Here is a 57,671-nt window from a genome sequence, read left to right as displayed (position 1 = left end):
CGACGAATCAGCGCTTGGGAGGTCTCACAGGGTGTACAACGGCACGTCCTTGCCTGGACGACTTGGTTCGGCAGCACGGTAATGGCGCACAGCGGCGCTGCTCCACTGAATTTCGAGCGCCTCACCGGCCGGACGGCGTTCAGCGGACGCGGCGCCTGCGGACAGTGTCACCGATCCGCACCACCCGACGATGGGCACCGTCCTGCATCTCTTCCTCACTCGACACTCGATTCACGCTGCCCAGCCACCTGAAAGCGGCCCGATGCCAGAATGCGGGGATGTCGTCCTCTCAGAGCGTGCCCGGCTCCGCCGACAGACGTCTTCGGGCCCAGTTGGTGAAACTGGTCGAGGGCATCGACCCTTGGGACGACCTGGAGCGTGCCCACTTGCGCACGGCCGGCGAGTGGCTCGTCGGCGGCGCGCCGGTGTACAGGATCCGTAAGCCTGACGTGCCGAAGATGCACCTCGTGAGCTACTTCGTCGTTCTGGACGACAAGTACGGGGAACTGCTGCTCGTCGCCCACCGCAAAGCCGGCCTGTGGCTGCCACCGGGCGGGCACGTGGAGCCGGGCGAGGACCCGTGGGCCGCGGTCGAGCGCGAGTGCCGGGAGGAGCTGGGTGTCCCGGCGGTCGCTTCGGACATCACGGGCGAACACCCTCTGTTCCTCACCGTCACCCGGACCCGGGGACCCGGGGAACACACGGACGTCTCGCTCTGGTACGTCATCAGCGCGGACGCGGAAACCGTCACCACTTACGACGAAGAGGAGTTCACGGCGATCCGATGGCTGACTCCCGACCAAGTGCTCGCCGAGTCGCTCGACTCGATGGATCCCCACATGCACCGCTTCACCCACAAGCTGGTGCGGGCCCGGGCTTCATGACCTCGGTGGTGTGCCGGTGCTCTCGGGCTTGTGGTGCGATCGGGCCACTGCCGCGAGGACGAAGGTGACGCTGATCAGCAAGGACCAGGCGCCGAACTTCTCCACTCCCACGGGCTGCCAGCCGTCGAGTTGGTACGGGTAGCGCCAGGCGCCCAGGTAGGTGGCGAGGTTCTCCGCGACCCAGAGGAAGAAGCCGATCAGGACGAACGACAGCGCGAGCGGCATCCGTCGGCGCACACCGCGCACCGTGTAGCGCACCGAGCTGCCCGCGGTGACGGCCAGGAGCAGTGCGGCCAGGATCCAGCGTGCGTCGGGAAGCCAGTGGTGGCTGAAGAAGTTGATGTAGACCGCCGCGGCGACCACGGCCGTCGACCGCGGCCGGTAGCGGACCAGGTCCAGCTCGAAGAGGCGCCAGGCGCGGCAGACATAGCTGCCGACAGCGGCGTAGAGGAAGCCTCCGTACAGCGGCACGCCCGCGAACTTCAGTACGGCCGGTTCCGGATAGCTCCACGAGCCGAGGGACACCTTCACGACCTCGAAGGCCAGGCCGATGACGTGGCAGACCGCGATGACAGCGACGTCCCGCCCGTTCTCCCAGCCGCGCAGCCAGAACAGCAGCGTCAGCAGCACCCCGTACACGACGAGCAGGTCGTAGCGGGCGACAGGGAGGCCGGGCAGCAGGGTGGATGCCGCGACACCGGACATCAGGGCGATGGCGAAGGCACAGGACCGTGTCTGCATCCACGCGAAGTCGAGCAGCTGGCGCAACGATGCGGCCATGGGGCCTGTGATGCTTGTGGTGACCATGATCCCAAGGACGAGCCTGTGGCTTCCTCGGTTGCCGCCGGCCCCGTCACTGGTCGGGGCCGGCCCTGCCGCGCCGCTCCCCGTCGGTCAGTACCAGTTCGTGTCCGCCAGGATGTGCCCGTCGCACGTCAGCAGGGCACGTGAGACACGGCCGCTGAGGTTGTTGCCGATCTTCGTGTAGGCGTGGTTGATGCCCGAGTCGACGGTCTCGGAGACCCAGCCGTCGGCGCGCCCCGCCCCGGAGTTCGAGCGCTCCAGCACGGCGGCGCAGTTGGCGCGGGAGTTCTCGATCCGGGCGAAGGAGCCGCACTTGTCGGAGTAGAAGTACTTCAGCGACATGCCTTCGGCCGTCTTGGTCGGGCCGACCTGGCGGAAGGTCCCGGAACAACTGGAGACGGTGGGGTACTGGCCTTCGTACGCGTAGGCCCCGTAGTTGCCGCCCGAATACGGTGCGGCCTCGGCGGTGAACGGCGTGAGCGCCATCATCGCGGCGGCGCCTCCTGTGGCCAGCAGGGTCTGGAGCGATCGGCGGCGCATGCGAGCCCTCTTCCGTGGGTCGGTGGTGTCCTGGTCGCAACGGCGGTTCCGGCCGTCGTCCGGCCTCGTCCCGCTCGTCGTCAGGACCGTAGGCCGCCGGACCGCAGGGGCGGCACCTGAGAAGTCTCAGGGTCCGCGTGACCTCACGTTTCCCTACGGTTCCGAGTGCCGGCCAGGTGCCGGACACGTCACCCGTCGCGGTCGCGGCCTCCGACGCGGACCGGGGCGGTGCCCGCGTCATGGCCGCGCCGTACGCCGTCGTGCCGTACGAGACGGTCAACGTCCGCTCCGGACCGGCGCGTTCGTACGACAAGGTCGGCAGCGTCGCGGCGAACCAACCGCGCGGCGCGTACTGCTGGGCGCGCGGCGAGACCATCAGCGACCACGGCTACACCAATAACGTGTGGGTCAAGCTCGTCGAGGGTTATGTGAGCGCCGTCTACCTCAAGGGCAACGAGTACGGCGACCTGCCCGCTTCCGCGGCCTGCTGAACCGCCTCCCGAAATTCCGTTGCGGGCGCGCTCCCCTCCCCCGGACCCTGAGCCCATGTCCTACCTCCTTCGTCCCGCCGGCCTGACCGACGCGACCGCCCTCACCGATCTGCTCAACGAAGTCGACCGGATCGAGATCGGCCGGCCCGAGACCGACCTGCACACCGTCGAGGCCGATCTGAAGCGGACCGACATCGCTCTGGAGCGCGACTCGTGGCTGGTCTTCGACGGCGACCGGCTGGTGGCGTACGGCCTGTTGTGGGACGAGTCGGGGGGCGAGCGCGTCGACGTCGACCATTACGTGCTGCCCGACCACCAGCAGGCCGGGGAGCTGGTTCTGGACGCGCTGGAGGTCCGGGCCCTGGACAAGGCCCGCGAGAACGGTGCGGCCAGGGCGGTGGTGCATCTGCACCTCAACACCGAGCCCACGCTTGACACGGGGCTGATCGAGAAGCGGGGCTGGTACGTCGTACGGCGCTACCACGTGCTGCAACGGTCGCTGGACGCGGCCGCGGACCTCGTGCCCGAGGTGCCGTCCGGCGTACGGCTGCGGTCGTGCGCCGACGAGGCGGACCGTACGTGTGTCCATGCGCTGTATCAGTCGAGCTTCGCCGAGCACTTCGACTTCCAGTCGCGTACCTACGACCAGTGGCTGGAGGACGTCGGCGCCGACGTCCTCGACTGGTCCTTGGTCTGGATCGTCGGTACCGACGATCTGGGGGACGCCGGGTTCCTCCTCGCCCGCGACGACCGGGAGGCGATGGGCTGGATCCGGAGCGTCGGCGTGCTGCGAGAAGCCCGTGGACTGGGTCTCGGCGGCCTGCTGCTGCGGCACGCGTTCGCCGCGTTCGCCGCGCGCGGGCGGGAGACGGTGGGGCTGGGCGTGGACACCGCCAACGCCACGGGGGCTCCCGCCCTGTACGCCCGGCACGGGATGGCCGTCCATTTCGCCGTCGACACCTGGGAGTCGGTCCTGAACTGACCGGGGCCAGAACCTGGCCGGGCCCTTTCGTTGCAGCCGGACTCTCCCGCGAACGCCGCCGGCGATCCAGCCGCGGCGCGGAAAGCGCCGGGGCCGGCCGGGGCTGGGCAGTCAGCGGGCTCTGGTGCCCGGATGGGTGCTGTTTCTGCGGGCGTTGTTGTACAGGCGCAGCAAGTGCTTCGCGACCGCGCACGGCGCCGAGTCGGCGTGGCACTGCCGGCAGGTCTGCATGTGGTGTTCGTAGTCGGTACGTGTCTGCTGCAGGGCATCGCCTTGAGACGGCATCGAGGTCCTCGGAATCGACGACGGAGGGGGGTGGGGGTGGCGGGCGGGTTCCGCAGGGACCGCGCGGCGCACCTGACAGAGAAGTTGATCATGTTACTTGTGGTAAAGGGAAGTTGCGGCTCCGGTTCAGCCGCACGGGCACAGAACCACCGTTCCTCAAGCCCGCCCCGAAGCCGCCCCGTCACCAGCCAGCCGAAAAACGCTTGGACTCTGCGGTCACCGTCGCGGGACACTGCGTACTCGCACAGTGACACCACGTAATCACAGGGGTGGGATGGGAACGCCTGAATCGCGCAGGGTCCTGCCGGGCAAACGCTCGGTGCTCCTCGCACTTCGTTACTACGGACGGGAGTTGGCCCGTCTGCGGTGGCTGACGGCACCGGCGATGCTGCTGTCGGCGCTCGGCAACATCGGGATCAACTACATCGCGCCGCTGATCGTCGCCAAGCTCGTCGGTGACATCGCGGGCGACACGGACATCACCCTCGCCTCGACGCTGCCGTACGTCCTCGGCTTCGTCGGTGTTCTCCTGCTCGCGGAGACGCTGTGGCGCATCGCTCTGCACTGCCTGAACCGCCTGGACGCCCTGGGCATCGAGCACCTGTACGTGATCGGGATGGACGAGCTGTTCGCCAAGGACGCAGCGTTCTTCCACGACAACTTCGCCGGGTCGCTGACCAAGCGCGTCCTGAGCTTCGCCTCCCGTTTCGAGCAGTTCGTCGACACGTTGACGTTCCAGATCGTGGGCAGTTTCGTGCCGCTGGCGTTCGGGGCGGTGGTGCTGTGGCGTTACGAACCGCTGCTGGTCGTCGGGCTCCTGGCGATGATCGCGGTGACGGCGCTGTGTGTGGTGCCCCTCATCCGGCGCCGCCAGGCGCTCGTCGACGAGCGTGAGGAGGCGATCGCCCGGGTGTCGGGCCACGTCGCCGACAGCCTGATGAACATGGACACGGTGCGGGCGTTCGCCGCCGAGGAGCGCGAGGCCGCCGAGCACCGCTCGCGTGTGGCGGTGTCGCGGGCGCTCACCCTGCGGTCGTGGGACTACGGCAATCTGCGCATCGACACGCTGGTCGCACCGATGTCGGTGCTGACCAACGCACTGGGCCTGCTGCTCGCGGTCACGCTCGGCGGGGGCGAGCACGGCGTGGAGGCGGTCGTGGTCGCCTTCACCTACTACACCAACGCGACGCGGATCATGTTCGAGTTCAACCAGATCTACCGTCGGCTGGAGAGCTCGATGACGGAGGCCGCGCAGTTCACCGAGCTGCTGCTGACGCCGCCGACCGTGCTCGACCCGCCGTCGCCGGAGCCGCTGCTGCCCGGGGCCGCCGACGTCCGCTTCGAGCAGGTGACCTTCGCCCACGGCGGCGGTCGGTCCCTGTTCGAGGGCCTCGACCTGGCCGTACCCGCGGGGGCGAAGGTCGGACTCGTGGGCCGGTCCGGCGGCGGCAAGACCACGCTCACCCGGCTGCTGTTACGGATGACGGACATCGACGGCGGCCGGATCCTGATCGGCGGTCAGGACATCAGCAGGCTGCGCCAGGCCGACCTGCGCGGTCTGATCGCCTATGTGCCGCAGGACCCGGCGATGTTCCACCGCACACTGCGGGACAACATCGCGTTCGCCCGGCCGGACGCCACCGATGCCGAGATCCGCCTCGCGGCCGAGGCGGCACACGTCACGGAGTTCGCCGACGCGCTGCCGAACGGCTTCGACACGATGGTCGGCGAGCGCGGCATCAAGCTGTCCGGCGGTCAGCGCCAGCGGGTCGCCCTCGCCCGGGCGATCCTGCGCGACGCGCCGATCCTGCTGCTCGACGAGGCGACCAGCGCTCTGGACTCCGAGAGCGAGATCCTCGTCCAGGAGGCTCTGTGGCGGCTCATGGACGGGCGGACGGCGCTCGTGGTGGCGCACCGGCTGAGCACGGTCGCCACCATGGACCAACTCGTCGTCCTCGACCGCGGGCGGATCGTCGAGCAGGGCACCCACCACGAACTGCTCGCGGCTCAGGGAGCCTACGCGAAGCTGTGGCAGCACCAGTCCGGCGGCTTCCTCGACGACAACCCTGCGCCGGCCGAGTTGCCCTGAACCGGAGACCGGCCCGGGCGGCGGGCGGCGGATGCGTTTCGCCGTCCGCCTGCCCGGCTCGGTCCCCGTCAGTCGGCGCAGCAACCGTCCTCGGCGCCCCCTCGGCCGGTGGTGTCGAGTCGGCAGAAGCAGGACGCCTCGATCGGTACGTCCGCCATCGCGGCCGCCAGACGCAGCTGCTGGGCCACCATCTGTGCCTCCGCGGTCCTGCCCAGACGCATCAGGCACTCGTGGAGACCGTGCAGGGACCAGACGTTGCCGGGATGCTGCAAGGCGCGCGGGAGCGTGTCGTCGAGGCCGAGGTCGGCCCGGTAGACCGCCTCGGCCTCCTCGACGCGTCCCTGTTCGAGGAGGAGGGCGCCGTAGGCGTGCCGGGTGGGCTGCATCCACCCCCACGGTTCGTCGTAGGGGAGGCTGTCGTCCAGTTCGATGGAGCGTTCCAGGGCGGCGAAGGCGGCGTCGAAGTCGCCTTTGCGGTACTCCAGTTCGCCGTCGAGCATCGCCGAGGCGATCGCAAGGATGTCGGCGCAGGTGTTGTTGAAGAGCATGCGGGTCTCGGAGACACGGGCGACGGCCTCGTGGAAGAGCCGGCGTTCCGTCTCGGCCTCCGGGACGCGGTGGGTCGAGGAGTACGCGACGCCGCGGGCGTAGTGGAGCATCGCGGTCGTCACGCAGTACAGCTCGGGGTCGGCGGGCAGGGTGAGCTCCAGGATGTCGTCCCAGCGGCCGAAGCGGATCAGGGCGTGCACGCGCATGGCGAGGAAGCCCTCCAGCCAGTCGGCCATGGGCGGGCTCGGCACGCGCAGCAGGTCCTCCGGAATGGATGCTTCGAGCTGCGCGACGGTCTGGAGGGCGGTCTCGCACTGGCCGAGGAACATCGCGCCGTAGATCTTGAAGTGGTAGTTGTGCGTGCGGTACAGGGTGTAGAAGTTCATCGCGCCGGCTCGTGAGCGGTACTTCTCGTCGGCTGCGATCGCCGCGGTGTTGTCCGAGACCACCCGCCGGTAGTCGCCGCACAGCACCTCCAGGTGCGAGGGCATGTGCAGCAGATGCCCGGCGTCGGGCATCAGGCCGCGCAGCCGGTCCGCGACGGGAAGGGCCGCCTCGGGTGTCGGGGACATCTCCATCAGGTGGATGTACATGTGCAGCACGCCCGGGTGGTCACGTCCCGCGTCAGTGGCGAGGGCCCGGTCGAGGGCGGCCCTGGCCTCCGGCGTGCGCGCGCCCTCGGCCGGTTCGCCGGTTCGCAGGTCCCACAGCTGCCAGGGGGTGAGGTTCATCAGGGCGTCGGCGTACAGGGTGGCGACGTCCGGGTCGTCGGGTGCGAGTTCGTAGACCGCGCGCATGCTGTCGGCGTAGGGGGCGTTCCAGACGGAGCAGTCCTGCACGGCCTTCGCCTGCGGGTAGCGGGCGCGCAGTGCGGCGATCAGGGCCTGTTCGACAGGGGTGGCGGTGTCCGCTTTCGCATGGGCCAGTTCCACGGCCGTATGGGTGCGGTCGACGGTGCGGGCCAGGTCCTGGTCGTCGAAGAACTCCCAGGGTTTGTTGTAGTTCGGGCCGAGGGCGTAGGCGATGCCCCAGTGGGCCATGGCGCAGTCGGGGTCGGCCGCTGCAGCGGCTTCGAAGCAGGCGACGGCCTCCTCGTGGTGGAAGGCGTACGTCCACATCAGGCCGCGGTCGAACCAGAGCTGGGCCTGAGCGGAGGACGTGGTCACGGAGCGGGTGTAGGTGCCGAGGTCGTAGTACTCCATCGTCTGTCTCCTGCCTGTGCTGCGCCTGCCGGACTGTTCCGGTCCCGCACCCCCAACGGGGAGGGTTGATGCCCGGTTGCGGGTTCGGGCATGTCCGCTCACGGCGTCGCCTCCCACCTCCGTGGGTACCCAGGCCGGGCGGTGCGGCGCGACGGCCCGGTCGGTGAGCCTGCGCCCCCCGGCTTGCGCCGCCCAGGTGCGGGCAGGGTGCGGCGTGGCGCATTCTTGCTGTGTCGCGCGCGTGATGGCGTACGGACGAGGTAGGGCCGATGACTGGGAGCGCCGAGGACGCAGAGCGGACGCCCGGCAGGTTGGCGGCGCTGCTGATCGATGCCTCGGCGGAGGCGATCAGCGCGGCCGGTGGCCACGCGGCAGGGGTCTATCTGCGTTCCGGCACGCCCGGACTGCTTCGTCTGGCGGTGCTGGAGGGGCTGCCGGGGCCGCTGTTCCGGCCGTGGTGGCGGCTGCATGCGGACCGGCCGTTTCCCGTCGCGGACGCCTATCGGCTCGGCGTGGAGGTGGTGCTGCCGAACGCGACGGAGACGATGCGCCGCTATCCGCAGTTCGCGGCCGGTCTGCCGTTCCAGTTCGGGTCCCTGTATGTCCCCGTCGCGGGCGGGCCGACCGTGTACGGGGTGCTGACGGTGCTGCGGCCCTCGGCGTCGGACGCGACGGAGCTGCTGCCCGTGCGCGAGCGCATGGCGCAGGTTGCCCAGGAGCTGGGGTCGGCACTGCGGACCCTGGAGGGCGCGGACGCGTCGGCGGTGGTCTGGGACGACGGGCCCCTGTGTGTCCGGCCCCCGGCCGGGCGCTCGCCCATGGGGCGCGTCGGACGGTTCGCCTGGGATCCGGTGGCGGGTGTCGTGACGGCGGACGAGCGCCTGAACGCCGTAGTGGATGCTGCTTCGGGGAAGACCGACGGCACCGCGGAGACGTTCGCGCAGGCCTTGGCCCCGGGTGATGCGGAGCGGATTCTGGCGGCGCTGCGGGAGGCCGCCGGGGGCCGGCCGCCGGCGCTGCCGCTGTACGTACGTGCCCCGGACGGTGCGCTGCGGCTGGTCGAGGTGTGGGGGCCGCATGACGATACGGCCCCGTTCGGCGCGGCGACGGTACGGGGTGTCGTCCTCGAACCGGGCCCGGGCGCGGTGGCGGACGCGGCGGCCGATCTGCTGCCGGACGGTGTCTTCTGCCTGGACCGGGTGGGCGCGGTCGTCTACGCGAATCCGCATGCGGCACGGCTGTTGCGCCGGCCGCGCACCGAGTTGCTGGGCCGCACCCTGTGGGAGGGCGTGCCGTGGCTGAACCAGCCCGCCGTCGAGGATCATCTGCGGGGGGCGCTGCTGTCCCCGGACCCGGTGCACTTTCATGTCCGCAGACCGTCCGCCCCTGGGCGTGAGCCCGCTGCCGCGTCCATCGAGGGCGATCTGCTCGCCATGTCCGTCTATCCCGGCCGGGACCTTCTCACGTGCACGCTACGGCTAGGACACCGCATGGCGGCCGGTCCGGCCGGCCTCCCGGACGCGCCCGGCTCACCGGAGACCCCCGGTGCGCCTTCGCTCTCTCCCCTGTACCGCCCGATCGTCCTCGCCATCGCGCTGACAGAAGCGGTCACCGCCCGTCAGGTGTCCGCCGTGGTGATGCGGGAGCTGCTGCCCGCCTTCGGCGGCCGTCGGCTGGCCATCTACCTGCTACAGGAGCGACATCTGTACCTGGCCTGGGAGACGGGCTTCCCCAAAGGGTTCCTCGCCCCGTTCGAGGGTGTGGGGCTGGACGAGCGACTGCCCGGCGTCGAGACGCTGACCAGCGGCCGTCCGCTCTTCTTCGACTCCATGCAGCAGCTCGCCGACGCCTATCCGGGCATCCCCCTGGACGCGACGGAGGGAGCCCGCGCGTTCCTGCCCCTGATCGCCTCCGGGCGTGCGGTCGGCTCGTGCATCCTCGGCTTCGACCGGCCGCGCAGCTTCAGCACCGAGGAGCGCACGGTGCTGACCGCCATGGCCGGGCTGATCGCGCACGCCATGGAGAAGGCACAGCGCTACGAGAGCGAGGCCGCGCTGGCCCGTGGACTGCAGCAGGCGCTGCTCCCGCGGCGGCTGTCGCAGCACCCGCTGGTGGAGACCGCCGGGCGCTATCTGCCGGGCACACAGGGCATGGAGGTCGGCGGTGACTGGTACGACGTCGTCGCCGCCGGAGACGGTCTGGCCCTGGTGATCGGCGATGTGCAGGGGCACGGCGTGCAGGCTGCGGCCACCATGGGGCAGCTGCGCAGCGCCGTGCGGGCCTTCGCTCTCGGCGACCGGCCGCCCGACGAGGTCATGAGCGGCACCAACCGTCTGCTGATCGACCTCGACGCCGGTCTGTTCGCGAGTTGCTGCTACATCCGGCTCGATCCCGCGACCGGCGTCGCCCAGGCGGCCGATGCCGGGCACCTGCCACCGCTGCTGCGCCGCCCCGACGGCCGTACGCATGTCGTCGACCTGCCCGGCGGGGTCGTGCTCGGCGTGGACCCGCAGGCCCAGTATCCGGTGGCCGAGCTGCGGATGGAGCCGGGTGCCGTGCTGGCGTTGTACACGGACGGGCTGGTCGAGCGGCCCGGTGTCGACATCGACGACGGCATCAGCGCGCTGCGGGTGGCGCTGGCCAAGGCCGGTGCCCCCGGTGCCGGCCGGGGCGGCCGCTCGCTGGCGGGCCTGGCGGACCGGCTCACCGTGACGGCCCGGCACACGGCGGACCGCCCCGACGACATCGCCCTGCTGCTCGCGACGCGGCGGGCCACGCCACCGCGCGGGAAGTGAGGGCGGGCGCCGATGACGCCGGGCGGCGTAACCCTGTTGCGGGGACGGGAGTTGCCCGGAGTCGCCCCCGCACTTCTGTGATCGTCTGTGATCGCCGTGTGGGGGAGACAGCAGTTCCTGTCACGGTCCGTGACGTCTCTCGCCTCCCGGGGCGCGGCAGTGTAGACATGGGCACATGGTCCGACTAACGGGTCGATCCGGGGCCCGGTCGGCCCGTCGTCCGAGCGGTCTGCGCACCCGACGTGCGCCCGACCGCGTTTTCGCGGTGCCCGAACGGGGAGTGCCGCGCGACCCCGTCGCCGAGGGGCGGCGAAAGGGCCCGCTGGCCGGGGTGCGGTCGGCACTGGGCGGGCGCAGCGTCGCCGGCCAGGTGTTCCTGCTGCAAGTGGTGATCGTGCTGCTGCTGGTCGTCGCCGCGGTGGTGGCACTCGTACTGCAGACGCGGTACGACACCACGCAGGAGGCACGCAACCGTTCGGTGGCGGTCGCCGAGGCCTTCGCGAACGCGCCCGGCACCAGGGAGGCGCTGAACAGCCCGGACCCCACCGCCGTCCTGCAGCCGCGGGCCGAGGCGGCGCGCGAGGCCACCGACGTGGACTTCATCGTCGTCATGAACACCGACGGCATCCGCTACACCCACCCCAAGCCGGACCGCATCGGGAAGAAGTTCGTCGGCACCCTGGAACCGGCGCTGGCCGGGAAGGTCGTGGTCGAGCACATCACCGGGACCATCGGTCCCCTCGTGCAGGCGGTGGTCCCCGTCAAGGACCCCGGCGGGAAGGTCGTGGGCCTGGTGTCGGCCGGGATCACGACGAAGACGGTGGGCGGTACCGCGGACCGGCAGCTGCCGCTCGTGCTGACCGCCGCGGCCGTGGCGCTCGCCCTGTCCACGGCGGGCACGGCCCTGGTCAGCAAGCGGCTGCTGCGGCAGACGCACGGCCTCGGGCCGGACGAGATGACCCGGATGTACGAGCACCACGACGCCGTCCTGCACGCCGTCCGGGAGGGCGTGATCATCGTCGGCGACGAGGGGCGGCTGCTGCTCGCCAACGACGAGGCGCACCGCCTGCTCGACCTTCCCGAGGATGCCGAGGGACGCCGGGTGATCGACCTCGGCCTCGCCCCCGACACCGCCGAACTGCTCGACTCGGGCCGGATGGCCACGGACGAGGTGCACCTGGTCAAGGACCGGCTGCTCGCGGTCAACCAGCGCCCCACCCACCTCAGGGGCCGGCCCTCCGGCAGCGTCGCCACGCTCCGCGACTCGACGGAGCTGCGGGCCCTGTCCGGCCGGGCCGAGGAGGCCCGCGAGCGCCTGAACATGCTGTACGACGCCGGTGTCGGCATCGGCACCAGTCTGGACGTCACCCGTACCGCCGAGGAACTGGCGGAGCTCGCGGTGCCCCGGTTCGCCGACTACGCCACCGTCGACCTGTTCGACGCCGTACTCGGGGGCGGGCAGCCGGAGCCGCGGACCCGGCTGCACCGCACGGCGTCCAGCGGGATACGCAAGGACGCGCCGCTGTACCCCGTGGGCGAGCAGATCCGGCTCGTCGACTCCTCGCCGCAGGCCCGTGCGCTCAGCGACGGGCAAGCCGTCACCGAGCCGCGGCTCAAGGAGGCGCAGGGCTGGCGCGCCCAGGATCTGGAGCGGTCGGCGCAGGTCGTGGACTTCGGCATCCACTCACTGATCGCCGTCCCGCTCAGGGCGGGGTCCCTGGTGCTGGGCGTGGTCAGTTTCTGGCGGGCGCAGAAGGGCGAGCCGTTCGACGCCGACGAGGTCGCGCTCGCCGAGGAGCTGGTCGCGCGGGCGGCGGTGTCCATCGACAACGCCCGCCGGTACACGCGCGAGCACAGCATGGCGGTGACCCTGCAGCGCAGCCTGCTGCCGCGCCGCCTGCCCGAGCAGAACGCGCTGGACATCGCCTACCGGTATCTGCCGGCGCAGGCCGGGGTGGGCGGCGACTGGTTCGACGTGCTGCCGCTGTCCGGTGCCCGGGTGGCGCTGGTGGTGGGGGACGTCGTCGGCCACGGACTGCATGCGGCGGCCACGATGGGCCGGCTGCGTACGGCCGTGCACAACTTCTCCGCCCTGGACCTGCCGCCCGACGAGCTGCTCGCACTCCTCGACGAGCTGGTCGCCCGGATCGACCAGGACGAGACGGAGGAGGGCGACAGCGCTCCGGTTGCCGGCGCGACCTGTCTGTACGCGATCTACGACCCGGTCTCCCGGCGGTGCACGATCGCCCGCGCCGGACATCCGCCGCCCGCCCTGATCCGGCCGGACGGCACCGTCGAGTTCCCCGACGTGCCCGCCGGTCCCCCGCTGGGCCTGGGCGGGCTGCCGTTCGAGACGGCCGAGCTGGAGCTGGCGCAGGACAGCCGGCTCGTGCTCTACACGGACGGGCTCGTGGAGGACCGCGAGCGGGACATCGACGAGGGTCTGGCGCTGCTGCGGGACGCGCTGGCCCGGGCCGGCCGGTCACCGGAGGAGACCTGCCGGGCCGTACTGGACGGCAGGCTCCCCGCTCGGCCGAGCGACGACATCGCGCTGATCGTGGCGCGGACGCGGGCGCTCGGCGCCGACCTGGTCGCCGAATGGCAGGTCCCGTCCGACCCGGCGGCCGTCGCCCAGGTGCGCTCCGACGTGACGCGGACGCTGGAGAGGTGGGGGCTCGAGGACCTGTCGTTCACCACGGAGCTGATCCTGAGCGAGCTGGTCACCAACGCGATCCGCTACGGCGGTGACCCCATCCGCGTGCGCATGCTGCGCGACCGCACTCTGATCTGCGAGGTCTTCGACGCCAGCAGCACCTCGCCGCACCTGCGCTACGCGGCCATGACGGACGAGGGCGGGCGCGGCCTGTTCCTCGTGGCGCAGCTCGCCGAGCGCTGGGGGACGCGGTACCTGCCCACGGGCAAGGTGATCTGGGCGGAGCAGCCGCTGCCGTGACGGGCGGCCGGTTCGCGCACGCCTATGGGCACACGCCTGTTTGTACATAGGTACGAACCTTTGACGCGACGGGTGCCCTTCACGATCTGCTTCTGGTAGGAAACTTTCCTATCAGTACTGCCTACGGCCAACTCCCCACCCCCCACCACCACTTGGAGCCGCCGTGAAGCACCTCACGCATACGTCGCGCCGCACCCTGCTCGCCCTGATCGGCGCGTCCCTGGCGTCAGCCCCGCTCCTCAACTCCCCCCGTGCCGCCGCACTCTGCGCCGCGGTGGGACTCGACGACCCGGCGAAGAAGGAGATCGCCATGCAGCTGGTGTCGAGCGCGGAGAACTCCTCGCTCGACTGGAAGGCGCAGTACAAGTACATCGAGGACATCGGCGACGGCCGCGGCTACACCGCCGGGATCATCGGCTTCTGCTCCGGCACCGGTGACATGCTCGACCTCGTCGAGCTGTACGCCGACCGCCGCCCCGGCAACGTCCTGGCCCCGTACCTGCCGGCGCTGCGCCGGGTGAACGGCACCGACTCGCACGACGGACTCGACCCGAACTTCCCCCGCGACTGGCGCCGGGCCGCACAGGACCAGGCGTTCCGGCAGGCGCAGAACGACGAGCGCGACCGGGTGTACTTCAACCCGGCGGTACGGCAGGGCAAGAGCGACGGGCTGCGTGTGCTCGGCCAGTTCGCGTACTACGACGCCATCGTCATGCACGGCGACGGCGACGACCCCACCAGCTTCCGCAACATCCGCAGGCGCGCCCTGAACCGGGCCCGGCCGCCGGCGCAGGGCGGCGACGAAGTCACCTACCTGGACGCCTTCCTGGACGCGCGCGTGTGGGCCATGAAGCAGGAGGAGGCCCACAGCGACACCAGCCGGGTCGACACGGCCCAGCGGGTCTTCCTGCGCAAGGGCAACCTCGACCTCGATCCGCCGCTCGACTGGAAGGTGTACGGGGACAGTTACCACATCGGCTGAGCGGCGTCCGGCGCCCCGCACGGCCGGGGCGCCGGACCTCCCCGCACACAGCCGGCACCGGCATGAGAGAGTGACCGCACGAGCCGCCGCCTCATAAAGTCGCTTTATGAGCCCATAGACCGGACCCGCGTACCGACTTAGGCTTGCCTTAGTTTAGGCTTCCCGTCGAGTCGATCTATCACCGCTCGAAGGGAACCTGATCATGCCCCGCCCCCTGCGGGTAGCCATCGTCGGAGCCGGCCCCGCCGGAATCTACGCCGCCGACGCGTTGCTCAAGTCCGAGGTGGCCGCCGAACCCGGCGTGTCCATCGACCTCTTCGAGCGCATGCCGGCGCCGTTCGGACTGATCCGTTACGGCGTGGCGCCCGACCACCCCCGCATCAAGGGCATCATCACGGCCCTCCACCAGGTGCTCGACAAGCCGCAGATCCGCCTCTTCGGCAACGTCGACTACCCCACCGACATCAGCCTGGACGATCTGCGCGCGTTCTACGACGCCGTGATCTTCTCGACCGGTGCGACGGCCGACCGGGCGCTGCCGATCCCGGGCATCGAGCTCGACGGGTCGTACGGCGCCGCGGACTTCGTCTCCTGGTACGACGGCCACCCGGACGTGCCGCGCACCTGGCCGCTCGAAGCGGAGAAGGTCGCCGTCCTCGGCGTCGGCAACGTCGCCCTCGACGTGGCCCGCATCCTCGCCAAGACGGCGGACGAGCTGCTGCCGACGGAGATCCCGCCGAACGTCTACGACGGCCTCAAGGCCAACAAGGCGCTGGAGGTCCACGTGTTCGGCCGCCGCGGCCCGGCCCAGGCGAAGTTCTCGCCGATGGAGCTGCGCGAGCTGGACCACTCCCCCAACATCGAGGTCATCGTCGACCCCGAGGACATCGACTACGACGAGGGCTCGATCGAGACCCGGCGCGGCAACAAGCAGGCCGACATGGTCGCCAAGACCCTGGAGAACTGGGCGATCCGCGACGTCGGCAACCGCCCGCACAAACTGTTCCTGCACTTCTTCGAGTCACCCTCGGAGATCCTCGGCGAGGACGGCAAGGTCGTCGGCCTGCGCACCGAGCGCACCGCGCTCGACGGCACGGGCAACGTCAAGGGCACCGGCGAGTTCAAGGACTGGGACGTCACCGCGATCTACCGCGCCGTCGGCTACCTGTCCGACAAACTCCCCAAGCTCCCCTGGGACATCGACTCGGGCACGGTCCCGGACGAGGGCGGCCGGGTCATACAGGAGTCCGGCGAGCACCTGCAGTCGACGTACGTCACGGGCTGGATCCGGCGCGGTCCGGTGGGTCTGATCGGCCACACCAAGGGTGACGCCAACGAGACGGTGGCGAACCTGCTGGACGACTTCGCCAACGGCCGTCTGCAGACGCCGGGTTCGCCCGAGCCGGAGGCCGTGGAGGCGTTCCTCGCCGAGCGCGAGATCCGCTTCACCACCTGGGACGGCTGGTACCGGCTCGACGCCGCCGAGAAGGCGCTGGGCGAGCCGCAGGGCCGTGAGCGCGTGAAGATCGTCGAGCGCGAGGACATGCTCCGGGAGAGCGGCGCGTAAGTCGCCGACGGAGACGGAGTCGGGGCCGGGGTTCAGTCCCCGGCCCTCTCTCGATTTCCGCATCTCCGCAGTGGTCGTCGCCTGTTGGAGGAGGACATGGCCAGCGTCGCAGATGAGCTGAGGTTTCCTCGGCGATCCTGGGTTTTCCTGGATCGTGGGAAGCGGCCGTGGTGCATGGCTGGGTATGGACCCCCGCCGGTGGCTCGCAGTCCGTGCCGCCGGCGGGGGCACGCTGCTCATCGCTTGCGGTACCTGCCGCCTGCGGCGCCGCCGGCTGCGGTGCTTCGGTGACTGGGGTAGCCGCCCCGCCGGACGCTTTCCGCTCCGGTGTGGACCCGGGCGGGGCGGGGACCCCGCGTCGCTTTCCTGGGCACGGGGCGGATTCTCAAGGAGACCGGAATCGTGATTACTGCTCCCACCGGCCTCGCAGTGACACGCACGCTACCGGGCCCACCACCACGCTCCTGCAGCTCAGTGGAGACACTCACCGAAAGGTGTCACACGAGTCCGCTCACGTCGCATCGGGCAGCAAGCCGTGTTATAGAGCCACACCCAGGACGCACAGGCCAATCGGAGCACTGCGCACGACCTGGCCGCCGTGTCCGGGCTCGACGAGGTTCCGGTGCGACTCGTGGCGTGCCTCGGGTTCGGGGTGGACTCCTATCACGGGGTCAACCACTCCCTGGTGCTGGAGAACCTCGCCGCGCTGGACCGCGAGGGCGGCTACCTCGGTACGTTCTCGCTGCCGCGCGACAGCCGCGAGGGGAGCCTCTACCTCGACGCCGTGGAGCATGCCCAGCAGTGCACGCCGGACCACCCGAGCATCGTCCAGGGGTCCGTCGCGGCCGCCGTACGCGGTGACTTCGGCGACGTACGGTTCACCGAGCGGACCAGGAACAGCGAGCTGTTCGTCAATCCGCTCATGGCCCTGTACTTCTGCGTCGACGCGCCCGCCCTGGCCCGGCGCAACCTCTATCTCGACCGGCTGGAGAACACCGCGCTCATGCGCCAGATCAGCTCGGCCATCGCGGAGTTCCGCGACGAGCTCCCGCGTCAGCGGCCACCACGGGCCTACCCGCACTGACGCGTCCCTGTCTCACATTTCGGTGAAGTCGCCACAGCGTCCGCGTGCCCTGCATACACTCCTGATCTTCACAGAAGCTCCATACAGGGGGGATATTTCTCCATGCGTATACGCATTGTCGCCACAACCGCCGTCGCGGCAGGCACGCTCGCCGCACTGTCCGCCGTACCGGCCCAGGCCACCGAGTACTCGTCCGCGCTGAAGATCAAGGGCATCCAGTACGACGCGCCCGGCCGCGACTCCAACAACTGCGCCACCGGCAACACCGACGAGGAATACCTGACGATCAAGAACTACTCGTCGAGCGCGACCGTGAACCTCAAGGGTTACGTCGTGCGGGACGCCAGCAGCAACAAGTTCGTCTTCACCGCCAACCACTATCTGCAGCCCGGTGACTACGTGAAGCTCCGGGGCGGGAACGGCACCGACTCCGACGCGAACAACGTCGTCTACCGCGACAACTGCAACTTCATGTGGAACAACGACAAGGACACCATCAAGCTGTACAAGCCCTCGGGCGCCGGCGCCGACTCGCACGCGTACACCAAGAGCGGCAACGACCCGGACGGGAACGGCTACATCACCTACCACGGCTGACCGTTCGGGGGCCGCGTGAGCAGGACCCGCCCCAATGCGGATGGTGGACGGGTCCTGCTCACCGAGTCATTGTCGTGACCGCAGGCGGTACGGGCCACGAGTGAGCGGCGGCCGGGCTATGCGGATCGTGCACACCCCGTGTGCGGACCCCCCGCCCGATCGGCATCCATCTGCGGCGACGATACTGGTACGGACACATACCCCCGCCCACAGATGGACCCATGCCCAGCTCCTCCAGCGCCCGCCCCACGATCCCGCCCTCGGTGTGGTCGGCCCGTGGCCGACACGTCGGCCCCGCCGCGGAAGACGTACTCCGGCTCAGTCTGCGGCAGCTCAAGGACAGCCGGGTCATAGATGACTGTCTGGAGGTGCCCGGGCCCGAGGGCGCCCAGGAGTGGATCTTCGAGGCTCGATGGCGGGTCGCCGAGGCGGTGACCGTGCGGGCCCGGCTGACCCTCGAGCGCGGCTCCGCCGAAGGGCAGGAGTGGGTGCTGGTCGCGGAGGCGGAGGCCCCGTGGGACCCGCGATGGCCCTCGCCGGCCACCATGTTCTGGCCGCAGGAGCCGGACGCGGCCTGGGACCACGATGCGGTCACGGGCCTGCGCCTGACGGACATCAACCCCCTCCCCTCGGACGACAAGGCCGTACGACGCGTGTTGCGGGACTCAGCGCGCGACGGCTGGAGCGTCCATGTCGTCGTCCACGAGGCCATGACCACGGACGAGCGCGGCCGCGTTCCCCTGGCCGGGATGCTGCCGCCGAGCCTGCGGCACCGCGTGGTCGAGCATCGCGCCGCGCCCCATCAGCTGCGCGTCGTGAACTGGGCCCTGCGGGACTTCGGTGTGCAGGTGCCGCGCGGTGGTGCCGTGGTGCTGCCGGGGACTGCGGCCTCGTCCGGCTACGACGCCGACGACTTCGCCGTACGCAGTGTCTTTCTCGACGGCTCGGAACCGGCCGAACTCATCCACGCCGTCATGCGGTTCGCCGCGCTGCCGCGTCCGCTGCCCGAGGGCGGCGAGGAGGCCGTCACCGCCCTGCGGGAGGACTGGCGGCTGCTGACGCTGGAAGAGGAACTCGCCCGTGAGCGCAAGCTCGTGGCGATGTACGCCGAGGCGCTCGAGGCGATGACGAAGTCCCGCGACCTGTACCGGGAGGCCGCCGAGCAGGCCCACGCAGCGCTGGCGGCCTACCGGGAGTCCGCCGGAGCCGAGCCCGAGGCGCGGCCCGAGCCGGACGCGGCCCCGACGGCTTCCCCGCTCCAGCAGCTGACCCGGACCTTCGAGCGCCTCAAGGTCCCCGCCTGGGCTCGCAGGCCCGGGCCTGGCGCGGACCGTGAGCCGGAGGGCAAGGCCGTCGAGGAGCAGGCGGAGACGTCGGACCGCTAGGGCCTGTCCCGTCGGAGGGACACAACTAGCCGCGGGCGCCGGTGTGCAGAGCGGCGAACAGCCCGCGCACGCGGGTGCCGTCCGGCAGCTGCCAGGCGCCGCCGACATGGCCGATAGCTCCTTCGGGAAGGAGCGATGCGGCGTTCGCGGCGGGCCGCAGGACCCGGTGCAGACGGAGGGTCGAGCCGTCCGGTGCGGCCAGCACGGTGCCCTCCGGGGCGTCGGTGGCGGGGGCCGTGGCCTCCGTCGACGTGAGGCCTGCACCGGCGTAGGAGCGGGTGACCTCCTCGTCGACGGCGTCGGTGATGCTCTGCGCCTGAGCCTGGACCCGCCCCTCCATCAGGGCCCACAACTGGGCGACCAGTACCGGGTCGTGGCAGCCGTCGTAGGCCCAGCGGTGCCCCAGCACTCCGTGCTCCATGGTCCCGACGAGGGCGTCCTCCGCACCGTCGAGAGGGGCGCCGCGATAGGTCAGCGGCACCAGGTAGCTGATCGGCTCGGCACCGGAGGCGTCGGTGACCACCATGAACTCGATCCCGACCTCGCCCTGCGGGTCGTCGAGCCGGAAGCCGCCGGCCTTGGCCAGCCTGGGTTCACCGGCGCCGCCGTACCACGGGCGGGAGGGCAGCCAGGAGGTGAGCAGTTCCAGCTTGGTCGGTTTGAGGGTGGTGTGGTGAATGATGGCCATGCCCGCAGGCTCTCACGGAAGTTGACGCCCTGATAGCCTGTTCGATCATGACGTACTTCTTCCCCCTCCGCTAGCCACTCCGTCGGCACTGCGCGGCTCGACCCGGCGCCGGCGATGCGGGGCGGTCTTCCACCGTCCCGGGCTGCGACGTGGGAGAAGACGGCATCATGCGCATGGTTGCGCGGTGCGTACGCGGGCTGGAGCCCGCACTCGGCACGGAGATTCTGCGGACGCGTTCCGCGAGCATCGAATGGATCGGCCACCGTGAGGTGGGCTTCCGGACCCCTACCAGTACCCATGCCGGCAACGGCGGCAGCGACGACGGCACGGTGCGGCTGCGGACCGCCGACGACGTCTTCCTCCTCGCCCGCCGCCGGGACGACATCGGTCCGCACAAGAGCGACCTGGGCGCCCTGGCCGAGATGGCCTGTGCGGTCGATCTGGAGGAACTGGCGCGGGAACGGCAGGGCCGCGGCGGGCCGGCCGGGTTCGGCGAGATCGAGGTCTCGGCGTCCTTCCTGGGGCGCAGGACGTACAACCGGTACGACATCGAGGACGCCGTCGGCCGGGTACTGGCCGAGCGAGCCGGTGTGCCGTACCACGCGCGCCGGCACGGCGAGCCTGCGCCGCCCGGCCACAGCGGGTGGCGGCTGACGCTGGACGGCGCCCACGCCACCCTGCTGCTCCGCCTGGGGCGGCGTCCGGCGCACCGGCGCGCCTACAAGAACGCGACCGTCGCGGGCACCCTGCACCCGCCGGTCGCCGCCGCCATGGCCCAGGCGGCCGAACTGCGGCCGGGGCAGCGGGTGCTGGACCCGTGCTGTGGAGCGGGGACGCTGCTCATCGAGGCCCACCACACGGTGCCGGGCACCACGCTGCTCGGGTTCGACCTCGATCCGGCCGCGCGCCGGGCGGCACGGCAGAACGCCGGGCCGCTGCCGGTCGCCGTCGAGCCCGGCGACGCCGGCGCGCTCCCGGTCGCCGACCGCAGCATCGACCGTGTCCTGTGCAACCCGCCCTGGGGAGAACAGGTCGACGCGGGTGGACGCCTCGCCGGGCACCCGGAGCTATGGTGGCGCGAACTCGCCCGCGTCCTCACCGACGAGGGGCGCGCGATCGTGCTGCTGCCCGAGGCGCACGGACTGGGCCACGCCCTGGCGCTCGGCCTGACACCCGTCCACGTACAGCAGCTGAGTCTGTTCGGCAGCCGTCCGCTGCTGGTCCGCCTCGAACGCCGCCGCGACCGCAGACGCGGTCGGGCCCGGCGGCAGGCGCAGGCCGAGGGCCGCACTCGCCCACTCGCGGTGCGTACGGCGGCTGCGCAGGACTCGTAGGTGTCGCGTACTGCGTCCGGCGGGTTGCCTTCGGTGGGCGTGGTGGGCGGATCCCGGCTCCTGCCCAGGCAGGTGTCGGGACCGGTTGCGCGTCTTTCGTCCTGACGGGTGACGAGGGCCGCCAGGTGACCGCCGTCATGCAATGCGCACGCCGCAAGGGGGAATCCGACCAGCAGTGTGTCGTGCGCACCGCCGGCAGGAGGAGGGTCCGTGGAGTCGACCACCACAGTGATCGTCGTCGCCGTGGCCCTCGCGGCCGCAGTGCTCGCCGTGGCCGTCGGTGTCCTGGTGCGGCTGGTGCGAACCCGGCGCGTGCTGAGGCGTGCCGGGCTGCCGACCGGACCGCGATGGGTGTTCTGGGGTGCCGTCGCCTACTTAGTTCTGCCCGCCGATCTGGTGCCGGATCCGGTGTATCTGGACGACATCGGCGTGCTCTTGCTGGCACTGCGTACCCTGCGCCGCTCTCCCGATGCGGAACCGCCGGACGCCGTTGGTTACAGAAAGTAAGGAAACCAATCACTCGTTCGATTCGTTTAAGTAAGAGGAACCCTATGGCCGTCGGCGGACCGAACGACGCCGCTGGGTGACCACGCTCGATCGGAGCAGCACCTGTGAGGGAGAGACGATGCAACCGTTCGCGCTCAACTATGCACGGCCGGCCGCGGAGTTGGAGGTCAGCACTCCGTACGTCTACGACTCCGGTCTGCAGTTGAACGTGCTCAGTGACGGGCGGATAGCCGCCCGTGATCACGCTCTGATGCGGGAGCTGGGGACCACGACGTCCACGGCGGGCTCGAAGACCCACTTCGACGACTGAACACAGGCCGGCGACGATGACCGTCTTGATTCTGACCAGCGAAGAGGACGTGACGGCGGACATGGTGGTCGTGCACCTGAACGCGTCCGGCGTCCCGGTGGTCCGACTCGATCCCGCCGACCTGACCGGCGGGGTCGCTCTGTCGGGCGAGTATGTGCACGGCGCCTTCCGCGGCCATCTGTCGTCCGCGGGGCGCCTGGTGAGCATCGAGGGGCTGCGGTCGGTCTGGATACGCAGGCCGGGGACCGCGGCGGCCCGGGCGGCCGTGCCTTCCGGCTGGCTGACGGAGGAGGCCGGGCAGGCGCTGTACGGCATGCTGCGCGGCTGTGACGCCCGCTGGATGAACCATCCCGACGCGGCCCGCCGGGCCCGTCACAAGCCGTGGCAGTTGCGGGTGGCCCAGCGTTGCGGGCTGCCCGTGCCGGCCACGTTGATCACGACGTTCCCGCAGGCCGCCCGCGATTTCGCCGATCGCTATCCGGATCTGGTGGTCAAGCCGGTGTCGGGCACGCATCCGCAGGATCCGCCGCGGGCGGTGCCGACCAGCAGGGTGGCCCCGGACGCGGACTTCTCCGCCGTCGCGTTCGGGCCCACCCTGCTGCAACGGCGCGTCGCCAAGCGGGCCGACATCCGCCTCACGGTGGTGGGCGAGCGGCTGCTGGCCGCCCGCAGGGCGACCGACGCCGAGGCCGAGGTGGACGTCCGCTTCGACACGTCCGACGTGCCGTGGTGTCCCGTCGAGGTCGCGCCGCGTGTCGCCGAGGCCGTCCGCGCGTACATGCGGGAGGCCGAACTCGCTTACGGCGCCTTCGACTTCGCGGAGGACGCCGACGGGACGTGGTGGTTCCTGGAGTGCAATCAGTCGGGGCAGTTCGGGTTCATAGAGGTGGACACGGGTCAGCCGATCGCCCTGGGCATCGCCGAGTGGCTTGCCCGACCTGCCTCGTGGCGGCCGTCGCGGGTGAACGGGGCGCGCGCGCAGGTTCCCTGACCGTGCTCAGAGCTGCTGCGGGCCGGGCGGCAGGGCGCCGCGCTGCCAGGTCGGGGGCGGGGGCCCCGGGCGTCCGGGAGGCGGTGCGTGGCCGCCGGACTGCAGCAGCGGTTGCATGGCGAACTCGACTTCTCTGCTGACGCGTTCGGCCTCCCGGCGCACCTGGGTCGGAATGTCGCCGCGCTCCGCGATGAGCCGGTCGTAAATGGGGGAATCCTGGAACACCCGTCAACGCGCCTTTCATGTCGTGGCCCTGTGTGCATTTGGGCACGGCTGTCGAGTCTAGGCGCCGACGCACACTGAGGTGCGAATTCTGCCAGAGCGCTTGACGGCCGACGTCAGGCACCCGTCGTCGAGCCGGGCCGGACGACCATCAGGACGGTGACGGTTACCCACAGCAGGTTGAAGATGCCGGTGAACATGGCGAGTTGAACGGTGGCCGCGTGCTCGACGGGCTTCTCGGCGTTCAGTTGCTCGAGGAGTTCCTCCTGGCGGGGCAGGACGAAGGCGATCAGGATTCCGGCGGCCGCGGCGGTCAGGGCGATGGACGTGATGAGCCATCCGCTGCCCAGGACGCCCATGGCCAGCGCGGTGGCCAGGCCGAGTACGGGCACCGCGACCCCGATGGCTCCGTAGACGCGGCAGATGCGGTGCAGGAGCTGGACGGTGCCCACCGCCACCGCCCCGTCCGTCGCCGGGACGCGGCGCGCGGCCGGCGGGAACATGCTGGCCGCGACGGTGACGGGGCCGACGGCGACGATGGCGGCCAGGACGTGAAGGGTGAGGAGGATCTTGGTCACCCGCCCCACGCTAGGGAGGCCACGGGTGATCGGACAGAGGCTGAAATGACAGCTTCCAACAGGTTCTCGCCAACAGTCCAGTCCGGTCTTTCGTCCGATTCCGCCTGCGCCACCTGGGCTTATGCGTGTGGCGGGATTCCGCCTAGGGTGTCATTCATGCACACCGTGGCGATTCTGGTTCTCGACAGCGTGGTGCCGTTCGACATGGCGACGCCCTTCCAGATGTTCAGCTGGACGCGGTTGCCGGACGGCCGTCGTCCCTACCGGGTCCGGCTGTGTGCCGAGTCGCCGGAGGTGCGCACGGAGGGCTTCGGCCTGCGGATCGACCGGGGGCTCGACGGGCTGGCGGACGCGGACACGGTCATCGTGCCGGGCTGCGACGATGCCGGGCCGCCCTCCCCTGACGTGGTGACGGCCCTGCGGCAGGCGGCGCAGGCCGGCACGCGGATCGCTTCCGTGTGTGTGGGCGCCTTCGTCCTGGCCGAGGCCGGCCTACTGGACGGACTGCGCGCCACCACCCACTGGATGGCCACCGATGAGCTGGCGCGGCGCTTCCCGGACGTCCGGGTGGAGCCGGACGTGCTGTACGTCGACAACGGGCAGATCCTCACCTCCGCCGGAGCCGCCGCGGGGCTGGACCTGTGCCTGCACATGATCCGGCGGGATCTGGGGTCGGCCGTGGCAGCGCACACCGCACGCATGTCCGTCGTCCCCCTCGAACGGGAGGGCGGGCAGGCGCAGTTCATCGTGCACGAGCACCCGCCCGTACCGCGCGGCTCGGCCCTCGAACCCCTGCTGGAGTGGATCGAGGACAATCTGGCCGGGGAGATCACCCTGGGTGCGATGGCGGAGCGTTCGGGGATGAGTGAGCGCACCTTCAGCCGCCGGTTCCGTGAGCAGACCGGCACCACTCCGCTGCAGTGGCTGCTGCGGGCGCGGGTGCGGCGGGCCCAGTATCTGCTGGAGAACAGCGACCATCCGATCGAACGGATCGCGCGGCAGGCGGGGTTCGGTTCGCCGACGGCGTTCCGTGAGCGCTTCCGCCGGGTGGTCGGCACCACGCCGCATGCCTACCGCTCCGCGTTCCAGGGGAAGGCCGTGGTCGGCGCCCAGTCATAACCGGTGGATCGCCCTGATCAGTCACGGTGGGAAAAATCACCCGAGACCACGCGGGCCGTCAGTAGTTGGACAAGGGGTATCGATCCTCCCCAAGGACGGTGTACTCCCATGAACTGCTCCAGCCGCCTCCTCTGTGTCCTCTACATCGCCACGAGCGCGGGGCTCGCCTGGACCTCGGTCCTCGCGTTCCGGCACGGCCCCATGTGGGCCGCGTGCCTGTTCGCCGCCGCCAGTCTGGTGCCGGTCATCGCCGTCGTACGGGAGACCGTGATCGGTGAACAGCGGCGGTGGCTCCTGGAGTTGATCGCCCGGGCGGGGCGCAACGGCGACGCCGCCGAGGCGATCGTTCGTGCGGAGCTCGATTCGGCGTGCTGCGAGCGCTGGTGGACGAGTCTCGGCAGTGAGCACGACGTGACCTGCCGGCACGGGATGCCGCGGAGCAGCAGCGCCGCGTGAGCGTCCGCGACGCCGCCGGGCCGGGTGCGCCCTCATCGGCGCACCGCGGGACGGCGTCGCGGACGTGGATCAGTGACCGAGAGCCCGGTCGACCTCCTCGCGCAGGAGGGCGACGTAGTCGCGGGTCCAGCCCTCGATCGTGGTGCGGTCCCACAGGTCGGCCGAGTACTCCACGAAGCCCTTCAGTTCGTCCCCGGCCGGGACCAGGCCGAAGCTGAGTTCCGTGCGGGCCGCGGCGGGGGCGAGGTCCTCGACGGCCGTGGTCAGGCCGGGCAGTTCGACCTCCGCGTCCAGCGTGCTCTGGTAGGCGAAGCCGACGTCCAGCCGGTCCGGTACGTCGACGCCCGTGCGCTCCCGCAACGCGGGGGCGATCCGGCGCACCGGCAGGGCGCGGTCCATGCACTCCACCGCCGTACGGGCGACGCGGTCCGTCAGGGCGGCAAAGGAACCGGCCGCCGCGTCCCGGACACGCAGCGCGAAGCCGGTGATCGTGCAGGCGAGCAGGGATTCGAACTCCCGGCGCTCGCGGTTGGCGTAGGAGATGTTGAACACGACGTCGCGCTGTTCGGACTTCTGCGCGAGCATGCGGCCCAGGGCCGCGGCCGTGACCACGAACGGCGTCGTTCCCCGCTGTCGCGCCTGTCGCTCGACGGCGGCCCGCACCTCGGCCAGCACGGTGAACATCACGGCGCCGCCCCGCCCGCTCGCCCTCTTCGGCCGGGGCCGGTCCAGCGGCAGGTCGACCGTGAACGGCACTGCGTCGAGCTCGCGCAGCCAGAACCGCAACTTCCGTTCGTCGGCGGACTCGTCGGCCTGCTCCCGCTGCCATCGCGCGTACGTCGCCGGCTGGCACTGCACGGGCGGCAGCGCGTGAGGCTCGCCTGTGACGGCGGAGCCGTAGAGCGCGGCCAGCTCCTTCAGCAGCAGGCTGACGGACCATCCGTCGCAGGCGGAGTGGTGCAGGACGAGGAGCAGGACCCAGGTCCTCTCGCCGGTGCGCAGGAGGCGCAGCGCCACCGGGGCTCCGTCGGTGGGATCGAGCGGGGTCTCGGCGGCCTCCGCACTGGCCTGTTCGACGGCGGCCCGCCGTTCGTCCGCAGGCAGGGCGGTGAGGTCCTCGACCGGCAGCTCCATCGAGCGGGGCCGCAGCACCTGCTGCTCCCAGCCGTCCCCGCTGGGGGCCAGGCGGGTCCGCAGACCCTCGTGCCGTTCGACGAGCCGGGTCAGGGCGGTGCGCAGGGAGGCCACGTCCAGGTCACCGGAGAGGGTGATCCGCAGGGCCACGTTGAACACCTGCGGCAGGAGGTGGTCGGCGTGTACCGCGGCGAAGCGGGCCTGCTGCGCGGTGGCGGGTGCCCGGCGCTCCACCGTGCCGGGCCCGTCGTCGGCCTCGGAGGCCGCACTCGCCGTCAGATCGCCCGCAGCCGACGCCAGTTGGGCCGTCATGGCCCGCAGTGTCGGCGCCTGGTAGAAGCGGAGCATCGGGTACTCGGTGCCGAATTCCTCCCGTACCTGGTTGACCAGCCGCATCGCGGTGATCGAGTGACCGCCCAGCTCGAAGAACGAGGCGTCGGCCGCGATGCCATCGGCGTCGACGCCGAACTCGGCCGCCCACAGCTCCCGTACCCGTCGCTCGACGTCCGAGCGGTTGCCTTCCGCCGCCTCCCCTGCAACGGCGCTCGGCCTGCGGCCGGGTGCCGACGTGACGAGGTCGGGTGCGGGCAGCGCGGATCGGTCCAGCTTGCCGTTGCCCGTCACGGGCAGGGCGGGCAGGATCCGCCAGGCGCGCGGCACGAGGTACTCCGGGAGCCGAGCGGCCAGTTCCTCGGCCAGGTGGTCGGCATATGCCTGCCGGTCCTCGGCCGCCGCGCCGATCGGGTCGGCGGGGACGGCATAGGCCGCGAGGTACGCCTCGCCGCGGTCGTTGCGGCGGGCCGGCACGGCCGCCTCGCGCACGCCGTCCAGGGCGTTGAGCACGCGGGAGACCTCTTCCGGCTCGACCCGGAAGCCCCGGATCTTCACCTGGTCGTCGGCCCGGCCGCAGAACTCCAAGGTCCCGTCGCCGCTCCAGCGGACCAGATCGCCGGTGCGGTACCGGCGGGCGTCCGGACCGCAGTCCGGGTCCGGCAGGAAGCGCTCCGCGGTGAGTTCGGGGCGGTGCAGATAGCCGCGGGTCACGCCCGGCCCGCCGACGTACAGCTCCCCCACCGTGCCGACGGGCACGGGGCTGCCGGACTCGTCGAGCACGCTCAGCCGTACGTTGTCGACCGGGCGTCCGATCGCGATCGGACGGGCGGGGTCCGGGCACTGCGGGGCCACGGTCTGGGTGGTGCACAGGACGGTGACCTCGGTGGGCCCGTACACGTTCACCGTCTCGTACCGCGCCTCGGGGCGCGGCCGGGTGCGCAGCACGTCACCGCCGAGCAGCAGATGGCGCAGCGGCGGCTGGTCGCCCGGCGGGAGGCGCAGCAGCTGTTCTCCCAGGGCGGTGGGGAGGATGGAGAAGGTGACGCCCTGCTCGCCGTACCACCGGGCCAGGGCGAGCGGATCCCTGCGGAGCTCCTCGTCGGCGATCGCGACCGACGCTCCCGCGGTCAGCGCCGGCCAGATCTCCAGGAGCGAGGCGTCGAAGCTCTGGCTGCACACGACCGCGCTGCGGTCGGCCGAGGTGAAGGCGAAGCGCCGGTGCTGCCACTCGCACAGGTCGACGACGCCGCGGTGCGTCACCACGACGCCCTTGGGGGTGCCGGTGCTGCCCGAGGTGTAGAGGACGCAGCACGGGGACTGGCGGTCGGGGGCGGACGCGGTGCGCGGTGAGTGTTGCGGGGTCGCGTCCGGCCGTACGACCGTCACTCCCCCCGGCAGCTTCAGGGCGGCCGCATCGTCGCGCGTCGACACCACGATCCGGGCCCCGCACTCGGCGATGACCTGCTCGGCGCGCACGGGGCCGAGGGACGGGTCGAGCGGCACGTAGGCGCGGCCCGCTTTGAGCGCGGCGAGCATGGCGACGACGAGGTCGGCGGAGCGGGGCAGCCACAGGGCCACCTCACCGCCTGCGGGCTGCTGCTCCCGCAGAGCGGCAGCCAACCGCTCCGCCCTGTCGTCCAGTTGGCGGTACGTCAGTCGACTGCCGCCGGTGATCACGGCCGTGCGGTCGGGCAGCGCGGCCGCCTGCCGGGCGACGAGGTCGTGGACGGTGGTGTCCGTGAGCGGGCGGGACGGGCCGCGCTGCCAGGACGGCGGTACGGGTTCCCCGTCGGCGGCGGTGTGGACGTCTGCGGGGGCGAGCCGGGACAGCGGTGCCTCGGGTGAGTCGACCGCCGCCGCGAGCAGGTCCCTGAAGGTGGCGAAGAACCGGTCGACGGTGTCCTCGTCGAACAGGTCGGTGTTGTACTCCAGATGGCAGCGGATGCCGTGCGGCTGGTCGGTGAAGTAGACGGTGAGATCCGTCAGGGACTTGTCCGGCCCCGCGTCCAGCGGTGTGGCCTCGACGCCGGGCAGTTCGAACCGGAACGGTTCCGCCCGCTGGAACTCGGCAAACACCTGGAACACCGGCGTCCGGTCGACCGCCCTGGGCGGCGCGAGCTCGCGCACCACCGTCTCGAAGGGCACCCGCGCGTGGTCGTACGCATCGAGGGCGACCGTGCGCACCCGGTCCAGCAGCGTGCCGAACTCGGGATCGCCGGAGAGGTCGAGGCGCAGCGCGAGCGTGTTCACGAAGAAGCCGACCAGGTGCTCGGCCCGTTCGGGCCGGTCCGAGATCGGGGTGCCGACGACGATGTCCGTCTGCCCGGTGACCCGGTGCAGCATCGCCGCGTACCCGGCGAGCAGGGTCATGAAAAGGGTGCTGCGGCGGGCGCGGCTCAACTCGCGCAGCCGCCGGGAGAGTTCCGGGTCGAGGGTGTGGAAGAGGGCCCGGCCGTTGGAGGTCATCGTCGCCGGGCGCGGCCGGTCGGTGGGGAGGGCTAGGACGGGCAGGTCGCCGCCGAGGGTACGGCGCCAGTGGGCGAGGTCCTCGTCGGCCTCGGGGCTGTTGGCGGCCGCCGCCTGTTCCCTGGCGTGGTCGGCGTAGCTCCAGGTGAGGGCGGGGAGTTCGGGGGCGGTGCCGTCGCGTTCGCTGCGGTAGAGCGCAGAGAGGTCGCGGGCGAGGACGGTGGCGGATGCCGCGTCGACCACGATGTGGTGCAGGGACAGGACGAGGACGTGCTCCGCCTCGGCGAGCCTGACCAGTCGGGTCACGAACAGCGGGCCGTCCGCCAGGTCGAAGCGGCGTGCGCTCTCGGCGGACAGGACCTCCTGGAGTGCGGTTCCGTCCACGACCTCGAAGTCCGGCTCGGCGGAGGGCCGCACCACCTGGCGCGGCTCGCCCCCGCTCTCCCGGAACACGGTGCGCAGGCCCTCGTGCCGGGCGACGAGGCCACGCAGGGCCGCGTGCAGGGCCGGGACGTCGAGCGGGCCGTCGAGGCGGATCGCCTTGATCTCGTTGTAGGCGGTACGGCCCGGGAGCAGACGCTCCAGGAACCAGATCCGTTCCTGGCCGGGCGACAACGGTGCGTCGGCGGCGGCCATTTCGGTGACCGCGGGCTCGGTCCGCCGGCGGTATCGGCGGCGCAACGCGTCCAGGTGCGGCAGTCCCCCGCGCAGCGCGTCCTCCGCGACGCCGAAGTCGACGAGGGCGACGATCTCGTTGGCGCCCGCAGCCGTCACCGCGTCCACCACCGGACGGACGCTGTCCACCGTGCCGATCAGGGCGCGCTGGTCGCAGTACCGGCCGTAGGCGCGGCGGAACACCGCGTCCAGGTCGTCCTCGCTCAGCTCGGCCAGGTCGATGCTGTGCCCGAGGCTGTTGGTGACGCCGCTGAACACGGACAGCGACGCCCGCAGGTAACGGGACAGCGGTTCGTACGCCTCGGTTCTCGCGGTGTCGTGATCGTCCGCGAGGTAGGTGTGCAGCAGGACGGCCACCCGCCCGGCGTCCGGGTCCAGGCCGTGCTGGGCCCGGGTGCGCCGGTACAGGGCGATGTTCTCGCGGAGCTGTTCGACGCTCTGGGTCATCAGGTTGGTGACGATGCCCAGGTCGTGGCGGGCGGCGAGTTCGTAGGACGCCGGGTTGCCGACCACCGCGGTGTACAGCGGCGGGGCGTCCTGCACGGGCCGTGGGAAGAGCCGTACCTCGGCCTCGCCGTCCCCGCCGGCCCGGCGCATTGCGTCCCCGCGCCAGAACTTCCGTACCTCTTCGAGCTGTTCGTACATCAGCTCCTTGTGCCGACCGAAACGCTCGGGGAAGAAGACGAAGTCCTTGGCGCTCCAGCCGCTCGCGACGCCGATGCCCACGCGCCCGCCGGAGAGGTTGTCGACCATCGACCACTCCTCGGCGACCCGGATCGGGTCGTGCAGGGGCAGGACGACGGAGCCGGCGTTGAGCCGGATGCGCTCGGTCTCACGGGACAGGGCGGCCGCCAGCACGGCCGGGTTGGGGAAGAGGCCGCCGAAGGAGTGGAAGTGCCGCTCGGGCATCCAGAGCGCATGGAAGCCGTGCCGGTCGGCGAACCGGGCGACGTCCATGAGGAGTTCGTACTGGCCGTGCCGGGGCGTCGAGGCGTCCTGCGGGTAGTCGCCGAAGAAGTAGACGCTGAAGTCGGTGGTGCGTGCGGTTGGTTCGCTCGCGGATGCCGCACGGGACTCGGCGACGGCCGCGGCGTTCCAGGCCATGGAGGCCACGGGGGCGGGTGCCGGCGCGGCCGGTGTCGGCTTCGGTGGCTCGGGTGACACCGGTTGTGGTGGCGCGGCCTGCGGTGCCACCGGCCGGCCGCCCTGGAAGAAGCCGGCAGCCCGCAGCTCGCGCAGCGAATCCCGTACGGCGTCCGCCACGAACTCCAGGTCGCCGTCCGAGTGGGCGGTGGACAGGAAGAAGTTGCGCCACTCCCAGACGTGCACGCCGCGCACCATCAGGTGGTGGTAGAGGAGCTCCAGGTCGGCGCGGTGCTCGAAGCGGAACTGGGAGCCGAAGTGGCTCATCCGCAGCGGATACTCCTCGGCCTCGAAGAAGCCGTTGAGTGTCGCGGCCAGTTCGGCGGTACGCGCGTTGAGGCGCTCCTGCAGGTGGGGGCTGTGCTCCTTGAGGTGGGTCAGTACGGCGCGTGCGGCGACCATCGAGACCGGGTGCTGGATGTACGTACCGCCGAAGAAGGTGGTGTCGGCGGGCGGGTAGCTGTCGTCGCCGTACGACCAGAAGCCGCCGTCGACGCCGTCCATGATGTCGGCGCGGCCGGCGATGGCGCCGATGGGGAAGCCGCCGCCGAGGAGCTTGCCGTAGGTGGCGAGGTCAGGTGTGACGCCGTACAGGTCCTGTGCGCCGCGCAGGGCGGGGCGGAAGCCGGTCAGCATCTCGTCGAAGAGCAGCACGATGCCGTGGCGACGGGTGAGTTCGCGCAGCTTCCGTACGAACTCGACCGGTTGGAGCGAGGGGTGTCGGCTCTGCACCGGCTCCACGACGACCGCGGCGATGTCGTCGGCGTGCCGTGCGATCGTCTCCAGGGCGGTGCCACTGCCGTAGTCGAGGACCAGCAGATCGGAGACGGCGGCCTGCGGGACGCCTCGGGAGACGGGCACGGTGAGCTGGTCGGCGCCGCTGCCCGAGGTGCGGCCGAGGACGTTGTCGGCGTGGCCGTGGTACGCGCCGAGGAAGGTGACGATCTTGTCGCGGCCCGTGGCGGCGCGGGCGAGGCGGATGGCGGCGGAGTTCGCCTCCGTGCCGGAGCCCGCGAACGCCACCCGCTCCAGACCGGTCAGTTCGGCGAGCAGTTCCGCCGCCTCGCCGGTCTCGGTGGTGCGCGGGCCGAGCTGGATGCCGCGGGACAGGTGCTCGCGGACGGCCTCGGTGACGAAGTCCGGTTCGTGGCCGAAGAGGAGGACGCCGAAGCCCATCGTGATGTCGACGTACTCGTTGCCGTCGACGTCCTCGAGCCGTGCCCCGCTCCCCCGGCGGCCCGCGATGGGATACAGCATCTCCTTGGTGCCGCTGCGGAAGCCGACGACGGCACGGCTGTCGGCCAGGACGCGGCGGTAGCGCTGGGCGATCCGCTTGGAGGTCGGAGTCCTGGCGGTGTAGCGGCGTACGAGGTCGTCCAGGTGCTCCTGCTGAGAGCGCGGGGAGGCGTCCTGCACCATGCCGGAGGTCCTCGCCACCGTCACCCGGGGGCCGTGGACGCGCGGCGGCTCCGGGGACTGTTGCTCCGGGACGTGGGGGCCGGTGCCCATCTGCTCGGCGATGCGCTGCGAGAGTTCGGTCATCGCCGCCAGGTCCCGGTCCAGTGCGGCGGATATGCCGTTCAGGCCGGTCACTTGGCCACCTTGCCGTTGAGCCGCTCGGACACCGACGCGGTCTGGAGGGCCAGCAGCTGAGAGAGCTGGGACATCATCTGCAGCTGTATCCGGGACATCTGTTGGATCTTCTGGGCGAGGTCCTCGAGCTCCTCGCGGGTCGCGTACTCGGGAGCGGGTCCGGTGACGGCGGGGGCGGGCTCGGGAGTGGGTGCGGGTGGGCGCACCACGGGTGCGACGGGCACGACAGGTACGGCGGGTACGGCGGGTACGGCGGCCGTGGGCACGGGATCGGGGGCGGCGGGCGGTTGCGGTGCGTCGCCGGGGGCGTCCGGCATGCGGGCCACGATGAACTCCGCGAGCCGCCGCGGCGTACCCGTCTCCTCGAACAGCTGCCGCATCGTCACCTTGACCTGGTGCTCCTGCTCCAGCTCCCGCAGCACGCTGATCATCTGCAGCGAGTCGGCGCCGAGGTCGAAGAAGGACGCGTCACCGACGATCGCCGAGGGATCCTCGCCGAGATGCCGGGCGGTCGCCTCGACGATGCTGTGGAGTACCCGCGCGACCGCTGCCTCTTGCTGAACCACTTCGGCTCCCTCTCTCGCTGATCTTCCCGTGCTCAGGGCGGTCGGCGCCGGCCCTGTCCAGTAGTCCTTGTGCTGGAATCGGTATCCGGGCAGCGGGACGCGCCTGCCCCCGCTGCCGGCCAGGAGCACCCGCCAGTCGACGTCCGCCCCCGCACAGTGCAGCCCCGCCGCCGCACCCCAGAGTGAGCCGAGCCCGGTGCCGCGCCGCAGCGACGGCAGCGACCGCAGGTCGGGCAGCGCCCGGCGGGCCAGACCGCTGAGGGTGGTATGCGGCCCGATCTCGAGCAGTACGTCGGGCTGTTGTGCGCCGATGCCGCGCAGCGCCTCGTCGAAACGGACGGGTTCGCGGGTGTGCCGTACGAAGTGGTCGGCGTCCGGGGTCCAGCCGGGCGGGCGGGTCACGCCGTCCAGGGCGCTGACGAAGGGGACGCGCACCGGCCGGAAGTCCACGTCGTCGAGGACCTTCCGGAACTCCTCCATCATCGGTTCCATAAGGGTGGTGTGGAAGGCACGCGTCACCGGCAGCCGCTGCCCCGGTGTGCCGCGCTCGTCCAGCAGGGCGCACGCTCGCTCCACGGCCTCGGCCGGCCCGGCGAGCACCTGGGCGCGTGCCCCGTTGGTCACCGCCTGCTCCAGGCCGGGCACCTCGTCGGCCAGGGCGAGGGCGGTCTCCCGGTCGAGCGGCGCCGCCACCATCGCGCCGGGTGCGCAGCGCTGCTGCATCAGCCGGCCCCGCACCGTGGTCAGCCGCAGACCGTCGTCGAGCGACAGGGCACCAGCCGCGTACAGGGCGGCGTACTCTCCGACGCTGTGCCCGGTCACGGCATACGGTTCGACACCGGCGTCCCGCCACAGCCGGACGAGGGCGCACTGCAGGGCGAACAGGGCCGGCTGCTCGGTGTCCGTGTTCCCGGACGGGGCCGCGAGCAGCGAGTCGCCGGTGAGGTCGCGGTAGTGGTGCGCGCAGGCGTCGAGCACCTCGCGTGCGGCGCGGAACCGCTCGTGGAGGGCGTCGGCCATCCCCGGGTACTGACTGCCCTGACCGGTGAACTGGAACGCGACGCGCGCGGCGCCCTCCTGCGGTGCCGTCCCCGCGGTGACCGTCGCTGCGGTGCCTGAGCCGAGCCAGGCGTCGAGGGCGTCGGCGAGGTCGGCCGGCGTGGAGCCTCGGGCCGCGAGCCGGTGGCGGCGGTGGGCGCGGCCGAGGGCGGCGGTGGTGACGAGGTCCGCCACGTGGGGTGAGGGTGACTGCCGCAACCGGTCGCGCAGGGCGCGGGCGTTGTCCGCGAGGGCCTCCTGGCTGCTTCCGGAGACCAGCAGCACATCCGGCAGGGCGGCGGCGTCGGTCCTGGGCGTGGGTTCGGGGGCCTGTTCCAGGATCAGATGGACGTTGGTGCCGCCGACGCCGAGTGAGGTGAGGCCCGCGCGGCGGGGCACGTCGCTCTGGGGCCAGGGCCGGGCCGTGCGGGGGATGTAGAAGGGGCTGTGGTCGAGGTCGATGGCGGGGTTGGGCTCGCTGAAGTTCGCCATCGGCGGGATGACGCCGTGCTGCAGGACCAGCAGGGTTTTGACGAGTCCGGCCAGTCCGGAGGCCGCGTCGAGGTGGCCGATGTTGGCCTTGGTCGAGCCGAGGGCGCAGTAGCCGGTGCGGTCGGTGTCCTCGCGGAAGGCGCCGGCGGCGCCGTCGAACTCGATGGGGTCGCCCTTGAGGGTGCCGGTGCCGTGGGTCTCCAGGTAGCCGATGGTGTCGGCGCCGACGCCGGCCCGCCGCAGCGCCTGGCGGATGGCCGCGCGCTGGCCCCGTGCGCTCGGCGCGGTGAACGCCGACTTGTCCGCGCCGTCGTTGTTGATGCCCCAGCCGCGGATCACCCCGTGGATGGTGTCGCCGTCGGCGACGGCCCGGGCCAGCCGCTTCAGTACGACGGTCAGGACGCCCGTGCCGCCCACGGTGCCGTCGGCGCCGGCGTCGAAGGCCCGCAGGCGGCCGGACTTGGAGAGGATCGAGCCCTTGACGTAGCGGTAGCCCAGGACCTGCGGCACATGGACGGCGGTGGCGCCGACGAGGGCGATGTCGCAGTCGCCCAGGAGCAGCGACTGTGCGGCCGACTGCACGCCGACCAGGGAACTGGAGCAGCCCGTCTGGACGTTGACGGCGGGTCCGGTCAGGCCGAGCCGGTGGGCGACGCGGGTGGCCGTGAAGTCGGCGTAGTTGCCGACGGTGATCTGCATGCCCGCCATCCAGTCGGTGGCGGCCTCGGTGGGCAGGACGTTGTTGAGGAGGTAGTTCTGCAGGGTGTACAGGTGGTATCCGGTACTGGCGTAGACGCCGACGCGGGTGCCGTCCCGCTCGTCCGGATAGCCGGCGTTCTCCAGGGCGTGCTGGGCGCATTCCAGGAGCATGCGGTGCTGGGGGTCCGTGAGCCGGGCCTCGCGGGCGCTCATCGCGAAGTGCTGGGCATCGAAGCCGGCGATGCCGTCGAGCACACCGGAGGCACCGACGAAGTCCGCCGCCCGGTATTCCTCGGCGGGGACACCGGCCGCGGCCAGTTCCTCCTCCGTGAAACGGGTGATGCAATCCATGCCGTCACGGACGACGCGCCAGAGCTCCTCGGGGGTCTCGGCGCCGGGCAGCCGGAAGGCCATGCCGATGACGGCCATCCGCGGGTCGAGGTCGCTCGTGGCCATCAGCCGTGTCCCTCCGTCACCGTCGCCTTGCCCCGGCCAACCGTTTCTTCAGTGCTGGACTCGCGTGTGCGGCCCCGGCTGAGGAGCACCAGGAGCAACGCCGCGCACAGGGCGATCGCGAGGCCGTGGAAGGAGGCCACCACCTGCAGCGGTGAGAACGTCTCCAGCAGGGCGCCGCTCACGAGCATGCCCAGGCCGAAGCCGGTGTTCTCGGCGGAGGCGGAGAGCCCGAAGAGGCGGCCGCGCTGCTCGTCGGGTGCGGTCTGCAGCCTCGACACGTAGACGATCTCGGTGAATCCGTCGGCGGCTCCGGCGACGAGCGCGGCGATGACGGCGGGCACGGTCGGCAGTCCGCTGAAGACGACGATGAACCCGGCCGACATCACACAGGCGCCGAGCGCGAACGCCCGCTCCCCCGGTGTCCGCCCGGTCTTCTTGGTGACCCGCCCGATCACCTGCTGGGCGACGATGTTGCCGAGGGCCCAGGTGGCCCAGAACTGGCTGATGAACGTGGCCGGATGGTCGGGGTCCAGGCTGCTGGAGTAGATCGGCAGGGCGACGTTGTGGGACGAGGAGCCCAGCCCGTCGACCGCCCGGACGGCGATCATCGCCACCAGCAGCGGGGCCGTACCCAGCAGCATCCGGGCCGTCCAGCGGGCGGCGCCGGAGGACTCCGCGGAACCGCCGCCGGCGGCATCCTTGGCCGCCCTGGTGCGTACGGGCAGCAGGAACAGCACCGTCGCGGAGACCAGGAAGGTCGCGGCGTCCAGCGCGAACGCCGCGGAGTAGCCGAGCTGCGCCACCACCACGCCCGACGACGCGAACCCGGCGATCATGGCGAGCGAACGCCCGGTCACCAGAAACCCGTTGGCGCGTACGCGGTGCTCCGCGCCGACGATCTCCGGGATGCTGCTGCGCAGGGCCACCTGGGACAGCGTCGAGCAGCCGCCGGTGACCACGGCCAGGACGTACAGCAGTCCGGGACGCGTCCCGTCGGGGGCGAGCAGCAGCGTCAACAGCGCCGCGGCCTGGCACAGGTCGGCGCCGACCATCAAGCGCTTGCGGTCGTAGGCCGAGACGAGACTGCCGCTCACCCAGCCCGACACGACACTCGTCGCCAGCCGGACGGCCATGAAGAGGCCGGCCGCCAGCGCGCTGCCCGTGGCGTCGTAGACGAAGACGTTCAGCGCCACCATGTTCAGGTAGCTGCCGTACGCCGAGATGCCGTTGCCCAGAACGAGCAGACGGAAATACCTCATGCACCTTCCTCTGGTCTGCATGAAGGGTGTGAGTGATGTGAGGCCGGGATGTCCTGCCCGCCGGCTCAGTGGCGGCGGGCGGTCCGGGCGGGCGGCAGGCCGCGGTACGGGCGCCAAGACCCGGTCACCGGCCCCGACCGCCCCCGGTGCGTCGGTGCGCACCGCTGTCGCACGGCGTGTTCATGCCCCCATTGCCGGCCCAGCACAAAAACCATTCCCCCTAAAAGCCGCCGGACAGCGGCCATTGGTCCGTCACCCAAGCAGACCCGGCCGCGGGCGTTCAAGGCTCCAGTGAGGTCCAGACGATTTCCGGTCCGCATTTGGCGATTTCGGAACGCCTCTCGGGAACCGCGTCCATCCGGAGGGATGACCCTGACCGAGGCACAGCGCGAGGAGGCCGGCCGGCTGCTGCGCCGTCTGGCGCGGGGCCCGGTCGCCGGTTCCGGGTTCGGGGCAGACGACGGGTGCCCCGAGCCGGCGTTCGCTGTGCACGGCGGTCCGGAACGCGGCCTTCACCGCTGCGCGCACCGGAGAGGCACCCCCATGACCAGGCCGCAGACGGCACGCAGGAAGCACGCGAACGGGGTGGAGTCACGGCAGCGTATCCTCGACGCCGCCGTGGAGATCGCCGGTGTGCGCGGCTACGACGGCACCTCCATCGCGGCCGTCAGCGCCAAGTGCGGGCTGCCCGCCAGCTCGATCTACTGGCACTTCAAGGACAAGGACGACCTGATCGCCGCGGTCATCGAGCGCAGCTTCGAGGCCTGGCTCACGGCCGTGGAGCTGCCGGGCGAGGACACCGGCACGCCCCTGGAGCGGGTCACCGCCATGGCCGCGAACGTGGCGAAGTCGCTCGTCGACGCCCCCGACTTCCTGCGCCTCGGCCTCATGCTCGCCCTGGAACGGCGCCCGACCGAACCCCGGGGCCGCACGGTGTTCCGGCAGGTCCGCGACATCACCCACCAGAAGATCGCCGAAGTGGTCACGACCCTGTTCCCCGGCCTGGACGAGGACGCCGTCCACACCCTCACCGCCTACGCCGTCGCCGGCGCCGACGGCCTGTTCGTACACCGGGAGGTCACCGGCGACACCGTCGACCTGGTGGCACTGTTCGAGCTGCACGCACGACTCGTCCACGACGCCGCGGCCCGCATGGCGGCAGTGCGCTCTCAGACCGGGTAGTGCCCTGCCCGCTGGGTCACGCCGACCGTTCGCCCTGTACTGCCGGGAGGTGACCGGATTCCCGGTCAGGGAACCAAGCCGCCCGCGGTGAGACGGACCAGCAGGACACCGGGCGTGCGGGGCAGCGCCACCCGCAGCCCGGCCCCGTCCCAGACCGCCGAGCCGGTCGGCGCGGACGACGGGTGCAGGATCTCCACGCGGACCTCCCCGTCCGCCAAGTGCCGCAGAGGCAGGCTCAGTTCGGGCTCGCCGCCGCGGCGCCAGACCGTGATGTACGACGTACGGTCATCGGGCGACCGCATCCCCAGGGCCAGCCACTCGTCCGTCCACCCGGGCAGACCCAGCGGCCAGAACGGCACGGCCCGCGCGAGGTCCGGGCGGATCGTCTTGTACGTGCTCACCGCATCCCGCACGAGGGCGAGTTGGCGTTGCGACATCCGGTCCAGATGGCCCGACAGATGGATCCGCCCGAGCAGTGCCCCGCCCAGGGTGAAGGCGATCAGATCGTCGTCGAACCCGGGCTGCGGGTACGCCCAGACGGCACCCTGTTCGGGCGGCACGGCCGTCGGTGCGGCGGCGGCGATCGGCGGGTAGCGCAGCGGGTCCTGCTGGTCGCTGGTGGACTGGAGTTGGGTGACGGCCAGCGTGGCTCCGTCCATCCGCAGCCCGCCCGAGGCGCAGTTCTCGATCACCAGCCGCGGGTGCCGGTCCAGCACCTCGGAGAGCCAGTCCAGGTAGGCGTGGGCGTGACCGAGCAGCCCGGCTCCCGGCGCCAGGTCCCCGGGAGCGAGGGTGCCTGGATCGATCACGATGTTGTAGTCCAGTTTGAGGTAGCCCACGCCCCAGTCGCCGACGATCCGGTCCACCGTCTTGTCGAGGTGGGCGCGGGCGGCCGGATGACGCAGGTCGAGCTGGTGGCGGCCCTGCTCGGTGAGGCGTACGCCGTCGCGCTGGAAGAAGGCGTCCGGCGCAAGCGCGGCGGCGACCGGGCTGCGTACGCCGACGACCTCCGGCTCCAGCCACAGCCCGGGCACCATGCCGCGCTCCCGGATCCGGTCCAGGACCGCCCGGATTCCGCCGTCGGAGAAGCGGCGCGAGGAGGGCTGCCAGGCGCCGACGCTGTCCCACCAGCCGCCGTCCGCCGAGTCGTCGTACCACCCGGCGTCCACGCAGAAGTACTCCGCGCCCGCCCGAGCCGCCGCGTCGATCAGGGGCAGCAGCTTCTCAGTGGTCGGGTCGCCCATGAGCGTGTTCATGTAGTCGTTGAAGACTACGGGGAGTGCGGTGTGGTCCGGGTGCGGGCGGCGTATGGCGCGGCGGTACGAGGTCAGCGCGCCCATGGCCGCGTCGAACCCGGAGCCGACGGCCAGTACTCCCGGCACGGTGGTGAACTCCTCCCCCGGGGCGAGCCGGATCCGCCACTGGTGCTCCGCGTCCGTGGGGCCGTTCAGCGCCAGATACGTGCCATGCGCCCGTTCGCCCAGGTCCCAGCGCCAGCCGGCCGGGGACTCGATCTGCCACAGCCAGGTCCGCCCGCTCCCCCGGTCCGTCAGCGCCCCCATCGGCAGATGACCGTCGGTGGGCCAGCTGCCGCGGCCGGTGAGGACGAGGGCGGACCGGCTGTCGTGCTGATGGGCGTCGACGTTGATGTCGGCGACGGTGGCGCGCAACGGCTCGGCGTACCAACGGCACTCCGCGAGCCAGTCGTTGCGGGCCCGGTGCACATCGAGGGCGTCCGGTGCCGGCAGGCCGCCGATCAGCAGGCTGCTGACGGACTGGACGACGAGGGGCTGCGGGCCGTCGTTGCGCAGCCGCACACGGGAGCGGAGCACCGGCAGTGCACTGGGGGACGTCAGCTCGACGAACGCCGTCAGCCCGGTGGACGGGTCGTGGAGTTCGACGGTCAGCCACTCTCCCTCGCCCCGCCTGCCGGTGTGGTGGTCCCGGTACTTCAGGCGTGTACCGAAGGCCGTGCCGGTGAACCGCGGGCCGGACCAGCCGCTGCCGTGTCCGAGGGCGGTCAGCTCGACGAGCGGGAGGGCGGATTCCGGGTCGGCGACACGCACCTCCCCCGGACGGCCCAGTCCGACGAGCCGCAGTGTTCCGTCAGCGGCGACGGCGAAGTCGACCCGCAGGGCCGCATGACCCCAACTGAACTCGTCCTGCGGGTGAGGGGAACCCTCCTGCGCCACATCCGCCATTCCGGTCAAGGTGCCTTTCCCTTCCGACCCCGCCTGCCCGTACCCGCAGGAGGTGGTCGCGTCAGCCGCGTGAATCCCTCGTTACGGTCTCTTGACGTCCCTGATGTGACCGGTCACAATCCTGGCATGAATGTGACCGGTCACACAAGGCGCCCAGCGAGCATCAGGGACGTCGCGACCGCAGCCGGCGTCTCCTACCAGACCGTCTCCCGGGTGATCAACGGCCATCCCAGCGTGAAGCCGACGACCCGGGACCGCGTGCTCGCCGCCATCGACGAACTGGGCTTCCGGCGCAACGCCACCGCGCTCGCCCTGGCCAGCGGACGCAGCAGGGCCGTGACCGTACTCACCGCGAACACCACCCACTACGGCTACGCGTCGATCCTTCAGGGCATCGAGGAGGCCGCCCGCGCGGCTTCCTACGCGGTCGGGATCGGCGTACTGGAATCGGCGGACGAAGCCGCCGTCACCGCCGAGGTGCAGCGTGCGGCGGACGCGGGCGGCGGACTGGTCGTGATCGCCTACGATCCGGCGGGTGTGCGGGCGCTGAGCGCCGTCCCCTCCGAACTCCCGGTCGTCGGCGTGGTCGAGACCCCGGCGAGCCCGCCCGGCGGCGACCGCCCCTGGGTGTGGACCGACGACCGCGAGGCCGCCTACCAGGCGACCCGTCACCTGCTCTCCCTGGGCCACGAGACGGTGCACTACGTCGCCATCCCGTCCAGCACCCGGCGCACCAGCGCCCGTACCAGCGGCTGGCAGCAGGCGCTGAAGGAGGCGGGAGCTCCCGAACCCCGCCCCGTGCAGGGCAGTTGGGGCCCTGCGGGCGGCCACGCGGCCGGCCTGGAGCTGGCGCGGAACCCGGCCGTCACCGCGATCCTGTGCGGCAACGACGACCTCGCGCTCGGGGTGCTGCGCGCCCTGCACGAGGCCGGCCGCTCCGTCCCCGGCGACGTCAGCGTGGCCGGGTTCGACGACGCCCCGCACTCCGCCTATCTGACCCCGTCATTGACGACCGTACGCCTGGACTTCACCGGGCTGGGCAGGGCCGCGTTCGCCCTGCTGCACGGGGTGGTGGAGGAGGACGCGCAGATCGCCCCGCATCCCGTCTCCGTACCGGAGCTGGTGGTCCGGGAGAGTTCGGGTCCGCCGCCCGCCGGCGCCTGAACGCGCCACACGATCCCTGAACCCGCCACACGATCCCGGAACCCGCCGCACGGTCCCTGAACCACCGCACAGTCCCCGAACGCGCCGCACGAGCACCGCTGTTCTGATTCCTGCTTCCTGAACCACCCGTTCGCGAAAGGCACGTGATGAAGACAAGAGCTCTCCCCGCCCTGGCCCTCATATGCGCCATCGGCCTCGCCGCCACCGCGTGCAGCGACCCGACGGCCGGCTCTTCCGGCGACTCGGGCGCGGACGGGAAGCAGGCCGCCGTCGATCCGACCGCCCGCCTGGACGGTGTGAAGCTGACGATGTGGACCGCGCAGAACACGGTCAACGCCCCCAAGCAGGTCATCGACGCCTTCGAGAAGGCCACCGGCGCGAAGGTGGAGACTCAGGCGATCCCGGACCTGTACGAGCAGAACGTGCCGACGAAGCTCGCCTCCGGCGACCGCCCGGACCTGATGTTCTGGCAGCCGTCCATCTCCACGCTGCCGTTCATCCAGCCGAAGCAGAATCTGCTCACCCTCGACGGGGAGCCGTGGGAGGCCAAGCTCGGCGACACCGAGAAGTCGCTCGGCGTCATCGACGGCAAGCGGTACGCGGCGATCGTCACCAGCCCCGCCATGCTCGGCGTCTACTACAACAAGGACGTCTTCCAGCAGGCCGGGCTGAGCGAGAAGGACTTCCCGAAGTCCTACGACGAGCTGCTGGCCCTCGGCCACAAGGTCGTCGACAAGACCGACGCGGCCGGTTTCTACGAGGCCGGCGGTGACAAGTGGCCCCTGCAGTGGCAGATGCAGGTCCAGCTCACCGACCTCGACAAGCAGTGGTGGGACGGGCTCAACAAGAACGAGGAGAAGTGGACCGACCCGGTCGTCGTCGGCGCGATCAAGAAGTACAAGGAGAAGCTGCTCGACGCAGGGCTCGCACAGAAGAACTACCGGACCGGCACCTTCACCGGGCAGGCCGACGACCTGTGGAACGGCGACGTCGGCATGGTCCTCAACGTCACCTCCTTCCAGAGCCAGTTGCAGGCCACGTACTCCACCGCCGAGATAGACAAGAAGATCGGCTGGTTCCCGATCGCCAACTCCGCCGCCACCGGCATGTACTCCCCGGACCAGACCAACGGTGTGGTCGCCTTCAAGACGGGTGACGAGAAGCGGCAGAACGCGGCGCGGCAGTTCCTCGCCTTCTGGCTCGGGCCCGACTACGCCGACTACATCAAGGCGATGAAGATCCCGTCCGTGCAGCCGTCCGTGCCCACGCCCGACGGGCTGCCGCAGACGTCCAAGGCCCAGGTCACGGCCCTGCCCACCGCCATCGGCGTCTTCCAGGCCAAGGCGATCGTCGCCCCGGACACGCACCTCTACCTCGCCGACATGATCTTCGGTAAGAAGGAGCCGCAGCAGGTCGCCCAGGCGATCCAGGACCAGTTCGCGCAGGTCGCCAAGGCCCAGGGCGCGCCCGGGTTCTGACGATGGCTCACACAGTCGTACGTACCAAGCCCACGCCGGTGTCGGGCCCGCCGAAGAAGGTGGGGCGGCTGCCACGCGCCGCCGTGCACCACCCCTGGTGGTTCGCGCTCCCCGCGATCGTCGTCTTCGCGGGCTTCTTCCTGGTGCCCAACCTGCTCAACTTCTACTACCCGTTCACCAACTGGTCCTCGTACCACGCGGACATCGCCTTCACGGGCCTCGACAACTTCAAGACGATCGCCGACGACGGCTCGCTGCTCCGCGCGATCCGCACGACCCTGCTGTACGCGCTACTGGCGGCGCTGTTCCAGAACTGCTTCGGGCTCGGGCTCGCGCTGCTCCTGGAGGCCGACAGCCGCTTCAACCGGTTCTTCCGCGCGGTCTTCTTCCTGCCGGTGCTGATCTCGGCACTCGCCACGGGTTACGTCTTCCAGGCCCTGCTGGATCAAGACGGCGCCGTCAACTCCGTGCTCGGCACGGACATTCCGTGGCTGGGCTCGACGACCTGGACCCTGGTCGTCGTCACCCTCATCCACGGCTGGAAGTGGATGGGCCTGTCCATGCTGATCTACTTGGCCGGGCTCAAGGGCATTCCGGGCGACATGCTCGAAGCAGCGCGGATGGACGGCGCCGGGCCTTGGCGGACCTTCTGGTCGGTGCGCTGGCCGATGCTCGCGCCGGCCGTCACCTTCAACGTCACCACCGCGCTGATCGGCTCGATGAACACCTTCGACATCGTGCAGGCCACGACCGGCGGCGGACCCGCGGCCGCCACGGAGGTCTTCAACATCTACATGTTCCGGATCTTCGGACAGGGCCTGTACGCCCAGGCCTCCGCGATGAGCCTCGTCCTCTTCCTGGTCGTGGTCGCGGTGGCGATTCCGCTGGTCGTCGGGTTGCGGCGAAGGGAGCAGCTCCTGTGAACCCGTCCGTCGCATGGCGCTACGGCCGCCCCGCCCTCGTCCTGCTGCTCGCCGGTCTGGCCGTCGGCGTACCGCTGTGGCTGGTCGCCGTCACGTCCGCCAAGCCGCAGGCGGAGGCCATCAAGCCCAACCTCGACCTGCCGCAGCACTGGCAGCCCGGCGGCAACTACGCGGACGCCGTCAGCCAGGGCGAGATGCTGCGCGGCTTCTTCAACTCCCTGCTGGTCGTGGTGCCCTCGGTCGCCCTCGTCCTGCTCCTCGGGGCGGGCGCCGCCTGGGTCTTCGCCCGCCGTAAGTCGAAGCTGGTGTCGTCGGCGTACGCGCTGTGCATCAGCGGACTGCTGCTGCCGCCCGCGGTCATCACCATCGTGATGGAGCTGCGGCAACTGGGCCTCGCGAACACCCGGCCCGGCATGATCGCCGTCTACACCGGCATGTACCTGTCGACGTCCATCTTCTTCATGACCGGTTTCATCCGTGCCATTCCGCTGGAGTTGGAGGAGGCGGCCCGGATGGACGGGGCGACGCCGTCGCGGATCTTCTGGCGGATCGTCCTGCCGCTGCTGCGCCCGGTGATCGCCACCGCGACGATCATGGTGATGCTCTACGCCTGGAGCGACATCTTCTATGCCTTCTTCGTCCTCGGCGGCGGCGAGCAGGCCACCCTCCCGCTCAACCTCTACCAGGTCGCCTCCGCCCAGCTCTACCTCAACAACTGGCATCTCGTCTTCGCGTACGTCGTGGTGATGAGCCTGCCCATGGTCGCCGTGTTCCTCGTCGGCCAGCGAAAGATCGTGTCCGGAATCACCAGTGGAGCCGTCAAGTGACCGGAGGTCCAGCAGCGTGATCACCCCCGCCCGCACACGAACCCGTACCCCACTGCGTACCCGACTCCGTACGAGATTCCGTACGGGATTCCGTGCCAGAACCGCCTTGATATCAGCCGCACTTGGAGCAGCCACCATGGCAGCCACTCTCCCCGCCGCGGGCCCCGCGGCCGCTGCCGACCCGCAGCGCCTCACCGTCGACCTGTCCGCCTCCGAGGGGCCGGTGATGCTCGGCGCCAACGGCGCGCTGTACGGGCTCAGTGACGACGGCGTGCCCAGCGACGCCGCGCTGGAGCCCCTGAAGGTCACCAGCATCTCGCAGAAGCCGGAGGGCGGCGCCCAGCACCCCAACGGTGACGCGCTCACGGTCTCGAAGTCGTTCTTCCGCAGCGGCGGCGGCGAGATCAACGTGATGATGCAGGACATCTACGCCAAGTGGCCGTACGAGGATCTGGGCATCGACGACTACCTCCCCAAGGTCGACAAGATCGCCAAGGAGGTGGCGGCGGACCCGAACAGCGAACGGTTCGTCTACATCCCGTTCAACGAGCCCGACCAGATCTGGTACAAGCTCGGCGTCGCCGACCAGGCTCAGTACGAGGCCAACCGGGACCGGTTCTTCAAGGACTGGAAGACGGTGTACGAGCGCATCCGCGCCGTCGACCCGGACGCGAGGATCGCGGGCCCGAACGAAGCCGCTTACCACTCCCGCCTGTTGAAGGACTTCCTCGCCTTCGCCAAGCGGGAGAACGTCCTGCCGCAGGTGATGACGTGGCACGAGCTGGGCTCCGGTTCGCTGCGCGACTTCCAGGCCCACTACGACAACTACCGTTCCATTGAGCGGGAGTTGGGCATCGCCCCCCTGAAGATCAACATCGACGAGTACGCCAATCGCCGCGACCTGTCCGTCCCGGGGCAACTCGTGCAGTGGGTGTCGATGTTCGAGCGGAACAAGGTGTACGCCAACGCGGCCTACTGGGACGCCGCCGGCAACCTCAGCGGCCATGTGGTGCGTTCGAACATCCCCAACGGCGGCTGGTGGTTCTTCCGCTGGTACGCCGGGATGACCGGTGACACCGTCAAGGTTGCCCCGCCCCAGCCCCACACCATCGACACCCTTCAGGGCCTGGCCTCGCTGGACACCTCCCGCCGCCAGGCGCAGGTCCTGCTCGGCGGCTCCGCCGGTGATTCCGACGTCGTGGTGCGGGGCGTCGACCGCTCCCTCTTCGGCCGTACGGTCGCCGCGACCGTCGCCGAGGCCGCCTGGTCCGGCTACGAGGGACAGCACGCGACACCTCGCGTCCTCACCCGTACGAAGGTGCGGGTCGCCGACGACGGTTCGGTGACGGTGCCGCTGCGCGGCATGCACAAGATGTCCGCCTACCGGATCGTCCTCACCCCCGGCGGCATGGGCACCCCCTCCCCCACCGCCGTCCCCTGGTCGGCGTCGTACGAGGCCGAGGCCGCCGCCGTCACCGACGGCAAGGTCTACACCCAGGGCACGGTCGAGAACGCCAACGGCTACGCCGCCTCCGGCACGAAGGACGTCGGCTCCCTCAACCAGGCCACCAGCAAGGTGGACTTCACGGTCACGGTGCCGCGCGACGGGTCGTACGACCTGGCGATCCTGTACGGCAACCAGTCCGGCGCCCCCGCCACGCAGAAGTTGTCCGTCGATGGAGGGACCCCGGTCACGCTGACCTACCCGTCCACGGAGAACTGGACCTACCGCGCCACGAAGGACGTCACTCTGCGGCTGTCCACAGGCACCCACGTCCTCACGCTCGCGAAGGGCGACGCCGAGGTCACCCTCGACCGCGTCGACCTGACCGCCCGCACGGGCGCGGCCTCCGCGTCGTACGAGGCCACGCTGGCGGACATCAGCGGGAAGCCGTCGTACGACTACTCCTCGTCGGCGGGCGTGGGTACCGGCTCCCTCGTGCTGCGCTCGGGGGACAAGGCGGTGTTCGACGTCTACGCCCCGCGCGACGGCTACTACACAGTGGTGCCGCGATCCTCGGCGCCGGTGCGGCTGGCGCTGCACGGCGAGACGGTGACGGCGGCGCCCGATCGGGCCCTGCGGCTCTACCTGGTGGCGGGCAACAACCGCGTCGCGGTGACGGCGGGGCACGCCTCCGTCCGCTCCCTCGACGTCTCGGGCGACGGTTCGACGTCCGGCACGCTCTCCTACGAGGCCGCCTCGGCCACCCTCGCGGGCGGGGCCGAACTCGTCGACTCGGCGTACGCCTTTGCCGGTTCCTACATCGGCAAGCTCGGCAACAGCCCGTCCAGCACGGCCGAGTTCACGGTGCGGGCACCCAGCTCCGGCCGCTATCTGCTGGTCGTCCACTACGCGCACAACGACCGGCGCGACAACGGCCACGCCTACAACACGGACATCATGTCCCGTACGGCGGACATCACCGTGGGGGACGCGGAGCCGGTGAAGGTCACCTTCAAGAACACCTGGAGCTCGGACGACTACTGGACGCTCGGCGTCCCCGTCGACCTGAAGAAGGGCTCCAACAAGGTGACGTTCGGCAACGCGACGGCGTGGGCACCGAACATCGAACGCATCGAACTGGGCCGAGTCGTCGACCGCCCGTAGTCCGGCCGTTCCACACGCCCCCCCGCCCGGCCTCGTACCGACTCGGTACGAGGCCGGGCGCGCGGCGGAGCTCGTCAGGCGACCTGACCGCTGTGCAGTGCGGTGTACGCCCCGCCCCGGCGCAGGAGTTCCTCGTGCGTGCCGATCTCCTGGATCCGGCCGTCGCCCATCACCACGATCCGGTCGGCACCGCGCACGGTGGACAGCCGGTGTGCCACCACCAAGGTGGTGCGGCCGTGCAGGAGGCGGGCGAGGGCCTGCTGGACGAGGGCCTCCGAGCGGGTGTCCAGGGCCGAGGTCGCCTCGTCGAGGACGAGCACCCTCGGGTCCCGGATCAGGGCCCGGGCGATGGCCAGGCGCTGCCGCTGTCCGCCGGACAGGCGTGCCCCGCGCTCACCGACGAGGGTGTCGAGGCCCTGCGGCAGCCGGTCCACGAACTCCAGCGCGTTGGCGTCGCGCAACGCCGCGCGCACCGTCTCCTCATCGGCGTCGTCCATGCCGTAGGCGACGTTCTCGCGGATCGTGCCGTCGAAGAGGATCGACTCCTGCGGCACTACCGAGAGGAAGCGGCGGTACGTGCGCAGGTCGAGGGTGTTCATGTCCGTGCCGTCGAGCAGCAGGCGGCCGGAGGTCGGGCGGATGAAGCCGATGACGAGGTTCAGCACCGTGGACTTGCCCGCGCCGGAGGCGCCGACGAGGGCGATGGTCTCCCCGGGTGTGACGGAGAGGCTGAAGTCCCGTACGGCGGGGCGGCCGTTGTCCTCGTACGCGAAGCCGACGCCCTCGAAGGTCACGGCGCCGCGCAGGGCGGTGAGTTCGGCCTTGCCCTCGTTGTCCTCCAGCTCGGGGGCCTGGAGGACCTCTCCGACGGAGCGGACCGACTCCAGGCCCTTGGTGATGACCGGGGACAGCCCTGCCAACGTTGTCGTGGAGTTGGTGAGGGTGGTCAGGAAGGCGCTCAGCATGACGACGTCACCGGCCGTCACGCCCCAGACGCCGTAGTACGAGATCAGCGCCGCGCCGGTGAGGACCAGCACGCCGACGACGTTCAGGACGACCCAGGCGAGCGAGCCGAAGCGGCCGTTGACGAGGTCGAGGCGCATGCCGGAGGTCAGCAGCCGGTGCAGGGTGCCGTCGATGCGGCGCAGGGCCTTGCCCTCGAGGCCGTGGGCGCGGGTGACCGGGATGAGGCGGGTCATCTCCGTCACCCGGGAGGACAGGGTCTCGACCTCGTGGCGGAAGTGCTCGTTGTGAGTGCGCAGGCGCGCCCGCAGACGGGCGACGACGAGAGCGGCGGCGGGCACGACGACGAGGAAGACGGGCACGAACTCCGGTGTGCGTACGGCGATGATGACGAGGCCGCCGATGAGCACGGTGCCCGCACCGAGCCCGGTCTCCGCGGTCTGCTGCACCATCTGCTCGACGGTCTCCACGTCGCGCACGACCTTGGCCTGGAGCACACCGGCGCTGACCCGTGAGTGGTAGCCGATGGAGAGCTGCTGCATGCGCGTGCACAGCGCGGAGCGCAGGCTGGTGCCCATCCGGCGCACGCTGCCGTAGAGCAGGCGTACGTACAGCACGTGCAAGGGGTAGTTGACCAGCAGGATGAGCATGATGACGCCGGTGCTCAGCCAGAGCCTGCCGATCGGCTGGTGCTGGACGACGGTGTCGATGATGGACGCGGTGATCAGCGGCAGCAGCCAGACCGGGCTGTGCTTGACGGTGAAGACGCCGACCGCCGCCGCGAGGCGGTGACGGTCGGCGCGGAACAGATAGCCGAGGGTGCGTACGGGGTGTTCGCCTCGGTAGCGGTGGTCGAGCGGTCTCTCGTGTGACGACGCCATCGGCGTTGTCCTTCCCAGGGTTCCGATTGAGAGCACGCGCTTTCCTATCCCATCTCGGAAGGGATACACACCCGATCAGGCACGGATTCCCGGGTGAAAGTTTCGCCGGACCCTCCGACGGTTCAGACCGCGTCCAGCTCCGCGATCTCCTCGGCGCCGAGCACGAGGCCGGTCGCGGCGAGCGAGTCCAGGATCGTCTCCGGCCGGCTCGCGCCCGGGATCGGGACGACGACCGGCGACTTGGCGAGCATCCAGGCCAGACACACGCGCTGCGGGCTCACCCCGTGCGCCTCGGCGACCCGGGCGAACGGGGCGTAGGCGGAGCCCAGTTCACGCGCCCGGGAGATGCCACCGAGGGGGCTCCAGGGCAGGAACGCGATGCCGAGTTCGTCGCACAGGCGCAGCTCCGGCTCGCTGGAGCGGAACGCCGGGGAGAACTGGTTCTGCACGGAGACCAGCCGACCGCCCAGGATGTCGTTCGCCTGCTTGATCTGGTCCGGGTTCGCGTTGGAGATCCCCGCCATGCGGATCTTGCCCTCGTCGAGCAGGTCGCGTACGGCGCCGACGGACTCGGCGTACGGCACCCTCGGGTCGGGGCGGTGGAACTGGTAGAGCCCGATGGCCTCCACGCCGAGCCGGCGCAGGGAGTCCTCGCAGGCTTCCTTGAGGTGCCGGGGGCTGCCGTCCAGGGTCCAACTGCCGTCGCCGGGGCGCAGATGGCCGCCCTTCGTGGCGACCAGGACGTCCTTGCCCAGGTCGTGGGAGGCGAGGGCCTTGGCGATCAGGGTCTCGTTGTGACCGACCTCGTCGGCGTCCCGGTGGTAGGCGTCCGCGGTGTCGATCAGGGTCGCGCCGGCGTCGAGCGCGGCATGGATCGTGGCGAGCGAACGTGCCTCGTCCGGGCGCCCTTCGATGGACATGGGCATCGCGCCCAGTCCGATCGCGCTGACCTCGACGTCACCGATGCGGCGGGTGTGCATGGGGTCGTGACCTCTTTCGGCTGTCGCGCGGGAAACGTTGTCGTCCGGCCGGCGGGCCGCGGATCACGGCCGTACCGGACCGACTCCAGCGTGGCTGTCCGGATGCGAGAGGTCCAATAGAAGAAAGAGAACGCATTCAGCGACGGCGCCACTGAATTGGCGACGCCGAGTTCGGCCGCCCGTCCGCCTGTCCGCCCGTCCATCTATCCGCTTGCGCGTCCTCCCGGTTGGTGTGGCACGCTCGCACAGTGATCGGCACAGTGAGAGGCGGCGGCATGCGCATAGGACTGCTCGGCACCGGCCCATGGGCCCAGATGGCCTACGCTCCCGCCCTGAGCCGGCACCGTGAACTGGACTTCGTCGGGGTGTGGGGCCGTCGTACGGCCGCCGCAAAGGAGTTGGCCGACAGCTACGGCGTGCGTGCCTACGACGACGTGGACACGCTGTTCGCCGACGTGGACGCCGTGGCCGTCGCCCTGCCGCCGGCCGTCCAGGCCGACCTGGCGGTGCGGGCCGCGCGGGCGGGCTGCCATCTGCTGCTGGACAAGCCGCTCGCGCTGACGGTGCAGGAGGGACGGGCGGTCGTCGAGGCCGTCGAGGAGGCCGGTGTGGCCTCGGTCGTCTTCTTCACCGCCCGTTTCCAGTCGGAGACCGAGGCGTGGATCACCGAACAGGCCGTCGTGGACGGCTGGTTCACGGGCCGGGCGCAGTGGCTGGGCGCCGTGTTCAGCGGTGACGGCAACCCGTTCGCGGCCTCGCCGTGGCGGCGGGAGAAGGGCGCGCTGTGGGACGTGGGCCCCCACGCCCTGTCCGTGCTGCTGCCGATTCTGGGCGACGCCCGGCGCGTGACGGCGGCCGCGCACGGGCCCGGCGACACCGTCCATCTGGTCCTCGAGCACGTCAGCGGCGCGTCGAGCACGCTCACCCTGAGCCTCACGGCGCCGCCCGCGGCAGCGGGGGCAACGGTGGAGCTGCGGGGCGCGGCCGGAGTGACGCTGCTTCCGGAGAGCGCCGACAGCGCGGTGTCCGCCCTGATCCGAGCCGGGGACGCCCTGCTGGCCGCCTCCGGCACCGGACGCGCGCATGCGTGCGACGCGGCGTTCGGTCTGAAGGTCACCGAGGTTCTGGCGGCGGCCGAAGCACTGTTGAACGGGGGTGCGTGACGGACCGGGCCCTACTCCTCGAACGGCTCGTCGCTCCACCGGAACCAGGCCCTGTCACCTTCGATGTGCAGCAGGAACTCGGCGACCGGGCCGTCCGGCGAGGACAGTGAGACACGTCTTCGGATCTCGTCGTAAGCCGCCTCCCACGCCTCCCAGACCTCGTCGTAGTCCCGCTCCAGCAGGGCCAGTTCACGGGCGAACAGGTCGCGTACCGCGTCGTACCCCGGACCGGGCGTGAAGCGCCCCGACAACCAGGGGAAGTCGGCCTCGTCGATCAGGATCCCCCCGACCGGCTCGTCACCGCTGCGCACCTGCCAGACCTCGCCGTCGAACCCCATGCCGCCCTCCGCGTCCGCTGTCGATCACACCGTCGACCAGCATGGCAACCGGCACTGACAGACGGCCCGGACCACAGTCGGCCCGGACCGTCCGCCCTGCTCTACTGCTCCTCGGTTCTAGGCCTCGCTACGCCTGGCCCCCCGCATGGAAGTTGAGGCGCTCACTGACGACGGGGAAGCCCGCCTTGGCGAAGTTCGCGGCCATGGGGAAGTTGCCCTGGTCCGTCGCTCCGGTGACGATCTCCGCGCCCTGCTCGACGAGGAAGTGGGTGCACTCCGCGAGGAGGTCGTAGGCGTAGCCGCGGCCGCGCTGTTCGGGGACGACACCGATGAAACCGATGGTCGGGTTGGAGGGGTTGTGTGCCGGGATGTGGATGCCGGCGAGGTCGCCGTCCGGGGTGTGCGCGAGCTGCCACCACTCCCGTGGGGACGGGCACCAGTGGAAGAAGTCGAGCTCCTCCTGGGCGGCCCGGTCGAGACCGCCCTCCTCGATGGCCCGCAGCGCGTGGGCGTCGAGCGTGACGGAGTGGATGCGGCGCAGCGCGTCGAAGAAGACCGCGTCATCGGGTTCGGCGCTGAAGCGCAGGCGTCCGGGCCGCTCGGGCAGGCCCAGCTCGGGGGTCCAGCGGTACAGGAAACGTTCCACCAGCAGTTCGTAGCCGGCCGCGCGTGCGGCGGTGAAGCGGGCCTCGGCGGCGGCCTTCAGGTCGGGCTCGTCGCGCCAGCCACCGGGCAGGTTGATCTCGAGTTCGACCTGCCAGGGGGCGGAGCGCAGGAGTTCGGCGCCGGCCTCCTCCTCGCCCTCGGTCACGTCGAACCAGTTGATGTTGATGGGCTCCGAGTCGTCGGGGCCGCCCCACCAGGCGCCGCGAGCGACGACCGTGCCGTCACGCAGGGCCACTCGCTTCCACTCGGGGCGGAACCGGGTCCGCCGGTGCCCCTCACGGGCGCCGAGCGGGTCGGGGTGTGCGTCGAAGAGATGGGCGTCGCTCGCGGAGAGCGCGCGGATGACCGGATCGGTCATGGATTCCTCCGGGACAAAGGCTGCTTGGAGCGCTCCCGGTCAGATCTGACGCAACACGCCGGGGCAACGGAAAAGGGAGCGCTGGAAAGGTGTGAACTGCACGGCACTCGCCTCCTTCCGTCAGTCTCAGGGCGTGGATCCACACAGTACGTGATCTTCATCGACTCCGTCCATGGGTTTTTGGCGACTCCTGAAGAGGCTCCCCAAACCATGGAGAGCGCTCTCAAAAGCCCGCGCGGCTTAAGTGGGCCTTAGGAGAGAATTAAGCGGCCGTGGTCATTCCGTGGTCTTTCAAGTTCCCGCAGTTGAGGGGAGTTTGGGCGTGATGCAGACCCATTGGCCCAGGCAGGGGTCGTGCGTAGCATCGTGGCCCACAGGCGGCGGTGACGCGCGATCCGAGAGCGCTCTCACACTGGCTCTCAAGCCGGCCGCCCGTCCCGCCACCGCAGCCCAAGTACCCCCCACAAGTACTCCGGGAGACCCCCCACATGACTTCCCGACACCAGCGCCACCTCGGTCGACGCAGGCTTCTCTTCGCCCTCGGCGGCACGGCGGTGGCCGTCCCCGCCATAGCCACCGTGGCCCCGTACGCCCTCGCGGGTACGCCCGTGGACGGCGTCGAGCCCGCCGCGGCGGGCCCACTGCCGCTGACGATCGTCAATGACAGCGGCTCCTTCGGCAACGCGAACGTCCACATCTACATCGTCGGCAACCAGGACGGCCGGCAGGTACGCGTCACGCCCGACGGCACCCTCGCGCCGATCGCGCTGTCGGACAACGGCCCCGACGGCTTCACCGACTACGCCCTCGGCCTGGCCGGCAGCGGAGAGACCCGGCTGTCCCTCCCCTACATGTCCGGGCGGATCTATGTGTCGCTCGGCGAGAAGCTCAAGTTCAAGGCCGTCACGGACGGCAACGGAAATGCCGCGCTGCAGTACCCGGCCGGCTGGGTGACGTCGGACCCCAACTACCCGGTGCTGCACGACTGTGCCGAGTTCACGTACAACGCCGCCGGCATGTTCTGCAACACCACCATGGTCGACATGTTCAGCGTGCCGCTGAGCATCAGGTTGACCGGCGCCAAGGACCAGACGGCGGGCACGCTGCGGGCCGGCGGGCGGGCGGCCGCGTTCGCCGCGGTGCGGCAGGTCGAGGAGTACGCACGGCTCGTCGTGGACGACACGCGTGTGATCGCCCCGGGACACGGCCTGGACGCGGGCCTGTTCGCCAAGGACTACTTCGCCCCGTACATCGACGAGGTGTGGAGCACGTACACCGGGCGCGACCTCACCGTCACCACCAACGCGGGTACGTTCACGGGGCGGGTGCGGGGTGAACGGTTCACCTTCGACGGGCCGGCCCAGGTGTCCTTCGCCAAGCCGTCGACCCGGGATGTGCTGTTCTGCGACGGCAACCTCGCCGCACCCAACGACGGCACGACCGGCCCTGTCGCCGCCGTACTCGGTGCCGGGTTCAACCGCTCGACACTGCTGAGCCACCCGGCCCAGCCGACGACCGACCCGGCCACCTTCTACCGGACCGGCCTGACCAACCACTACGCCAAGGCGATGCACGCGGCCACCGAGGACGGCAAGGCGTACGGCTTCGCCTTCGACGACGTCGCCGACTTCGCCTCGTACATCCAGGACACGGCGCCGACGGGGATCAGGCTGACGCTCACGCCTTTCGAGGGCTGACGCGGCCCGGGAGGGCGCTCGGTCCTCTGGCTCGGTCGGTTTCATCGCGGGAGCGGAGAGGTACCCAGGGTGTCCAGGGGCCGACCGGTGCGCAGCGGGGTCCCGGCGCCTCCGGATGCAGGGTCCGCTCCGGCGTTGAATGGTGATAGCAGACCCGATGACCGCACCGGGCCCGAAGTAGTGATCCGGATCCGAGGAGCAGAGATGATGCCGACGAGCCAGCCCGAAGCGTCCGGGCCGTCCGAGGAGCGCACCACCCCGGACGACCTGCTCCACGCCCGCACCGGCACCGAGGTGTCCCCCGAGGACATCGTGCTTGCCTCAGGCAAGGACCTCACCCCGCGCAACCTGGAATGGGCCAAGCGCAAGCTGGAGGCAGAGGGCCCCTCCGCCCTCGACAAGCTGCTGCCCTAGCCTCAGCCTCACCGTCCAGGATCCGCACGGGTCGCCCCAGGGTGCGTGTCGGCACCCTGGGCGGCCGTGTGCGCGTCCGGGCACAGCACCGGCACCCGCTGCACGAGGTTGTTGGCGAAGCCCCCGCGGTTCCAGGGCGGGACCAGTGGCTGGGTGTGACCTCCGGCGTCGGTGGCCCGTGCGCTCAGCACGTGTGCTCCCGGGGTCGCCGTCCAGCTGTGCCGCCAGCGGCGCCACGCCCACCGGTGACCGGTGTCCGGCTCCAGCTCGGCCTCCTGCCAGCTGCGTCCCGCGTCCGTGCTGACCTCGACGCACGTCACCGGCCCGCGCCCGGACCAGGCCCGCCCCTCCAGGGTGACCGGGCCGGGCCGGACCACGCGGGAACGGGACATGAAGTCGGGGAAGCCCGGCGGGACGAGCAGGGCGCGCGGGGCGATGCGGGTGACGGGTTCGCCCACGTCCTCGGGGTGCCGGCGCAGCCGGTAGGCCACGGCCTGCTGGAACCCCGTGAACGGCACATCGGTGACGGTTGCCTCGCGCAGCCACTTCACGTGCGCCATGCCGTACCACCCGGGCACGACCAGCCGTAGCGGGCGGCCGTGCTGCGGGGGCAGCGGGGCACCGTTCATGGCGTACGCGACCAGCACCTCGGGATCGCTGCCCGTGGCCACGTCCACGGGCAGGGCGCGCTGGTAGTCCTGCTCGACGCCGCGCTCGACGCCGTGGTCGGCGCCCGTGAAGACCACGTCGACCGCACCGGCCTCGATTCCGGTCTCGGCGAGCAGCAGGCGCAGCGGTACGCCCGTCCATTCGGCGGTGCCGACCGCCTCGACCAGCCAGGGCTGGCTCACCGGCCGGGGCGTCAGCAGAGCCCGGCCATTGCCCGCGCACTCCAGCGTGACCCGTGTGGTGACCTGTGGGAACGTCCGGAGATCGGCCAGGTCCAGGCGCAGCGGGCGGCGGACGCGGCCGCCGAGGGTCAGCTGCCAGGGGGTGTCGTCGGGGACGTACGGGATGTCGTAGTGGGTCAGGACGTAGTGCAGGCCGGGCGGGGTGAGGTCGTAGCGCAGGGCTTCGAGCGGCAGGCCGTGGTTGCGGGTGGCGAGCGCGAGTTCGTCCCGGCCGATGCCCTCCTCGGGGGCGGCCAGTCTGGCCGGTGCGCTCACGTCGGCGAGTCGATGCCCCATATCCGCATTATCGACCCATACGGGCATGTCGTGCCGGGCCGCCGCGACCACCCCGGCAGCCCCGGCAGCCCAACTTCCCTTCCTCTCCTGTCACTTCACGTCGGCAATGGTTTCGGGCTCACCCTTTCGAAAGGGGTGCTCGGACTGTCAGACTCCTGAAGGTGCCCGACTTCGACATGCTCGTCATCGGATCCGGACCGGGTGGCCAGAAAGCCGCCATCGCCGCGGCCAAGCTGGGCCGCCGGGTCGCCGTCGTCGACCGCCCCGACATGGTCGGCGGCGTCTCCATCCACACCGGCACCATCCCCTCCAAGACCCTGCGCGAGGCGGTGCTGTACCTGACCGGTCTCACCCAGCGCGATCTGTACGGCCAGAGCTACCGGCTCAAGGAGGACATCACCGTCGCCGACCTGACCGCCCGCACCCAGCACGTGGTCGGCCGCGAGGTGGACGTCATCCGCAGCCAGCTCTCCCGCAACCACGTCGCCCTGTACGCCGGGACCGGCCGCTTCGTCGACCCGCACACCGTCGCCCTGCGCGAGGTCACCGGCCACGAACGGCTGCTCACCGCCGAGCACATCGTCATCGCCACCGGCACCCGGCCCGCGCGGCCCGGCAGCGTGGAGTTCGACGGGCGGACGATCATGGACTCGGACAACGTCCTGGCGCTGGAGAGGGTGCCGCGCTCCATGGTCATCGTCGGCGCCGGTGTGATCGGCATGGAGTACGCCTCGATGTTCGCCGCGCTCGGCAGCAAGATCACCGTGGTGGAGAAGCGCGCCGGGATGCTCGACATGTGCGACGTCGAGGTGATCGAGTCACTCAAGTACCACCTGCGGGACCTCGCCGTGACGTTCCGCTTCGGGGAGACCGTCGCCGCGGTCGAGCGGCATCCGCGCGGCACGCTGACCCTCCTGGAGAGCGGCAAGAAGATCCCCGCCGACGCGGTGATGTACTCGGCGGGCCGGCAGGGGCTCACCGACGAGCTGGATCTGGACAAGGCCGGGCTGACCGCGGACCCGCGCGGCCGGATCACGGTCGACGAGCACTACCGCACCGAGGTGCCGCACATCTACGCCGTCGGCGACGTCATCGGCTTCCCCGCGCTGGCCGCCACCTCGATGGAGCAGGGGCGGGCGGCGGCGTACCACGCCTTCGGGGAGCGGGTCGGCCGGATGCACAACCTCCAGCCGATCGGCATCTACACCATCCCGGAGATCAGCTTCGTGGGGCGGACCGAGGACCAGCTCACCGAGGAGCGGGTGCCGTTCGAGGTCGGCATCTCCCGCTACCGCGAGCTGGCCCGCGGGCAGATCATCGGCGACTCGCACGGCATGCTGAAGCTGCTGGTCTCCCCCGAGGACCGCACGCTGCTCGGTGTGCACTGTTTCGG

General features: G+C 70.9%; 42 protein-coding genes and 1 pseudogene (1 of these 43 running past the window's edge). 27 read left to right on the top strand and 16 right to left on the bottom strand.

The annotated features are described in order from the left end of the window. Nucleotides 1–278 precede the first annotated feature (278 nt). Complete coding sequence (locus ADL12_RS46425; RefSeq protein ID WP_062714890.1) at nt 279–884, top strand: NUDIX hydrolase; 606 nt, start codon at nt 279–281, stop codon at nt 882–884. Here the strand turns inward: ADL12_RS46425 and ADL12_RS46420 are convergent. Both ADL12_RS46420 and ADL12_RS46415 read right to left on the bottom strand, forming a co-directional pair. Beyond that, on the bottom strand, nt 879–1,664 hold the full coding sequence (locus ADL12_RS46420) for a DUF817 domain-containing protein (RefSeq protein WP_244188292.1): 786 nt from the start codon (nt 1,662–1,664) through the stop codon (nt 879–881). The two genes, ADL12_RS46425 and ADL12_RS46420, sit on opposite strands and share 6 nt — an antisense overlap. A 114-nt stretch (nt 1,665–1,778) precedes the next feature. Beyond that, a complete protein-coding gene (locus tag ADL12_RS46415; protein ID WP_062714888.1) occupies nt 1,779–2,228 on the bottom strand; it encodes a hypothetical protein in 450 nt (149 codons plus the stop codon). Nucleotides 2,229–2,365: 137 nt separating this feature from the next. Here ADL12_RS46415 and ADL12_RS46410 point away from each other — a divergent pair, with 137 nt between their 5' ends. Beyond that, entirely contained in the window at nt 2,366–2,719 is a 354-nt protein-coding gene (locus tag ADL12_RS46410; RefSeq protein ID WP_062714887.1) for an SH3 domain-containing protein, read from the top strand. A 55-nt stretch (nt 2,720–2,774) separates the two neighbouring features. Further along, nucleotides 2,775–3,701 carry a GNAT family N-acetyltransferase gene (locus ADL12_RS46405; protein WP_062714886.1) on the top strand — a complete coding sequence of 309 codons (927 nt, stop codon included), beginning with the start codon at nt 2,775–2,777 and terminating at the stop codon, nt 3,699–3,701. A 111-nt stretch (nt 3,702–3,812) separates the two neighbouring features. Here the strand turns inward: ADL12_RS46405 and ADL12_RS55330 are convergent, their stop codons facing one another. Beyond that, nucleotides 3,813–3,986, bottom strand: coding sequence for a hypothetical protein (locus ADL12_RS55330; protein WP_167364479.1), 174 nt, complete (start codon nt 3,984–3,986; stop codon nt 3,813–3,815). Between the two features lie 274 nt (nt 3,987–4,260). Here ADL12_RS55330 and ADL12_RS46400 point away from each other — a divergent pair, with 274 nt between their 5' ends. Next, a complete protein-coding gene (locus tag ADL12_RS46400) occupies nt 4,261–6,075 on the top strand; it encodes an ABC transporter ATP-binding protein (protein WP_079052651.1) in 1,815 nt (604 codons plus the stop codon). A gap of 68 nt (nt 6,076–6,143) precedes the next feature. Here the strand turns inward: ADL12_RS46400 and ADL12_RS46395 are convergent, their stop codons facing one another. Then, nucleotides 6,144–7,826: a tetratricopeptide repeat protein gene (locus tag ADL12_RS46395; RefSeq protein ID WP_062714885.1), complete on the bottom strand. Its 1,683-nt coding sequence runs from the start codon at nt 7,824–7,826 to the stop codon at nt 6,144–6,146. A gap of 269 nt (nt 7,827–8,095) precedes the next feature. Between ADL12_RS46395 and ADL12_RS46390 the strand changes: the two genes are divergently transcribed. The 7 genes and pseudogenes from ADL12_RS46390 (at nt 8,096) to ADL12_RS46360 (ending at nt 19,189) form a co-directional block, all read left to right on the top strand. Then, entirely contained in the window at nt 8,096–10,621 is a 2,526-nt protein-coding gene (locus tag ADL12_RS46390; protein ID WP_062714884.1) for a SpoIIE family protein phosphatase, read from the top strand. Nucleotides 10,622–10,796: 175 nt separating this feature from the next. After that, complete coding sequence (locus ADL12_RS46385) at nt 10,797–13,574, top strand: SpoIIE family protein phosphatase (protein ID WP_062714883.1); 2,778 nt, start codon at nt 10,797–10,799, stop codon at nt 13,572–13,574. A 163-nt stretch (nt 13,575–13,737) separates the two neighbouring features. Continuing rightward, nucleotides 13,738–14,556 carry a chitosanase gene (locus ADL12_RS46380; protein WP_062714880.1) on the top strand — a complete coding sequence of 273 codons (819 nt, stop codon included), beginning with the start codon at nt 13,738–13,740 and terminating at the stop codon, nt 14,554–14,556. Nucleotides 14,557–14,758: 202 nt separating this feature from the next. Continuing rightward, nucleotides 14,759–16,123 carry an FAD-dependent oxidoreductase gene (locus ADL12_RS46375; RefSeq protein ID WP_062714878.1) on the top strand — a complete coding sequence of 455 codons (1,365 nt, stop codon included), beginning with the start codon at nt 14,759–14,761 and terminating at the stop codon, nt 16,121–16,123. Between the two features lie 589 nt (nt 16,124–16,712). Beyond that, nucleotides 16,713–17,207: pseudogene (locus ADL12_RS46370) on the top strand (DUF1152 domain-containing protein); the annotation flags it as partial. Nucleotides 17,208–17,309: 102 nt separating this feature from the next. After that, nucleotides 17,310–17,804, top strand: a complete 495-nt coding sequence (locus tag ADL12_RS46365) for a lamin tail domain-containing protein (RefSeq protein WP_062714876.1) — start codon at nt 17,310–17,312, stop codon at nt 17,802–17,804. Between the two features lie 221 nt (nt 17,805–18,025). Then, on the top strand, nt 18,026–19,189 hold the full coding sequence (locus ADL12_RS46360; RefSeq protein ID WP_107120210.1) for a hypothetical protein: 1,164 nt from the start codon (nt 18,026–18,028) through the stop codon (nt 19,187–19,189). Between the two features lie 25 nt (nt 19,190–19,214). Here ADL12_RS46360 and ADL12_RS46355 read toward each other — a convergent pair whose 3' ends face one another. Further along, nucleotides 19,215–19,877 (bottom strand): maltokinase N-terminal cap-like domain-containing protein, encoded by a 663-nt coding sequence (locus tag ADL12_RS46355; RefSeq protein ID WP_062714874.1) that lies wholly within the window; start codon nt 19,875–19,877, stop codon nt 19,215–19,217. Between the two features lie 167 nt (nt 19,878–20,044). Here ADL12_RS46355 and ADL12_RS46350 point away from each other — a divergent pair, with 167 nt between their 5' ends. From ADL12_RS46350 to tgmB, 4 genes are all read left to right on the top strand, one after another. After that, nucleotides 20,045–21,211, top strand: coding sequence for a TRM11 family SAM-dependent methyltransferase (locus tag ADL12_RS46350; protein ID WP_063806820.1), 1,167 nt, complete (start codon nt 20,045–20,047; stop codon nt 21,209–21,211). A 210-nt stretch (nt 21,212–21,421) separates the two neighbouring features. Then, the gene (locus ADL12_RS46345) at nt 21,422–21,718 is read left to right on the top strand and encodes a DUF1232 domain-containing protein (RefSeq protein WP_062714872.1); all 297 of its coding nucleotides are present in this window, start codon (nt 21,422–21,424) and stop codon (nt 21,716–21,718) included. Nucleotides 21,719–21,836: 118 nt separating this feature from the next. Next, nucleotides 21,837–22,028: a putative ATP-grasp-modified RiPP gene (gene tgmA, locus ADL12_RS46340; protein ID WP_062714870.1), complete on the top strand. Its 192-nt coding sequence runs from the start codon at nt 21,837–21,839 to the stop codon at nt 22,026–22,028. A gap of 16 nt (nt 22,029–22,044) precedes the next feature. After that, nucleotides 22,045–23,019, top strand: coding sequence for an ATP-grasp ribosomal peptide maturase (gene tgmB, locus ADL12_RS46335; RefSeq protein ID WP_062714868.1), 975 nt, complete (start codon nt 22,045–22,047; stop codon nt 23,017–23,019). A gap of 6 nt (nt 23,020–23,025) precedes the next feature. On the opposite strand, the gene ADL12_RS46330 is transcribed toward tgmB, so the two are convergent. Together ADL12_RS46330 and ADL12_RS46325 are read right to left on the bottom strand one after the other, a co-directional pair. Beyond that, a complete protein-coding gene (locus ADL12_RS46330; RefSeq protein WP_062714867.1) occupies nt 23,026–23,244 on the bottom strand; it encodes a hypothetical protein in 219 nt (72 codons plus the stop codon). Between the two features lie 113 nt (nt 23,245–23,357). Continuing rightward, nucleotides 23,358–23,819, bottom strand: a complete 462-nt coding sequence (locus ADL12_RS46325) for a DUF2269 family protein (RefSeq protein WP_062714865.1) — start codon at nt 23,817–23,819, stop codon at nt 23,358–23,360. 156 nt (nt 23,820–23,975) lie between these two features. Here ADL12_RS46325 and ADL12_RS46320 point away from each other — a divergent pair, with 156 nt between their 5' ends. Both ADL12_RS46320 and ADL12_RS46315 read left to right on the top strand, forming a co-directional pair. Further along, entirely contained in the window at nt 23,976–24,938 is a 963-nt protein-coding gene (locus tag ADL12_RS46320) for a GlxA family transcriptional regulator (protein WP_062714863.1), read from the top strand. A gap of 108 nt (nt 24,939–25,046) precedes the next feature. Continuing rightward, the gene (locus tag ADL12_RS46315) at nt 25,047–25,394 is read left to right on the top strand and encodes a hypothetical protein (RefSeq protein WP_062714862.1); all 348 of its coding nucleotides are present in this window, start codon (nt 25,047–25,049) and stop codon (nt 25,392–25,394) included. Nucleotides 25,395–25,463: 69 nt separating this feature from the next. Here ADL12_RS46315 and ADL12_RS46310 read toward each other — a convergent pair whose 3' ends face one another. Genes ADL12_RS46310 through ADL12_RS46300 form a run of 3 tightly spaced genes read right to left on the bottom strand, consistent with a single transcriptional unit; the run spans nt 25,464 to nt 37,248 of the window. After that, a complete protein-coding gene (locus ADL12_RS46310; protein ID WP_244188291.1) occupies nt 25,464–32,738 on the bottom strand; it encodes a MupA/Atu3671 family FMN-dependent luciferase-like monooxygenase in 7,275 nt (2,424 codons plus the stop codon). Further along, nucleotides 32,735–35,989: a type I polyketide synthase gene (locus ADL12_RS46305; protein ID WP_062714861.1), complete on the bottom strand. Its 3,255-nt coding sequence runs from the start codon at nt 35,987–35,989 to the stop codon at nt 32,735–32,737. Before ADL12_RS46305 ends, ADL12_RS46310 begins: the two co-directional genes overlap by 4 nt. After that, the gene (locus tag ADL12_RS46300) at nt 35,989–37,248 is read right to left on the bottom strand and encodes an MFS transporter (protein ID WP_062714860.1); all 1,260 of its coding nucleotides are present in this window, start codon (nt 37,246–37,248) and stop codon (nt 35,989–35,991) included. Before ADL12_RS46300 ends, ADL12_RS46305 begins: the two co-directional genes overlap by 1 nt. Nucleotides 37,249–37,791: 543 nt before the next feature. Between ADL12_RS46300 and ADL12_RS46295 the strand changes: the two genes are divergently transcribed. Further along, complete coding sequence (locus ADL12_RS46295) at nt 37,792–38,430, top strand: TetR/AcrR family transcriptional regulator (protein ID WP_062714964.1); 639 nt, start codon at nt 37,792–37,794, stop codon at nt 38,428–38,430. A 65-nt stretch (nt 38,431–38,495) separates the two neighbouring features. Here ADL12_RS46295 and ADL12_RS46290 read toward each other — a convergent pair whose 3' ends face one another. Then, nucleotides 38,496–40,631 (bottom strand): alpha-galactosidase, encoded by a 2,136-nt coding sequence (locus tag ADL12_RS46290; RefSeq protein ID WP_062714859.1) that lies wholly within the window; start codon nt 40,629–40,631, stop codon nt 38,496–38,498. Between the two features lie 126 nt (nt 40,632–40,757). On the opposite strand from ADL12_RS46290, the gene ADL12_RS46285 reads away from it, so the two are divergent. The 5 genes from ADL12_RS46285 to ADL12_RS46265 all read left to right on the top strand — a co-directional run bounded on the left by ADL12_RS46285 (nt 40,758) and on the right by ADL12_RS46265 (nt 47,631). Then, nucleotides 40,758–41,795, top strand: coding sequence for a LacI family DNA-binding transcriptional regulator (locus tag ADL12_RS46285; protein WP_062714858.1), 1,038 nt, complete (start codon nt 40,758–40,760; stop codon nt 41,793–41,795). A 146-nt stretch (nt 41,796–41,941) separates the two neighbouring features. Beyond that, complete coding sequence (locus ADL12_RS46280) at nt 41,942–43,273, top strand: ABC transporter substrate-binding protein (protein WP_062714857.1); 1,332 nt, start codon at nt 41,942–41,944, stop codon at nt 43,271–43,273. Nucleotides 43,274–43,275: 2 nt separating this feature from the next. Continuing rightward, the gene (locus ADL12_RS46275; protein ID WP_062714855.1) at nt 43,276–44,196 is read left to right on the top strand and encodes a carbohydrate ABC transporter permease; all 921 of its coding nucleotides are present in this window, start codon (nt 43,276–43,278) and stop codon (nt 44,194–44,196) included. Next, nucleotides 44,193–45,023, top strand: a complete 831-nt coding sequence (locus ADL12_RS46270) for a carbohydrate ABC transporter permease (protein WP_062714854.1) — start codon at nt 44,193–44,195, stop codon at nt 45,021–45,023. The genes ADL12_RS46275 and ADL12_RS46270 overlap by 4 nt, the downstream gene beginning before the upstream one ends. 136 nt (nt 45,024–45,159) lie before the next feature. Further along, entirely contained in the window at nt 45,160–47,631 is a 2,472-nt protein-coding gene (locus ADL12_RS46265; protein WP_062714852.1) for a carbohydrate-binding protein, read from the top strand. 74 nt (nt 47,632–47,705) lie between these two features. On the opposite strand, the gene ADL12_RS46260 is transcribed toward ADL12_RS46265, so the two are convergent. Further along, nucleotides 47,706–49,475 carry an ABC transporter ATP-binding protein gene (locus tag ADL12_RS46260; protein ID WP_062714850.1) on the bottom strand — a complete coding sequence of 590 codons (1,770 nt, stop codon included), beginning with the start codon at nt 49,473–49,475 and terminating at the stop codon, nt 47,706–47,708. A 122-nt stretch (nt 49,476–49,597) separates the two neighbouring features. After that, nucleotides 49,598–50,455, bottom strand: coding sequence for an aldo/keto reductase (locus tag ADL12_RS46255; protein ID WP_062714848.1), 858 nt, complete (start codon nt 50,453–50,455; stop codon nt 49,598–49,600). Nucleotides 50,456–50,730: 275 nt separating this feature from the next. Between ADL12_RS46255 and ADL12_RS46250 the strand changes: the two genes are divergently transcribed. Then, nucleotides 50,731–51,618 carry a Gfo/Idh/MocA family protein gene (locus tag ADL12_RS46250; RefSeq protein WP_062714846.1) on the top strand — a complete coding sequence of 296 codons (888 nt, stop codon included), beginning with the start codon at nt 50,731–50,733 and terminating at the stop codon, nt 51,616–51,618. Between the two features lie 11 nt (nt 51,619–51,629). Here the strand turns inward: ADL12_RS46250 and ADL12_RS46245 are convergent, their stop codons facing one another. Beyond that, nucleotides 51,630–51,956, bottom strand: a complete 327-nt coding sequence (locus ADL12_RS46245; protein WP_062714843.1) for a hypothetical protein — start codon at nt 51,954–51,956, stop codon at nt 51,630–51,632. A 127-nt stretch (nt 51,957–52,083) separates the two neighbouring features. Continuing rightward, a complete protein-coding gene (locus tag ADL12_RS46240; protein ID WP_062714841.1) occupies nt 52,084–52,980 on the bottom strand; it encodes a GNAT family N-acetyltransferase in 897 nt (298 codons plus the stop codon). A 488-nt stretch (nt 52,981–53,468) separates the two neighbouring features. Between ADL12_RS46240 and ADL12_RS46235 the strand changes: the two genes are divergently transcribed. After that, the gene (locus tag ADL12_RS46235; protein ID WP_062714839.1) at nt 53,469–54,677 is read left to right on the top strand and encodes a beta-1,3-glucanase family protein; all 1,209 of its coding nucleotides are present in this window, start codon (nt 53,469–53,471) and stop codon (nt 54,675–54,677) included. A 207-nt stretch (nt 54,678–54,884) separates the two neighbouring features. Further along, nucleotides 54,885–55,091 carry a hypothetical protein gene (locus ADL12_RS46230; RefSeq protein WP_062714961.1) on the top strand — a complete coding sequence of 69 codons (207 nt, stop codon included), beginning with the start codon at nt 54,885–54,887 and terminating at the stop codon, nt 55,089–55,091. A gap of 8 nt (nt 55,092–55,099) precedes the next feature. Here the strand turns inward: ADL12_RS46230 and ADL12_RS46225 are convergent, their stop codons facing one another. Continuing rightward, the gene (locus ADL12_RS46225; protein WP_079052649.1) at nt 55,100–56,278 is read right to left on the bottom strand and encodes a sulfite oxidase; all 1,179 of its coding nucleotides are present in this window, start codon (nt 56,276–56,278) and stop codon (nt 55,100–55,102) included. A 161-nt stretch (nt 56,279–56,439) separates the two neighbouring features. Between ADL12_RS46225 and sthA the strand changes: the two genes are divergently transcribed. Next, nucleotides 56,440–57,671, top strand: the 5' portion of a protein-coding gene (gene sthA, locus ADL12_RS46220) for a Si-specific NAD(P)(+) transhydrogenase (RefSeq protein ID WP_062714837.1). The gene runs 172 nt beyond the window's last position; only the first 1,232 of its 1,404 coding nucleotides appear in the window; it begins with the start codon at nt 56,440–56,442; its stop codon lies off the right edge, out of view.

It is taken from the genome of Streptomyces regalis (assembly GCF_001509475.1).
In the GTDB taxonomy this organism is placed as follows: Bacteria; Actinomycetota; Actinomycetes; order Streptomycetales; family Streptomycetaceae; genus Streptomyces; species Streptomyces regalis.
This window is presented reverse-complemented; position numbering and strand designations above follow the sequence as displayed.

Bases quoted from the DNA above. Each gene is read 5' to 3' on its own strand.
- ADL12_RS46425 (WP_062714890.1), top strand. From the start codon at position 279: ATGTCGTCCTCTCAGAGCGTGCCCGGCTCCGCCGACAGACGTCTTCGG.
- ADL12_RS46420 (WP_244188292.1), bottom strand. From the start codon at position 1,664: ATGGCCGCATCGTTGCGCCAGCTGCTCGACTTCGCGTGGATGCAGACA.
- ADL12_RS46415 (WP_062714888.1), bottom strand. From the start codon at position 2,228: ATGCGCCGCCGATCGCTCCAGACCCTGCTGGCCACAGGAGGCGCCGCC.
- ADL12_RS46405 (WP_062714886.1), top strand. From the start codon at position 2,775: ATGTCCTACCTCCTTCGTCCCGCCGGCCTGACCGACGCGACCGCCCTC.
- ADL12_RS55330 (WP_167364479.1), bottom strand. From the start codon at position 3,986: ATGCCGTCTCAAGGCGATGCCCTGCAGCAGACACGTACCGACTACGAA.
- ADL12_RS46400 (WP_079052651.1), top strand. From the start codon at position 4,261: ATGGGAACGCCTGAATCGCGCAGGGTCCTGCCGGGCAAACGCTCGGTG.
- ADL12_RS46395 (WP_062714885.1), bottom strand. From the start codon at position 7,826: ATGGAGTACTACGACCTCGGCACCTACACCCGCTCCGTGACCACGTCC.
- ADL12_RS46390 (WP_062714884.1), top strand. From the start codon at position 8,096: ATGACTGGGAGCGCCGAGGACGCAGAGCGGACGCCCGGCAGGTTGGCG.
- ADL12_RS46385 (WP_062714883.1), top strand. From the start codon at position 10,797: ATGGTCCGACTAACGGGTCGATCCGGGGCCCGGTCGGCCCGTCGTCCG.
- ADL12_RS46375 (WP_062714878.1), top strand. From the start codon at position 14,759: ATGCCCCGCCCCCTGCGGGTAGCCATCGTCGGAGCCGGCCCCGCCGGA.
- ADL12_RS46365 (WP_062714876.1), top strand. From the start codon at position 17,310: ATGCGTATACGCATTGTCGCCACAACCGCCGTCGCGGCAGGCACGCTC.
- ADL12_RS46360 (WP_107120210.1), top strand. From the start codon at position 18,026: ATGCCCAGCTCCTCCAGCGCCCGCCCCACGATCCCGCCCTCGGTGTGG.
- ADL12_RS46355 (WP_062714874.1), bottom strand. From the start codon at position 19,877: ATGGCCATCATTCACCACACCACCCTCAAACCGACCAAGCTGGAACTG.
- ADL12_RS46350 (WP_063806820.1), top strand. From the start codon at position 20,045: ATGCGCATGGTTGCGCGGTGCGTACGCGGGCTGGAGCCCGCACTCGGC.
- tgmA (WP_062714870.1), top strand. From the start codon at position 21,837: ATGCAACCGTTCGCGCTCAACTATGCACGGCCGGCCGCGGAGTTGGAG.
- tgmB (WP_062714868.1), top strand. From the start codon at position 22,045: ATGACCGTCTTGATTCTGACCAGCGAAGAGGACGTGACGGCGGACATG.
- ADL12_RS46320 (WP_062714863.1), top strand. From the start codon at position 23,976: ATGCACACCGTGGCGATTCTGGTTCTCGACAGCGTGGTGCCGTTCGAC.
- ADL12_RS46315 (WP_062714862.1), top strand. From the start codon at position 25,047: ATGAACTGCTCCAGCCGCCTCCTCTGTGTCCTCTACATCGCCACGAGC.
- ADL12_RS46305 (WP_062714861.1), bottom strand. From the start codon at position 35,989: ATGGCCACGAGCGACCTCGACCCGCGGATGGCCGTCATCGGCATGGCC.
- ADL12_RS46300 (WP_062714860.1), bottom strand. From the start codon at position 37,248: ATGAGGTATTTCCGTCTGCTCGTTCTGGGCAACGGCATCTCGGCGTAC.
- ADL12_RS46295 (WP_062714964.1), top strand. From the start codon at position 37,792: ATGACCAGGCCGCAGACGGCACGCAGGAAGCACGCGAACGGGGTGGAG.
- ADL12_RS46290 (WP_062714859.1), bottom strand. From the start codon at position 40,631: ATGGCGGATGTGGCGCAGGAGGGTTCCCCTCACCCGCAGGACGAGTTC.
- ADL12_RS46285 (WP_062714858.1), top strand. From the start codon at position 40,758: ATGAATGTGACCGGTCACACAAGGCGCCCAGCGAGCATCAGGGACGTC.
- ADL12_RS46280 (WP_062714857.1), top strand. From the start codon at position 41,942: ATGAAGACAAGAGCTCTCCCCGCCCTGGCCCTCATATGCGCCATCGGC.
- ADL12_RS46275 (WP_062714855.1), top strand. From the start codon at position 43,276: ATGGCTCACACAGTCGTACGTACCAAGCCCACGCCGGTGTCGGGCCCG.
- ADL12_RS46265 (WP_062714852.1), top strand. From the start codon at position 45,160: ATGGCAGCCACTCTCCCCGCCGCGGGCCCCGCGGCCGCTGCCGACCCG.
- ADL12_RS46260 (WP_062714850.1), bottom strand. From the start codon at position 49,475: ATGGCGTCGTCACACGAGAGACCGCTCGACCACCGCTACCGAGGCGAA.
- ADL12_RS46255 (WP_062714848.1), bottom strand. From the start codon at position 50,455: ATGCACACCCGCCGCATCGGTGACGTCGAGGTCAGCGCGATCGGACTG.
- ADL12_RS46250 (WP_062714846.1), top strand. From the start codon at position 50,731: ATGCGCATAGGACTGCTCGGCACCGGCCCATGGGCCCAGATGGCCTAC.
- ADL12_RS46245 (WP_062714843.1), bottom strand. From the start codon at position 51,956: ATGGGGTTCGACGGCGAGGTCTGGCAGGTGCGCAGCGGTGACGAGCCG.
- ADL12_RS46240 (WP_062714841.1), bottom strand. From the start codon at position 52,980: ATGACCGATCCGGTCATCCGCGCGCTCTCCGCGAGCGACGCCCATCTC.
- ADL12_RS46235 (WP_062714839.1), top strand. From the start codon at position 53,469: ATGACTTCCCGACACCAGCGCCACCTCGGTCGACGCAGGCTTCTCTTC.
- ADL12_RS46230 (WP_062714961.1), top strand. From the start codon at position 54,885: ATGCCGACGAGCCAGCCCGAAGCGTCCGGGCCGTCCGAGGAGCGCACC.
- ADL12_RS46225 (WP_079052649.1), bottom strand. From the start codon at position 56,278: ATGGGGCATCGACTCGCCGACGTGAGCGCACCGGCCAGACTGGCCGCC.